Annotated in this window: 55 protein-coding genes; 50 read left to right on the top strand and 5 right to left on the bottom strand. The window is 45.2% G+C overall.

The window, feature by feature from the left end:
* Positions 1-311: 311 nt before the first annotated feature.
* The 28 genes from K6T91_06945 to K6T91_06810 all read left to right on the top strand — a co-directional run bounded on the left by K6T91_06945 (position 312) and on the right by K6T91_06810 (position 26135).
* Entirely contained in the window at positions 312-2234 is a 1923-nt protein-coding gene (locus K6T91_06945) for a diguanylate cyclase (protein ID MCL6472537.1), read from the top strand.
* A gap of 159 nt (positions 2235-2393) precedes the next feature.
* Positions 2394-2996, top strand: a complete 603-nt coding sequence (locus tag K6T91_06940) for a GNAT family N-acetyltransferase (GenBank protein MCL6472536.1) — start codon at positions 2394-2396, stop codon at positions 2994-2996.
* Positions 2993-3886, top strand: a complete 894-nt coding sequence (locus K6T91_06935) for a ThiF family adenylyltransferase (GenBank protein MCL6472535.1) — start codon at positions 2993-2995, stop codon at positions 3884-3886. The genes K6T91_06940 and K6T91_06935 overlap by 4 nt, the downstream gene beginning before the upstream one ends.
* A gap of 53 nt (positions 3887-3939) precedes the next feature.
* Positions 3940-4302 carry a hypothetical protein gene (locus K6T91_06930; protein ID MCL6472534.1) on the top strand — a complete coding sequence of 121 codons (363 nt, stop codon included), beginning with the start codon at positions 3940-3942 and terminating at the stop codon, positions 4300-4302.
* Between the two features lie 102 nt (positions 4303-4404).
* The gene (locus tag K6T91_06925) at positions 4405-6606 is read left to right on the top strand and encodes a diguanylate cyclase (protein ID MCL6472533.1); all 2202 of its coding nucleotides are present in this window, start codon (positions 4405-4407) and stop codon (positions 6604-6606) included.
* 151 nt (positions 6607-6757) lie between these two features.
* Complete coding sequence (locus tag K6T91_06920; GenBank protein MCL6472532.1) at positions 6758-7387, top strand: hypothetical protein; 630 nt, start codon at positions 6758-6760, stop codon at positions 7385-7387.
* Positions 7388-7410: 23 nt separating this feature from the next.
* Positions 7411-7560: a hypothetical protein gene (locus tag K6T91_06915; protein ID MCL6472531.1), complete on the top strand. Its 150-nt coding sequence runs from the start codon at positions 7411-7413 to the stop codon at positions 7558-7560.
* A 3-nt stretch (positions 7561-7563) separates the two neighbouring features.
* On the top strand, positions 7564-8091 hold the full coding sequence (locus K6T91_06910) for an isochorismatase family protein (protein MCL6472530.1): 528 nt from the start codon (positions 7564-7566) through the stop codon (positions 8089-8091).
* Positions 8092-8159: 68 nt separating this feature from the next.
* Positions 8160-8921: a tRNA (guanosine(37)-N1)-methyltransferase TrmD gene (gene trmD / locus K6T91_06905; GenBank protein ID MCL6472529.1), complete on the top strand. Its 762-nt coding sequence runs from the start codon at positions 8160-8162 to the stop codon at positions 8919-8921.
* Between the two features lie 95 nt (positions 8922-9016).
* Positions 9017-9361, top strand: coding sequence for a 50S ribosomal protein L19 (gene rplS / locus K6T91_06900; protein MCL6472528.1), 345 nt, complete (start codon positions 9017-9019; stop codon positions 9359-9361).
* Between the two features lie 65 nt (positions 9362-9426).
* Positions 9427-10032, top strand: a complete 606-nt coding sequence (gene lepB, locus K6T91_06895) for a signal peptidase I (GenBank protein MCL6472527.1) — start codon at positions 9427-9429, stop codon at positions 10030-10032.
* A gap of 12 nt (positions 10033-10044) precedes the next feature.
* A complete protein-coding gene (locus K6T91_06890) occupies positions 10045-10836 on the top strand; it encodes a ribonuclease HII (protein MCL6472526.1) in 792 nt (263 codons plus the stop codon).
* Positions 10837-11058: 222 nt separating this feature from the next.
* Positions 11059-11445, top strand: coding sequence for a hypothetical protein (locus tag K6T91_06885; GenBank protein ID MCL6472525.1), 387 nt, complete (start codon positions 11059-11061; stop codon positions 11443-11445).
* A 24-nt stretch (positions 11446-11469) separates the two neighbouring features.
* On the top strand, positions 11470-12033 hold the full coding sequence (hpt, locus tag K6T91_06880; GenBank protein MCL6472524.1) for a hypoxanthine phosphoribosyltransferase: 564 nt from the start codon (positions 11470-11472) through the stop codon (positions 12031-12033).
* 196 nt (positions 12034-12229) lie between these two features.
* Positions 12230-12700 (top strand): ribosome maturation factor RimP, encoded by a 471-nt coding sequence (locus K6T91_06875; GenBank protein ID MCL6472523.1) that lies wholly within the window; start codon positions 12230-12232, stop codon positions 12698-12700.
* A 41-nt stretch (positions 12701-12741) separates the two neighbouring features.
* Positions 12742-13953 (top strand): transcription termination factor NusA, encoded by a 1212-nt coding sequence (nusA, locus tag K6T91_06870; GenBank protein MCL6472522.1) that lies wholly within the window; start codon positions 12742-12744, stop codon positions 13951-13953.
* Positions 13954-13960: 7 nt separating this feature from the next.
* A complete protein-coding gene (locus K6T91_06865) occupies positions 13961-14272 on the top strand; it encodes a YlxR family protein (protein ID MCL6472521.1) in 312 nt (103 codons plus the stop codon).
* Positions 14273-14284: 12 nt separating this feature from the next.
* Positions 14285-16543: a translation initiation factor IF-2 gene (gene infB, locus K6T91_06860; GenBank protein MCL6472520.1), complete on the top strand. Its 2259-nt coding sequence runs from the start codon at positions 14285-14287 to the stop codon at positions 16541-16543.
* Positions 16543-16836 (top strand): DUF503 domain-containing protein, encoded by a 294-nt coding sequence (locus K6T91_06855; protein ID MCL6472519.1) that lies wholly within the window; start codon positions 16543-16545, stop codon positions 16834-16836. The genes infB and K6T91_06855 overlap by 1 nt, the downstream gene beginning before the upstream one ends.
* 351 nt (positions 16837-17187) lie before the next feature.
* A complete protein-coding gene (gene rbfA / locus K6T91_06850; protein ID MCL6472518.1) occupies positions 17188-17550 on the top strand; it encodes a 30S ribosome-binding factor RbfA in 363 nt (120 codons plus the stop codon).
* Positions 17543-18529, top strand: coding sequence for a bifunctional oligoribonuclease/PAP phosphatase NrnA (locus tag K6T91_06845; protein MCL6472517.1), 987 nt, complete (start codon positions 17543-17545; stop codon positions 18527-18529). Before rbfA ends, K6T91_06845 begins: the two co-directional genes overlap by 8 nt.
* A 1-nt stretch (position 18530) precedes the next feature.
* On the top strand, positions 18531-19448 hold the full coding sequence (gene truB / locus K6T91_06840; GenBank protein ID MCL6472516.1) for a tRNA pseudouridine(55) synthase TruB: 918 nt from the start codon (positions 18531-18533) through the stop codon (positions 19446-19448).
* A 62-nt stretch (positions 19449-19510) separates the two neighbouring features.
* Positions 19511-20452: a bifunctional riboflavin kinase/FAD synthetase gene (locus tag K6T91_06835; GenBank protein ID MCL6472515.1), complete on the top strand. Its 942-nt coding sequence runs from the start codon at positions 19511-19513 to the stop codon at positions 20450-20452.
* A 121-nt stretch (positions 20453-20573) separates the two neighbouring features.
* A complete protein-coding gene (gene rpsO / locus K6T91_06830; GenBank protein ID MCL6472514.1) occupies positions 20574-20843 on the top strand; it encodes a 30S ribosomal protein S15 in 270 nt (89 codons plus the stop codon).
* Between the two features lie 277 nt (positions 20844-21120).
* The gene (locus K6T91_06825; protein ID MCL6472513.1) at positions 21121-23253 is read left to right on the top strand and encodes a polyribonucleotide nucleotidyltransferase; all 2133 of its coding nucleotides are present in this window, start codon (positions 21121-21123) and stop codon (positions 23251-23253) included.
* Between the two features lie 140 nt (positions 23254-23393).
* Positions 23394-24659 (top strand): insulinase family protein, encoded by a 1266-nt coding sequence (locus K6T91_06820; protein MCL6472512.1) that lies wholly within the window; start codon positions 23394-23396, stop codon positions 24657-24659.
* Between the two features lie 163 nt (positions 24660-24822).
* The gene (locus K6T91_06815) at positions 24823-25761 is read left to right on the top strand and encodes a class I SAM-dependent methyltransferase (protein MCL6472511.1); all 939 of its coding nucleotides are present in this window, start codon (positions 24823-24825) and stop codon (positions 25759-25761) included.
* Between the two features lie 14 nt (positions 25762-25775).
* Positions 25776-26135 (top strand): SCP2 sterol-binding domain-containing protein, encoded by a 360-nt coding sequence (locus K6T91_06810; protein ID MCL6472510.1) that lies wholly within the window; start codon positions 25776-25778, stop codon positions 26133-26135.
* A 143-nt stretch (positions 26136-26278) separates the two neighbouring features.
* Here the strand turns inward: K6T91_06810 and K6T91_06805 are convergent, their stop codons facing one another.
* The 3 genes from K6T91_06805 to K6T91_06795 form a co-directional block, all read right to left on the bottom strand.
* On the bottom strand, positions 26279-27673 hold the full coding sequence (locus tag K6T91_06805; protein MCL6472509.1) for a peptidoglycan DD-metalloendopeptidase family protein: 1395 nt from the start codon (positions 27671-27673) through the stop codon (positions 26279-26281).
* A gap of 152 nt (positions 27674-27825) precedes the next feature.
* Positions 27826-31302 carry an efflux RND transporter permease subunit gene (locus tag K6T91_06800; GenBank protein ID MCL6472508.1) on the bottom strand — a complete coding sequence of 1159 codons (3477 nt, stop codon included), beginning with the start codon at positions 31300-31302 and terminating at the stop codon, positions 27826-27828.
* A gap of 19 nt (positions 31303-31321) precedes the next feature.
* Positions 31322-31807: a MarR family winged helix-turn-helix transcriptional regulator gene (locus K6T91_06795; GenBank protein ID MCL6472507.1), complete on the bottom strand. Its 486-nt coding sequence runs from the start codon at positions 31805-31807 to the stop codon at positions 31322-31324.
* A 350-nt stretch (positions 31808-32157) separates the two neighbouring features.
* On the opposite strand from K6T91_06795, the gene dapB reads away from it, so the two are divergent.
* The 6 genes from dapB (at position 32158) to K6T91_06765 (ending at position 39450) form a co-directional block, all read left to right on the top strand.
* A complete protein-coding gene (gene dapB / locus K6T91_06790; protein MCL6472506.1) occupies positions 32158-32943 on the top strand; it encodes a 4-hydroxy-tetrahydrodipicolinate reductase in 786 nt (261 codons plus the stop codon).
* A gap of 183 nt (positions 32944-33126) precedes the next feature.
* Positions 33127-34809 carry a ribonuclease J gene (locus K6T91_06785; protein ID MCL6472505.1) on the top strand — a complete coding sequence of 561 codons (1683 nt, stop codon included), beginning with the start codon at positions 33127-33129 and terminating at the stop codon, positions 34807-34809.
* A gap of 103 nt (positions 34810-34912) precedes the next feature.
* Entirely contained in the window at positions 34913-35743 is an 831-nt protein-coding gene (gene uppP, locus K6T91_06780; protein MCL6472504.1) for an undecaprenyl-diphosphatase UppP, read from the top strand.
* A gap of 8 nt (positions 35744-35751) precedes the next feature.
* The gene (locus tag K6T91_06775) at positions 35752-37962 is read left to right on the top strand and encodes a DNA translocase FtsK (protein ID MCL6472503.1); all 2211 of its coding nucleotides are present in this window, start codon (positions 35752-35754) and stop codon (positions 37960-37962) included.
* Positions 37963-38065: 103 nt separating this feature from the next.
* Positions 38066-38935 (top strand): DUF4115 domain-containing protein, encoded by an 870-nt coding sequence (locus K6T91_06770; protein MCL6472502.1) that lies wholly within the window; start codon positions 38066-38068, stop codon positions 38933-38935.
* A 17-nt stretch (positions 38936-38952) separates the two neighbouring features.
* Positions 38953-39450, top strand: coding sequence for a YajQ family cyclic di-GMP-binding protein (locus tag K6T91_06765; GenBank protein MCL6472501.1), 498 nt, complete (start codon positions 38953-38955; stop codon positions 39448-39450).
* A 221-nt stretch (positions 39451-39671) separates the two neighbouring features.
* On the opposite strand, the gene K6T91_06760 is transcribed toward K6T91_06765, so the two are convergent.
* Positions 39672-40049 carry a cold-shock protein gene (locus tag K6T91_06760; GenBank protein ID MCL6472500.1) on the bottom strand — a complete coding sequence of 126 codons (378 nt, stop codon included), beginning with the start codon at positions 40047-40049 and terminating at the stop codon, positions 39672-39674.
* Between the two features lie 418 nt (positions 40050-40467).
* Here K6T91_06760 and K6T91_06755 point away from each other — a divergent pair, with 418 nt between their 5' ends.
* From K6T91_06755 to K6T91_06680, 16 genes are all read left to right on the top strand, one after another.
* On the top strand, positions 40468-41403 hold the full coding sequence (locus tag K6T91_06755) for a polysaccharide deacetylase family protein (protein MCL6472499.1): 936 nt from the start codon (positions 40468-40470) through the stop codon (positions 41401-41403).
* A 350-nt stretch (positions 41404-41753) separates the two neighbouring features.
* Positions 41754-43154: a 30S ribosomal protein S12 methylthiotransferase RimO gene (gene rimO, locus K6T91_06750; GenBank protein MCL6472498.1), complete on the top strand. Its 1401-nt coding sequence runs from the start codon at positions 41754-41756 to the stop codon at positions 43152-43154.
* The gene (gene pgsA / locus K6T91_06745; protein MCL6472497.1) at positions 43123-43677 is read left to right on the top strand and encodes a CDP-diacylglycerol--glycerol-3-phosphate 3-phosphatidyltransferase; all 555 of its coding nucleotides are present in this window, start codon (positions 43123-43125) and stop codon (positions 43675-43677) included. Before rimO ends, pgsA begins: the two co-directional genes overlap by 32 nt.
* Positions 43678-43691: 14 nt before the next feature.
* Positions 43692-44954 carry a competence/damage-inducible protein A gene (locus tag K6T91_06740; GenBank protein ID MCL6472496.1) on the top strand — a complete coding sequence of 421 codons (1263 nt, stop codon included), beginning with the start codon at positions 43692-43694 and terminating at the stop codon, positions 44952-44954.
* A gap of 8 nt (positions 44955-44962) precedes the next feature.
* Positions 44963-45520, top strand: coding sequence for an RNA 2',3'-cyclic phosphodiesterase (gene thpR, locus K6T91_06735; protein ID MCL6472495.1), 558 nt, complete (start codon positions 44963-44965; stop codon positions 45518-45520).
* Positions 45521-45760: 240 nt separating this feature from the next.
* Entirely contained in the window at positions 45761-46792 is a 1032-nt protein-coding gene (gene recA / locus K6T91_06730; protein MCL6472494.1) for a recombinase RecA, read from the top strand.
* Between the two features lie 48 nt (positions 46793-46840).
* A complete protein-coding gene (locus K6T91_06725) occupies positions 46841-47479 on the top strand; it encodes a recombination regulator RecX (GenBank protein ID MCL6472493.1) in 639 nt (212 codons plus the stop codon).
* A 449-nt stretch (positions 47480-47928) separates the two neighbouring features.
* The gene (rny, locus tag K6T91_06720; GenBank protein MCL6472492.1) at positions 47929-49470 is read left to right on the top strand and encodes a ribonuclease Y; all 1542 of its coding nucleotides are present in this window, start codon (positions 47929-47931) and stop codon (positions 49468-49470) included.
* A 298-nt stretch (positions 49471-49768) separates the two neighbouring features.
* The gene (locus K6T91_06715; protein MCL6472491.1) at positions 49769-50854 is read left to right on the top strand and encodes an ATP-binding protein; all 1086 of its coding nucleotides are present in this window, start codon (positions 49769-49771) and stop codon (positions 50852-50854) included.
* Positions 50855-50955: 101 nt separating this feature from the next.
* A complete protein-coding gene (locus tag K6T91_06710; GenBank protein MCL6472490.1) occupies positions 50956-51216 on the top strand; it encodes a stage V sporulation protein S in 261 nt (86 codons plus the stop codon).
* 15 nt (positions 51217-51231) lie between these two features.
* Positions 51232-52059 (top strand): PHP domain-containing protein, encoded by an 828-nt coding sequence (locus tag K6T91_06705; GenBank protein ID MCL6472489.1) that lies wholly within the window; start codon positions 51232-51234, stop codon positions 52057-52059.
* A 152-nt stretch (positions 52060-52211) separates the two neighbouring features.
* On the top strand, positions 52212-53540 hold the full coding sequence (gene miaB / locus K6T91_06700) for a tRNA (N6-isopentenyl adenosine(37)-C2)-methylthiotransferase MiaB (protein ID MCL6472488.1): 1329 nt from the start codon (positions 52212-52214) through the stop codon (positions 53538-53540).
* 11 nt (positions 53541-53551) lie between these two features.
* Positions 53552-54940, top strand: a complete 1389-nt coding sequence (gene amrA, locus K6T91_06695; protein MCL6472487.1) for an AmmeMemoRadiSam system protein A — start codon at positions 53552-53554, stop codon at positions 54938-54940.
* A gap of 161 nt (positions 54941-55101) precedes the next feature.
* Complete coding sequence (miaA, locus tag K6T91_06690; GenBank protein ID MCL6472486.1) at positions 55102-56055, top strand: tRNA (adenosine(37)-N6)-dimethylallyltransferase MiaA; 954 nt, start codon at positions 55102-55104, stop codon at positions 56053-56055.
* Between the two features lie 21 nt (positions 56056-56076).
* Positions 56077-56910, top strand: a complete 834-nt coding sequence (gene dapF, locus K6T91_06685; protein MCL6472485.1) for a diaminopimelate epimerase — start codon at positions 56077-56079, stop codon at positions 56908-56910.
* Positions 56911-56940: 30 nt separating this feature from the next.
* Positions 56941-57246 (top strand): Rieske (2Fe-2S) protein, encoded by a 306-nt coding sequence (locus K6T91_06680; protein MCL6472484.1) that lies wholly within the window; start codon positions 56941-56943, stop codon positions 57244-57246.
* Between the two features lie 2 nt (positions 57247-57248).
* On the opposite strand, the gene K6T91_06675 is transcribed toward K6T91_06680, so the two are convergent.
* Positions 57249-57671: tyrosine-type recombinase/integrase (locus K6T91_06675; protein MCL6472483.1), on the bottom strand; the 423-nt coding region annotated here is incomplete at its 5' end.

Below are 57671 nucleotides of genomic sequence, written 5' to 3'. Positions count from 1 at the left end.
TTATAGCTTTGCCTAACGTGCTCTAAAGCGAGAATCAAATGTCGGCATTTACGGCTAACTTTAATAAAAAAAACATAAGGCAGACTTATATTGCACTGAGCATTAGCTACTTAGTTACATTCGCTATATTGCACTATGCCTTAAAAGCCAGCAGTAGGTTTTCTGGCGTTATCGATGGCCTTTTTTATGTCATGCCTATATGCATGGCTTTATTTGCCTGTCTCTGGGCCTCTAGAAACTCTAAGTCCTACAAACATCTCTGGCGATTGATGGCTATAGGTATGTTTTTTTGGTTTCTAGGCGCAACCATTATGGCCACATATTCGATAATTTTAGGGCCTGCACGGGTGCCATCCCCATCAATAGCCGATGTATTTTCTATAGCATATGTGCCAATAATTCTAGGTATCATGTTCAGTCTAGGAAAAATTAGGCGCCCATTTGACACTGAAAAAAAGAGGTTTCTTGCTGACGTAACCATGACTGCCTTAGCGGTATTTTTATTGAATTACGAATTCGTAATTACCCCAGCATGGTACTCTCATGTGGATAAAGCTTCTATAGAGAAAATCTCTACTGTGGCGTATCCTATGCTCGATTGGGTAGTTCTAATATCACTGTTTCTGGTCACGCGTCGTTTTCGGGAGAACCAGGTTGAAGGCTGGATTGTTTTACTTACTATTGCTATCGCCTCAAGTGTTGTTGCAGACATTGCAGTTTATGTAATCGGCTACCAGATGAATCCTGTCACCATATCGGCACTGGTCGTCACAGCGCTGGCTGTTGTCGCATCAGCTATAGATGAGGCAACAGGATTTTTAATAGGTATAATCGATCGCACTGCATCGAGAATAGATGCAAATTCAGATATGCGGTTGCTTGCTCAAAATCCTCGCCGCTCCCTTATAGTTCCCATTATCACAAGCCTTGTTATTTCTATCGTATGGTTCTCTTCACTCTATAGGCCACATAATGGCGAAATCGTTCAGATTATCATATCAATGATAGTCGTACTGCTTATTATTTACAGGGACTACCTAGTTAATTCCGATAATGCCATACTCTTTGCCAAAGCACTCCGTGATAGCCTAACTGGCCTTAACAACCATCGTTATTTTCAGGAATCCCTGAATAAGATATTCAGGAAAGCTGAGCGCTCAAACAAGGCTGTCTCTCTTCTGTTTCTTGATATCGATAATTTCTCTCACTTCAACAATACCTTTGGGCATATCCTTGGTGATAGAGTTCTAATTACAATAGGCAGCGCTATCCATAACAAAATCAGAGAAACCGACGAAGCATGTCGCCTAAGCGGAGATGAGTTCGCTATAATCCTTCCTGAAACTTCTGGACCTGAAGCGCTTATTACCGCCGGGAACATAAGAGCAGAAATCGATAGGGTATTGGGTAGAATGTTTCCTGATAAAGATATCTCGGTAACCATCGGAATCAGTACTTATCCCAACCTTGCAAAAAACAAGGATGAGCTAGTGCAAACAACTGACGGCGCCCTTTATTGGGCCAAGCTTCATGGAAAGAACCAGATACTCCTGTACGATCCCGAAATCGTCGAGACATTAAGCGCAGAGGAAAGGGCAAGGCGAGTTGAAGAAGCTGCAATGCTGGACATGGTACAAAGCCTTGCTAAAGCTGTCGATGCTAGAGACCCCTATACCCGGCTTCACTCAAAGCGCGTAAGCGATTTGGCAACTAAACTTGCTAAACATATTGGTTTAGATGAGAAAACTGTAAACCGCATAGCTATCGCTGGCATCTTGCACGACGTAGGTAAAATAGGCGTTCCCGATAATATCCTCAACAAGCCCGGCAGGCTAACCAAAGACGAGATGACGATTGTTAAGAACCATCCACTTATGAGCGCGCAGATAATAAGGTCAACTAGCCTAAAAGATATCATCCCCGCAGTAAAAGCACACCATGAGAGATGGGACGGCGCTGGATATCCACAGGGTCTGAAGGGCGAGAGAATCCCTATCGAGGCAAGAATCCTTGCCATCGCCGATGCTTATGATGCCATGACGACTGATAGGCCATACAGGAAGGGCCTAACCGACATTGAAGCCCTGAACGAAATTGCAAGATGTGCAGGAACTCAGTTTGACCCCTATTTAGCTGCACAGTTTCTGGAAATGCCCCAATTCAAAGAAGTAACCGCCGCCATTAAAGAACTTGAAGAAACCGTAGAAGGTCTTGATAAGGCTTCCGGCATGTAACCTATATCCAAGAGGTCTATAACTAATGAAACCAACATCCGGCAATGCAGCGTATATCCTACAGGATAAACCTCTTAACCCCACGCCTTAAAGAAATATCGAGGTATGCCGATTAATATAGCATAACCATATATTGCCAGCGAACGGATAGGAGGCATTTTGTTAATAAGGCAGGCATTGTCAAAAAAAGATAAAGAGCAGATTTTTGCACTTAGATATAGAGTTTTCTGCGAGGAAAAAGAATATATAAGCCTATCCAGCTCGGAGGATTGCCTTGAATCCGATGAATTTGATCAGCATGCCATCCATTTTATCGCGCTGGATGAAAAAGAGAACGCTATAGGGTCAATACGTTTGATTCTGGATTCACCTACTGGATTTCCAGTAAATAAATACTTTGGTATTCCAAAGATGGATGTACCAGGCGTTGCGGCTGAAGTTTCGAGGCTGGTCGTTTTGAGGGAGAAGAGGAGTATAGACCATGACATTATGCTTAGCCTCTGCAAAGCCATATACGATTACAGCATCGACCATGGAATCAAGTACTGGTATGCCATCCTAGATAGGAGATTTATCGCGCTGTCGAGAAGGCTGGGCTTTATCTTTAAACAGGTAGGGGACTGCAAATATTGCTTGGGCGATGTCACCGCTCCATATGTCCTTGATATTGAAGAAACCATGCAGAACCTTCACGACAAGAATCCTTCGCTATATCTATTTTTCAAGCAAACCAGAAGAAAAGCTGCAGGTGAACGCGATTGAAATTGTTAAAGATAAAGCCGGATCTACCGGATTACGGCGAGCTTTTTATGCGGAATATCGGCATAGTGTCTAAAAATGAGCAAGAGATACTTAAAAATGCAACAGTCGTAATTGCCGGTGTTGGCGGTGATGGCGGCTTAATTGCCGAGACACTTGCAAGAGCGGGAATAGGCCATATTAAAGTGGCCGACCCAGGTGAGTTTGAAGCCTGTAACATTAACCGGCAAAACGGCTGCTATATTGATACGCTTGGTGCAAACAAAGCCCAGGAAATAGGAGATATTGTAAAAAGGATCAATCCATTTTGTAAGGTCGATGTGTATGAAACAGGGATACATGAGAAAAACATCTGCGACTTTATAGAGGGCGCCAGTATCGTTATCGATGAGTCCGAGTTCACAATGCACGAGATTGCGGTCATGCTCGCCCGGGAAGCAAGAAAGCGGCATCTGCCCCTAATTACCGGGCTTAATATCGGTTTTGGAGCTATAGTTATGGCATTTATGCCGGATAGCTTATCTTTTGAGAGCTATCTCGGATTCAGTGAAAGCCAGCCGATTGAAGAAATCTTATCTAGCGACGTACCCATACATAAATGGTGCCCCTGGTTGCCCAGCTACATTGACATACAGGTACTAAGAGACGTTGTCGACGGTAAAATAAGCGTTCCAGGGATAAGCCCTTCGGTATCGCTAGTTTCGGCGGCAGTTTCAACTGAGGTGCTTATGTACCTTTTGAAGCGCAAGCCTCTGATAACCGCACCCCGGTATATATGGATTGACCTATACAAACGGAAGATGAAAATACGAAAAGCAAGGAAGGTAGCATTCTACGCATCATTGGCTTTAATGGGACTGAACTCCCGTAAAAACAAAAGTAGCAGCATGTAGAAGCTACTTGTTTAACTAAGAACTTAGTTAAACAAGCGCCAAAGGGATGAAGAATGGAATCGATTGAACGGCTAATTTACTTTATACAAACGACATATAGTGTAAACCCACTGGTGTTTCTGTTTTTCTACGTTCTATCTATCCCTATATACTGGTATGGGTGGTATTTGGTTGCCCTGGGATTCATCAAACGATCATGGCAGAGGATCGCCTGGGGTATAACTATCAACCGTTTTGCCTGGTTCTTGCCTTATCTATATGTGGTTACCCAGGGGAACGATCTTCCTAAATGGTTCTGGGTAAGCTTGTTTGCCTTGCTTCTAAGCTCTTCCTTGCTATTTGTAACTAAAATTAGAACCCACCAGGTACCAAGAGAGATAAACTGGCTGATGACGAAATTAGGTCTTATAAAGTAGCACACCTAGCATAGTAGTACAGTAGTATGATTAATTAGCGCAGCTAAAGGTATGTATATGGATGCCGATTATTTATTTATAGAGATGACTTAGGAGTATAAAATGGTAGTTACTACCAATCAAAACAAAGCGCAACTTCGAAAGACGGCTGTTATTTTGGCCGGCTTTTGTATGGCCCTTTTCGGGGTTTTAAACTTCATGTTAAAACCGGGTGAGCGCACTACAGATATTGTTTTGCGAGGACTATATGTTATCCCCATTATAGGCGCATTTATCTGTAGCACATGGGCCTCAAGGAAATCCAGCGCTTACAAAAAGCTCTGGACGCTGATGTCAATTGGTATGTTCTTCTGGATGACCGGTGAATTAATCTTCTTTGGCTACGTTGTAAAGTACGGTATAGCACACGTCCCATCGCCAACAATTGCTGACGCATTCTCGATCGCATATGTCCCAATAATCTTAGGCGTGCTTTTTAGCCTTGGAAGAATTAGGGCTCCATTTGATAGTGAAAAGAAACTGTTCTTGGCTAATGTCACCATGCTGGCATTAGCCGCATTTTTGCTTTGTTATAAATTTTTGCTCCTGCCGCAATGGTATGAAAACCCGGCCATGAGCGTAGTTCAAAAGACATATGCCATAGCGTATCCAATAATGGACTGGATAATCATTGTCTCACTGCTTCTGGCCTCGCGCAGGTTCCTTGAAGGGCAGATCGAGGGATGGTTGGTTCTGCTTGTTGCGGCATTCAGTTTTTCAATTTTCTCCGACATAATTTTCTACCTCGCAGATAACCAAAGAAACCCGTACACTACCTGGTCGCTGATGGTCACTGCATCACTTATTGCTATGTCTTCAATAGATGAGGTGACAGGCTCTCTGGTCGGCAATATCGAACATCACCGGGCCGAGAGTAAAGGTGCGGTGGATAGCTATCCGCTTGCCCAGAAACCCTGGCGCACTCTGGTGATACCAAGTTTAGCTAGCTCGGTTATACCTATCATATGGCTGGCATATGCTTACAATAGCAACAAGGCCGAATTGCCGGTTTTAGTTGCGATTTCCAGTTTACTGCTGATAATTCTCATCTACAGAAACCACCTGCTGGTCACCGACAATACCGTTCTATTTGCGAAGGCATTACGAGATAGTTTAACCGGTCTTAACAACCATCGGTATTTCCATGAAACCTTAAATAAAGGGATAAAAAGAGCAGCTAAGAATAACAGGTCGCTGTCGCTAATGATGCTGGATATCGATAACTTTGCGCAGCTTAATAATAGCTACGGTCATGTATTCGGAGATAGAGTCCTGGTTACTGTAGGAGCTGCAATCCTCACAGAAACCCGCGAAGAAGATGAGGCCTGTCGCCTCAGCGGTGATGAGTTTGGCGTTATCTGCCCTAATACAACGGGTGAGGAAGCGCAATACCTGGCTGAGAGAATGAAGATGAGTATAAAGAGGGCTTTATCAAAAGGATTTCCCGATAAAGGCATAACCGTTTCAATAGGAATTAGCACCTATCCTGAGCTCGCGAAAGACAAAGACGAACTGCTGCATACCACCGACGGCGCACTTTATTGGGCTAAGCTAAATGGCAAAAACCGCATACAGTTCTATGATCCTAAGGTAGTTAAAATACTAAGCGCAGAAGAGAGGGCAAAGCGCGCAGAAGAGATTACATCCATCGATATGGTTAGAAACATCGCTAAAGCTGTCGATGCTAGAGACCCCTATACCCGGCTTCACTCAAAGCGCGTAAGCGATTTGGCAAAGAAGCTAGCTAGGTTCATGGGCTTAGATGAGGATATCGTAAACCGGGTTGAAATGGCAGGCATGCTGCACGATGTAGGCAAAATAGGCATCCCTGATAATATCTTAAAAAAACAAAATAAGCTATCGGGCGAAGAGATAACGATTATAAGAAATCACCCGCTGCTGAGCGTGCAGATAATAAGGTCAACTAGCCTAAAAGATATCATCCCCGCAGTGAAAGCACACCATGAGAGATGGGACGGCTCAGGATATCCACAGGGCCTGAAGGGCGGGAGAATTCCTATCGAGGCAAGAATCCTTGCTATCGCCGATGCTTACGATGCCATGACAACTGATAGGCCATACAGGAAAGGCCTTACGGTTGACGAGGCTTTAGGTGAAATAAGACGCTGCTCAGGCAGCCAATTTGATCCTAAGATTGTAGACAAGTTTTTGGCGATGTTTAGCCTTCCCGGCCTTGCTTTTGATGCGGAAGACGGGCTCGAAACAGAGTTTGGCTTGAAGCTGGATAAGGCTCTAGGCTTTTAGTATAGGCAAAAACTGCGAAAAACTACTTTTATTGGCGGTAAACAAGAACAATTTGCTATATATAGAGTTGTGTGCCGCTTCTTTTTTTGGGTAAACAATCATTATACAAATGTTTTATTCTAAAACGGTTAATAGCAAAGCTTTTAAGGACTTGAATATAATCATGGTAACCGGGATAATCATTTACTCTTTATTCTTAGCCTATACAGCTTATCTGATTATCAGATCGCTTATCGATAAGCTGTACTGCGACGCAATTCTTAGTATGGGTGTTGCTGTATTATCTACGCAGATATTTATTGTAGCCAATTACGCGGGCCAATTCCTTAGGCTTGGTATGGATCGCGTTCTTAATGTTGGCCTACAATCCGTTGGTATGCTTTTGATTCTGGCCTGCCTGGTATTACTATGTTACGCCTTTTTATCAAAACGCAAAGTTAGCAACCTTATCTCGGCATGGGGAAGCACGCGGTTATTTCTAACACAGGGAATTTACGGCATAATCCGGCATCCTATCCATCTCAGCGGTGTTCTGGCTTCACTAGGTATCGCCTTTCTCGTGGCGAATGCTGTTGTCATCGCGCTGGGTATAATCGCAAGCTTCGCTTTCATCCTTGCATCAAAAGAAGAGGATAGGTACAGCCAAAAGGCGATAGGGACAGAATATAGCACCTACATGAAAACCGTGCCTGCCTTTAATTTCATCCTTGGGCTAAGGAATAAATTGGCAGGCGGTTTTCTGCAGCGCGACGCAATCCGCGACATAAAAACAAAGCAATAAAAAATTAATTTAGGTTGCTTTTGTTGCTTTGTTTTTATAATTTTTCTGGCTCAGATGCCCAACTCCTTTCCCGCGCAATGGGTATAATTGAGAAAACGAGGCAGGTGGTTAGCATGAGTGTTATGATTAATGTCGATAAAGATGCGCTTATAATCATTGACCCGCAGGTTTGATTCATGCCAGGCGGCGTCCTTCCTGTACCGGAAGGAAATGAAATATTCAAAGTAATTAACCCCCTGACCCGCAGATTCAAAGTGGTTGCGGCCTCTCAAGATTGGCACCCGCCAAACCACATATCGTTTCAGGAAAGAGGTGGTCCCTGGCCACCGCACTGCGTCCAGATGAGAGAAGATTCGAACTTTTCTCCAGAGCTAGACCAATCTAATTTAAGCCTGGTTGTGCGCAAAGGCTATAATCCTGATAAAGAGCAGTACACGGCGTTTGATGAAACCAGCAGGTTAGGGGACATGCTTAAAGCAAGAGGCATTAAAACGATATTTGTTGGCGGAGTGGCCACAGATTACTGCGTGCACGACTCGGTAATTGGAGCGCTTAAGAATGGACTTGAGGTCTACGTGATTCTGGATGCGGTCAAGGGGATCGATGTTCACCCAGGCGATGTTCAAAAAGCGCTGGATGATATGGTTAATCATGGTGCGAAGCTGATTACATCAAAAGATATTGCCGAAAAGCAGCAGGCATGATATTACATTATTAACCGAAATGCTAATCGGCGCATGCATTCGCATGCGCCCTTTTTCGCAGGCTGATTATTATGAAAATTGACATAGTAAGCATATTTCCTCCAATTTTTGATGGCTTCTTAAATGAAAGCATGATCAGGATTGGGCGAGAAAAAGGTCGGGTAAACATTCGAGTGCATGACCTGCGTAGCTGGACCGAGGATAAGCACCGGCAGGTAGACGATGTTCCTTACGGTGGCGGCTCGGGGATGGTTATGAAACCTGAGCCGTTTTATAAAGCTGTCACCGATATAGGGGGTTCGGACGACCTCGAGGCTATCCGCAGCCGGTCAAGAATTGTATTATTTACACCCCGTGGCAGGGTTCTGAACCAAGCTTTAGTGGAGCAATTCTCGCGGGAAGAGCATATTATGATGCTTTGCGGCCGGTACGAGGGAATCGATGAGAGAGTCCACAAATACATAGCAACAGATGAGATATCAATTGGAGATTTTGTGCTCTCTGGCGGTGAGATACCCGCGATGGCACTAACCGAAGCAATAGTTCGCCTGTTGCCAGGCGTTCTTGGCGCTGAAGAATCGCTAGCCGAGGAAAGTTTTGCCGAAGGTTTGCTTGAATACCCGCATTATACCCGACCGCCAGAATTTATGGGCTGGAAGGTCCCCGAGGTATTGCTTTCCGGTAACCACGGTGAAATAGCCAAATGGCGCAGGAAGCAGCGGCTCAAGACTACTTTATTAAGAAGGCCTGATCTTCTTGAGAAAGCACAGCTGAGTAACAGCGACCTAAAAATGCTTGAAGAGATTAAAAGAGAATTGTTTTATCAATAAACCGTAGATGGGTAGATCAAATCAATTGTTTAAACAATTGATTTGATTATTCTCTTTCGCTATAATTTGAATGTTATGCCGAAAAGGAGGATACTATGGATCGCATAGAGAGCATTGAAAGAGCACAACTTAGGGACGATATACCCGATTTCGGTCCTGGAGATACCGTCAAAGTCCACTACAAGGTCGTTGAAGCCGGTCGAGAAAGGATCCAGATGTTCCAAGGTGCCGTTATTAAAAAACAAAACGGCGGCATTAGGGAGACTTTCACAGTCCGCAAGATTTCTTTTGGGGTAGGCGTTGAGCGAACCTTCCCGCTTCACTCGCCAAAAATAGCAAAAATTGAGGTTCTCTCGAGGGGCAAGGTAAGGCGTTCAAAACTATACTATCTGAGAGAGAAAGTCGGCAAAAAGGCGCGTATCAAAGAGAAAAGATATTAATTTAATAATCTTGCATAAATCCTATAAGGGCAGATTACTATCTGGGTGCGGGAAAGAGCGATAATATGTCCGAAAAAGACAATGTTGGTGCTGATTCTAACCTTGAATTGACGGACCGATTGGGAGAGGTCCCAAGCAAGTCAACTAAAGAAGAGTCATTTGTTGATTTCCTAAAGGAATTGCCCGGTCTGCTAGTAATCGCCTTTCTTATTGCGCTAATTTTGCGAACATTTGTCTTCCAGACAACTATAATAAACCAGGATTCTATGCGGCCAAACCTTTCCCCGAACGACCGAACCATAGTTTTAAAATTCATCTATAGGTTCACCGAACCAAAACCGGGCGATGTAATTATCTTGGTTCCGCCGCATACAAACGACGGCCGCGACTTTGTAAAGAGAATTGTTGCTGTTGAGGGGGATACCATCCAGGTAAAAGACGGCAAAGTTTACGTCAATGGCAGGCTGTATATAGGAAATTTTAAAACGATGCCTGGCGACTACAGCAATTGCGGACCGCTTAAAGTTCCCGAGGACAATGTGTTTGTCTTAGGCGATAATAGACCTATTTCACAGGATAGCCGCTGGTTTGGTCCGGTTCCCGAGAAAAATATCATCGGTAAGGTAGTCGCGGTATACTGGCCACCTAACCACCTAAAATTAATGCACTAATGCAAAAATAAAATGGACATTGCCAGAAAAACTATCCCCGAAATCAAGAAAATTATTGATGCGGCAAGCGAAGGGAGACAAGTAGAGCTTTTTTCGCAGCTGCTCGACGATCCCAGAGCCGGCGTGAGAAAGCTTTTGAAGGCATACCGCAGCGAGAAGGCGCGCCTCGAGGCCACTAAAAATGCCTACGAGGAACTTACGAGATTTGAACGTAAACTCTACAGCCAAGGCTTTAAAATGATTGCAGGCGTAGATGAAGCTGGTAGAGGAGCCCTTGCAGGACCAATTGTTGCTGCAGCAGTTATCCTGCCTGAACAAAGTCAGCTCTACGGAATAAAAGATAGCAAACTACTATCGCCCGAGAAACGCGAAATTCTCTATGAGAAAATAATTAATACCGCTATAGCCTGGAACGTTGTGCGTATCGAGCACTATGATATAGACGCTAATGGTATCCAGTGGGCCAATCTTCGATCCCTTGAAATGGCAGCTTTAGGGCTTAACCCAGCAGCCGATTACATACTTTCTGATGGTTTTGATATAAAAACCTTAACAATACCGCACCTTGCGATAACAAAAGGCGATAATTTATCTGTTTCGATAGCCGCGGCATCAATCATTGCCAAAGTTACAAGAGACCGTATTATGCAAGCATATCATGCCGAATATCCCCAATATGGCTTTGATCAGCATAAAGGATACGGCACCCTTCTCCATAAAAAAGCCATCGAAAAATACGGGCCAGCCCCGATACATCGTAAATATTTCGCTCCGGTTGCCGAGTATGAGCAGCTAAGTTTCTGATTAAGCCGGATAGATACTATTAGACTATTGGCAGAATAATCCCGTTTCCAGAACATTCCCGACGGGAAAAATAAGAAAAGGCTAGCCGCTAAAAAGAAGCTTATCGAAGATGCACCTTAACAACTAAGGGGTTAGGTAGCGCCAGCCATCATGTAGTAATAACAGCATGTAATTGATATAATTTAATAATAGACCTAGTACTTTTAACTAACGAGCAATGAAATGACCGAAGATATAAAAAGGAAAGATAAACGGACCCAGGACGATAAAAAGATAATATACAAGGGCGTCGAGTTTGCCCACCCAAGCGAAGAACAATGCGCAAAAATACTTGACTTCTACGGCATTAGATGGGAATACGAGCCCAGGACCTTCCCTATCGAATGGGATAAAGAGGGCAATGTAACACAAAGTTTCAGCCCCGATTTTTATCTACCCGACCTAAATCTTTACATAGAACTTACGACTATGAGTCAAAAGCTCGTAACCAAAAAAAACCGTAAAGTCAGGATGCTTCGCGAGCTTTATCCGGATGTTAACATCAAAGTGTTCTACCAAAAGGATTTTAAAAACCTTTTGCTTAAATACGGCTTGCCGCAGCCTAAATAGCGGAATTTATGGGATTTTGGCGGAATTAACATGTTGTCTGACGATATCGAGAAGGTTTTAATCAGCGAAGAAGAAATTAAAAATAAAGTTTTTGAGCTAGGCCAAGCTATTTCCTCGGACTACACTGGCAAAGATTTGGTGCTTGTGAGTGTCCTGAGGGGCGCAATATTATTCATAGCAGACCTTGTGCGAACGATTTCTCTGCCTGTAACTATCGACTTCATGGCCATTTCAAGCTACGGCCCCTCAACGGAAAGCTCGGGTGTCGTCAAGGTTGTAAAAGACCTGGAAGAAAACATTGTTGGCAGACATGTCCTTGTTATCGAGGACATCATCGATACCGGCTTAACGCTCAATTATCTGTTGCGAAATCTTAGCGCACGTGATCCTGCAAGCCTTAATGTCTGTGTTTTGCTGGACAAAGCAGCCCGCAGAATAGCTTATAACCTCCCAATTAAATACAAAGGATTTGACATCCCCGACGTGTTTGTTGTCGGCTACGGATTGGATTTTCGGCAAAAATACCGCAATTTACCGTATGTAGGTATTTTGAAAAAAAGCATTTACGAGGAAGAGTTGGCAGGTTGAAAAAATTTATTGCAGTGGCTATGCATATGAAGGAGTGAAAGAAACCATCAGTAAAAATAATAAATAAGCAGCACTAGTAAATTCTGTAAAGAATTGCGAAAAATAACAGCATGTGTTATGATATGTCCGAACTTAGTACGGGATTTTTGTTGAGTGGGTTTTAGCCCACTCTTTTGATTATGAGGGTGCTGCTTTGATGAAACGCGACCCCAGAATAGAAAAGATCGAGCAGCTTATTGGGCCTTACCTGGAAAAAGCTGGGCTTGAGCTGGTTGATATCGAGTTGAAGAGAGAGGCTGTGGGCCTGGTCCTGCGTATCTACATCGATACGAAAAACGGTGGAATTGATTTAGATACGCTGGCGAAAGCGAGTCAGAAGATCGGCTCTATTCTGGATGAAACGGATATCATAACGCAGAAATATATTTTAGAGGTATCGTCTCCGGGCATCGAGAGGCCGTTGACAAAACCAGAGCATTTTAAAAGGTTTGTAGGATCGAAAATATCCGTAAGAACCTTGACTCCAATTGGTAAACGCAAGCAGTTTAAGGGAAGGTTAGTCGAAGCCGGAGGGAAAACTTTTACTGTCGAGATCGACGGAGAGCACTTTGAAATAGCGTACGATAATGTATCAAAAGCACGCCTTCAAGTCGATATCGAATTTTAAGCTATGTTTTTAAGCTGAAGAAAGGGAAGGGGCTATTTAAAGTGAATGGAGAATTAATAGAAGCTCTGCGACAACTTGAACGCGAGAAACAAATCGACCCTGATACGGTGCTTGAGGCGCTCAAGTCTGCTCTGGCCTCAGCTTACAAGCGAAACTATGGCGGCACTACCGAAATAAGAGTAGATATCGACCCGCAGACCGGAAAAATTAAGGTGTTCTCCCAGGAGTGGATAGAAAAAGAAGGCGAAGAGCCCGAGCTTATCGAGGAGGAGATAACCCCGGATAACTTTGGCCGAATCGCAGCACAGACAGCGAAGCAGGTTATCCTTCAGAGAATACGGGAAGCGGAGCGCGAGAAGATGTACCAGGAGTACGTCGATCGTGAAGGCGATATCGTGACTGGGATCGTGGAGCAAAGCGACCAGAGGTATACCCTGGTCAATCTCGGCCGGGTTGAGGCACTTCTGCCTCCAACCGAGCAGGTTCCAACCGAGCGTTACGACCACGGTACCCGCTTGAAAACATACATAGTCGAAGTAAGGCGCACGACGAAAGAGCCTCAAATTATCGTTTCGAGGACTCATCCTAGTCTTCTGAGGCGTTTGTTTGAGCTTGAAGTACCGGAGATTTACGAAGGCTATGTTGAAATCAAATCGGTTGCCCGTGAACCTGGCTATAGATCAAAGATCGCTGTTGCTTCGAGAGATCCGAGCATCGATCCGGTTGGCGCATGTGTCGGCCCAAAGGGTTCGCGCGTAAGAATGGTGGTAAGCGAACTTCGTGGCGAGAAGATAGATGTTGTAGAGTGGAGCGATGACCCAGCGAAACTTGTCGCTAACGCTCTTAGTCCGGCAAAGGTAAAAGAGGTCCGGGTTAATGAAGAAGAGCATACAGCAGCGGTTATCGTTCCTGATAGCCAGCTATCGCTTGCAATCGGCAAGGAAGGCCAAAATGCGCGTCTTGCCGCTAAGTTGACCGGCTGGAGAATCGACATAAAAAGCGAATCTCAGGCAAAGGAAGAGGCCGAAACAACAAGCCTTCTTGAGGCAACCGAGCAGGAGCTTCCTGTTTCAGATATTGGGTCGCTTGAAGAAGGTGACCTGGAGCAGGGAAGCGCATATACTGCAGATGACGGTATGGCTGATCGCGTTTGCCAAGCCATTAAGTCTACCGGTGAGCGGTGTACTAATAAGGCAAGGCCGGGAAGCATCTACTGCGGTGTACACAAGAAGCTTGAAGAGAGCGAGGAGTAGATAATCTTTGCCAAAGGTAAAGAAGATTCCTCAAAGAACTTGCGTTGGCTGTCGAGAAGCTAAACCAAAGAAAAATTTAATCAGGATAGTAAGAACGCCCGAGCATGAAATAATCGTTGATCCAACGGGAAAAGCAAACGGGCGCGGCGCGTACATATGCCCTAAAGTAGAGTGCCTTGAGGCAGCCATAAGAAGTAAAAGGCTGTCAAGGTCTCTCGAAATTGATATAAGCGCCGAAGAGCTAAACAGAATAAAGAAGGAGCTGGAGGTAATTATTGAATCTAAAGCAGATTCTGAAGCCTCCAGCGACCGTGCATAAGGTGGTGATAATATGAGAGTTTATGAGCTGGCAAAGCAGATGGGAATATCCAGTGCAGAGCTTATAAATAAGCTTAAGACAGTAGGCGTTGACGTTAAAAGCCATGCTGCCTCAGTTGATCCAGAGGTAGTCAAGAAACTAGATGGTGCCCAGAGTGCCAGTTCGTCACCACGCGCAGAATCCAAGCCTAAGGGAACAGAAGCTAAGAAAACAGCAGTATCTAAAGGTGCCGCAAAACAGAGCAAGCCGGCGGCTAAGGCGGAGGGTAAACCAGCAAGTGGCAAAACAACGGATACAAAAACAAGTGGCCCTCAGCAAATGGATGCCAAGACTGCGGGTGGCAAGTCAAATGTGAAGGCACCGGCTGGCGCTATGCCTAAGAAAGTTCATAGTGGCGGCCCAGATAAGGATAGAACCATTTCAAAACGGCATAAGGTGCAACCTGAATCTACTAGGAGAGGCAGTACGGCAACGCATGCTGATGCTCAACCTGTAGTAGCCGAGGAGAAACCGGCTACCAAAATCCGGGTACCCCAAGCCGCAACAGTAAAGGAGTTTGCGCAGCTTGTTGGCAAAGAACCGAACGAATTAATTAAAATGCTCCTTAAGCTTGGCGAGCTGGTTACAATTAGCCAATCCTTGAGCCAGGAAGCCATGGAGGTTCTTGCGGATGAACTCGGATTTGAAATTGAGTTGGTAAGCCCCGAGGCAGTTGCTGAGAAAGAAGTCGAGGAAGACAATAAAGATAATCTTGTTCCAAGACCACCGGTTGTTACAGTCATGGGCCATGTCGACCACGGTAAAACATCGCTTCTTGATGCGATTAGAAAAACCGACGTTACCTCCGGCGAGGCGGGTGGTATCACGCAGCACATAGGTGCGTATCAGGTAGTTCTCAATAACCGCAAGATAACGTTCATAGATACGCCGGGCCACGAGGCCTTTACGGCAATGCGTGCGCGAGGTGCAAACGTAACCGATATTGTAGTGCTGGTGGTTGCTGCCGACGACGGTGTTATGCCACAAACGGTTGAGGCTATTAACCATGCAAAAGCCGCCGGGGTTCCAATAGTGGTTGCAGTAAACAAAATCGATAAATCGGGTGCCGACCCAACCAAGGTGCGCCAGGAGCTTACGGGCTATGGCCTGGTACCTGAAGAGTGGGGCGGCGATACCATTTTCGTTGATGTTTCGGCTAAGAAGCAAATAAACCTGGAAGAACTTTTGGAAATGATTCTTCTGGTGGCCGATGTTCAAGAGCTTAAGGGTAACCCAAACGCTCCAGGACGCGGAATCTGTATCGAGGCTAAGCTTGACCGTGGTAGGGGGCCTGTAGCCACTGTCCTTATCAATCGTGGCACTCTGCGCGTAGGCGACGCAGTCATAGCCGGTACGGCTTTTGGTAAGGTAAGGGCTATGAATGATGATAAAGGCCAATCTGTAAGAGAAGCCACACCAGCACAGCCCGTTGAGGTGATAGGACTTTCATCGCTTCCGCAGGCAGGCGAAGAGTTGAAGGTTGTCGAGGATGAAAAAACAGCCCGGCGCATAGCGGAGGAGAGAGCTCTAAAACGCCGCCTAATCGAACAGGAGAAAAGGCGCAGAATCACTCTTGAAGACCTGTTCGATAAAATCCAGGAGGGTGAGGTTAAGGAGCTTAACCTTGTTATAAAGGCTGACACACAAGGCTCTGTTGAGGCCTTAAAGGATGCGCTTTATAAGCTAAACACTAACGAGGTCAAAGTTCAGGTTATCCATACAGGTGTTGGCGGTATCTCTGAAACCGACGTGATGTTGGCAGCCGCATCGAACGCGATTGTAATCGGCTTTAATGTTAGACCCGATATTAACGCTACAGCAATGGCTGCTAAAGAAACAGTTGACATTAGAACCTATAGGGTAATTTACAAAGCGGTAGAGGATATAACAAGTGCCCTATCAGGCTTGCTTGCACCGGCAATTGATGAAGTAGATACCGGGCAGGCAGAAGTAAGGGCAACCTTTAAAGTTCCAAAGATGGGAATAATCGCAGGTTGTTACGTTCTCAATGGTGAAATTGATCGAAACGATAGAGTGCGCCTGGTCAGAGAAGGACAGGTCGTCTACGATGGCGGTATCGCGTCGCTAAGAAGATTTAAGGATGATGTTAAGAATGTTCGCGAGGGGTTTGAGTGCGGAATAGGACTTGAAAACTTCCAGGATATCAAAGTCGGCGATATAATTGAGACTTACAGGTTAGTTGAGAGAGAGCGTCATCTAGGTGAAGAATAATGGTGGTTGGGCTACTTAGGTTAGAGCTATTTATCCCAGCATCAAACTCCCTTAAAGAAAAAAGACATATCGTAAAAAGCATTATCGGAAAAGTCGAGAGCAAATATAATGTGTCTATCTCGGAGGTCGACAACCACGACCTTTGGCAGAGGGTAACCATCGGTATAGCCCATGTATCTGAGACCGGTGAACAAACGAAAAAAGTGCTGGATAATATAGATCGCTTCATTGAAGGTATGGATAAGGCAATTATCAGCGAAAGAGAGCTGTCTATTTTTGTACCTGAAAAATAGTTTTAGTCCAGGGCTGAAGTTTTATAGCTACTAAGCCCTGGACTTACTTATCTCGAAGATTTTAACGATTTGACGTTGCAGCGATTGATATCTATCATTCTGAGGCAAAATTCTGGCAAATTAGAATGAGGCGCCGGGGCTCTGAGCCAAGCCAATGGGAAAATAAAAGCTGGAGAGGGAAATCTAAGCTTAACGTCATAATTGTACTGATGCTGGTATTTTGCCAGCAGATAATGGTTAAATAAGGGTCTGTTAACGCATGAAAACGACGGGCTAAAACCAAGAAATCGCTAAAATTATTAATAATTTAAATGTCTTAACTTTTAATTCATAATCTACAAGGTGGTAAAGATGCAAACAGCGAGAGCCCAGCGTGTGGGTGAGCTTATTAAAAAAGAATTAAGCGATATCATAAAAAGAGAAATCAAGGATCCTCGGATTGGTTTCGTAACGATAACGGGTGTTGACGTTTCACCCGACCTCAGGCATGCCGATATCTTTATTAGTGTCTTAGGGTCCCGAAAAGCGAAGGAGGCCACATTAGAGGGTCTTCAAAGCTCTAGCGGCTTTTTAAGAAAGGAGCTTTCAAAGAGGATACGCACAAAACATTTTCCTGAGCTTAAATTTGCATTCGACCCTTCGATCGAAGCAGGAATGCGAATCGAAAAGATAATAAAGAAGCTTCACAAAAAAGAAGAGGAGACGCATGATTAAGGATTTAGAAAGAGCTGCCCAGGCGTTAAGGGAAGCTTCATCGGTTGTTGTAACCGTTCATACGCAGCCTGACGGGGATGCGCTCGGAAGCCTCCTTGCCATGTCCCGTTATCTGCTTAAGGCAGGTAAATCTGTATGTGCAACCTGGGGCGAGCAAATAAAGATACCTTCACACTATAAATGGCTGCCTGGTATAGATATTATCGTAGATGCGGCCAAATGTAGCGCTGCAGATATATTGTTGGTGCTTGACTGTGCGAATGCTCAAAGGCTTGGAACGCTTGAAGATAAACTGTCTAGTTTTAAGACAATTATAAATATCGACCATCATGTCGATAATTCAGGCTTCGGTGCAATTAATGTTCTTGATTTTAAAGCCGGTGCAACATGTGAAATTGTTTATAAGCTGCTGCGGCTCTTAGGCGCAGATATCGACCATGATATGGCGATTCAGCTTTATACCGGTATCGTAACTGATACCGGTAGATTTCAGTATCAAAACACCACCGCAGAGACCTTAAAAATCGCTGCCGATTTAATCGATCTTGGTGCGACGCCGAGCAGGGTGTTTGAGCAGGTTTACGAAAATATTTCCTTTTGTTCGCTAAAGCTACTTGCGAGAATACTTGAACGCGCAACCTTTGTTGAAGATACAAGGTTGATTTACTCATATATCCGGGATAGTGACCTTAAGCAGCTGGGTGCATCCATGGCAGATACAGAAGTATTTATTGATTATCTAAGAACAGCAAAAGAAGCCAACGTGGTTGCAATATTAAAGGAAACTCCAGAGGGCAAATACCGGATAAGCTTACGTTCTAAAGGGACAATCGATGTCGGAGCAATAGCCAGGTCTGGAGGGGGCGGTGGTCATCGCAATGCCGCTGGTCTTACGCTTGATAAAACAATAGAAGAAGCTGTTGAGTGGATAAATGAAAAAATTAAAGCACAAAGACCCGCTTCATCGGTAACAACTTAACATGAACGGCATACTTGTTGTTGATAAACCACCGGCAAAAACTTCCCACGATATCGTCGATTTTGTGAGAAAGGCAACCGGATTGCGAAAAGTTGGCCATACCGGCACGCTCGACCCTATGGCAACGGGCGTTTTGGTGCTGTTGCTGGGTCAAGCAACGCGAGTTGCGCAATTTCTGGAGCTTGAGCCAAAGGAGTATATCGCTGAGGCTGTATTCGGCATAAGAACAGATACACAAGACATAACCGGTAGAGTCATTCAAGATATTGAGGGCAGAACAAACCCTGAAGCAATTAGGGCAATCATCCCTGAATTCTCCGGCGAGATCAGCCAGGTTCCCCCTATGGTTTCAGCGGTAAAGATTGGTGGAAAACCTTTATATAAGCTTGCCAGGCAGGGCAAGGAGATTGAACGTCCTCAAAGAAAGGTATTCATATACAGGCTTGAGATGGTTGATTTTTTCGAAAAAGACAATAGAGACCATGCCGTATTTCATGTCATCTGCTCTGGGGGAACCTATATCCGCACCCTCGTTAATGATATCGGGGAAAGACTAGGGCTGGGAGCAACGCTTGCAGCGCTCAGACGCACTCGAGTTGGCAGCTTTGACCTATCTGAAGCTTTAAGTTTTGATGGTGAGGTTAGTAAAGACAGGCTAGCCAGGCACTTGATCAGTCTAGATGACGCCCTAAGGCATTTGCCCGAGGTTATTGCACGTGAAGATGCTAAAGGCATAATATTAAATGGCGGGATTATTTCAGGCCAACAGATTAAAAAACATCCCAATGCAGCCGCCTACAATGAATTTGTAAGGATAAAAAGTATGGATAGTTCCTTACTCGCTATCGGAAAGATAGCTAAAACAAATGGCATTGCGATAAAGCCAAAGGTAGTATTTAAGCTAAAGGAAATTAATTAAAGCTGAAAAGGCTGCCTGCAATCGCCCGCAGGTATAGGCAAGAAGGGGTAAAGCAGCAAACTGTGGAAATTATCAGAGGCATTGAAAATATCAATTGCATAGATGGGAAAACAGCGGTAACCATCGGCGTATTTGATGGCGTCCATATCGGACACCAGACTATAATACGGATGGCCGTTGATTTCGCAAAGATGATAAACGGTAAGAGCGTCGTCGTCACGTTTGAGCCTCATCCGCTCGCAGTTCTACGCCCTGATAGCGCACCGCCGCTTCTTACAGCAACGGACCTAAAGGCAGATTATATCGAGAAACTCGGCGTAGATTTTATGCTGGTCATTCCGTTTAGCAGAGAAGTCGCAAATATGAATGCGGAAGAATTTGTCGATCGCATTCTGCTAGAAAAGCTCCATGCGGCTTATGTTGTTGTCGGAGAAGATTTCTCCTTTGGTAGGAACCGGCGGGGCACGATTGAATTTCTGAACTTGTACGGCGGCCCCAAAGGCTTGGAAGTAATAGCAGTACCGCATATCAAGAAGGATAACATTATAATAAGCAGTACTGAGGTCAGGGAGCGCCTACAAAAGGGCGACATCTCAAGCGTTAGGGAACTTACCGGCAGATTCCCTAGATTTCGCGGCAAGGTAGTGCATGGTTTTGGCCGCGGCGGTACCGCTGTAGGCTTTCCAACAGCAAACGTAGAAAGAATTTATAATGAACTTTTGCCTAAGGCAGGCGTTTATGCTGGTTATGCTTGGGTAGATGATAGCAGGCTGCCGTGCGTAGTTGATATTGGCTGGTCACCAACATTTGGCGACCTAAAAAAGCCGGAAATACACGTTCACATCCTCGGTTTTAAAAGGGATATCTATGGGAAGAGAATTGATGTAGAACTTATTAGCAGGCTAAGAGATGAGATGACATTCAGCGGAATTGACGAACTTAAGAAGCAAATCGAAGCAGACATTAAGCAGGCAGAGGAATTGCTTGCCCATGACCCACTATAGTTCGTTTACGCTGGACATCCTTTATGCTAATATAAGTTGTAATAATTATTACCTTTAACTAGGTTGACCGCTTCACCAACGGCTACTTGGTTTATGGTGCATAAAATAAGGAGGTGAAACCATGGCTTTAGAAAAAGCTATTAAAAGCGATATCATCAACGAGTACAAAACGCACGAAGGGGACACAGGTTCCCCAGAGGTTCAAATCGCTATTCTCACAAGGCGAATCAACGACCTTACTGAGCATCTCAAGGAGCACAAAAAGGATCATCATTCCCGCCGTGGTCTTTTGAAGATGGTAGGTCGACGCAGAAGATTATTGAATTACCTTAAGAGCAAAGATATTGAGAGATATAGAACGCTAATCTCAAAACTAGGCTTAAGGGCCTAAATAAGGGAAGTTTTTTCGGGCAGCCACAGGGCTGCCCGATGCTGTGTTGCGCAGCCTAAGAATGAAAGTCCTCTAGAAGGCCAGTACCACGCAGGGCTAGAGTGTTGGTCGGCCAAGAGGCCAAAGGGGAATAATGGATTAAAATAACATATTATTCCACTTTTGACCTATTGGCGGACCCGCATATCTAGATCCTTGTCTCGGTAGCCTTCTGGACTAAGCATTTTCGCGCTGTGCTAAGTATTGTATTCATAATACACGACCAGGAGGTCAAATAATGGAATCTAATCAATCAAGAGAAATTGTGACGCAAGAATTTGAGATAGGGGGCAAGACTATATCATTCGAGTCCGGGCTCTTGGCTCGGCAAGCCGACGGGGCGGTGGTTGTTCGGATGGGTGAGACTGTGGTTCTTGTTACGGCCGTTATCGCTGAGGAACCGGCTGAAGGAAGAGATTTTCTGCCGCTAACTGTTGATGTTGATGAGAAGATGTATGCGGCAGGTAAAATTCCCGGTGGATTTATTAAGAGAGAAGGTCGCCCAAGCGAAAAAGCTACGCTTTCTGCAAGACTAATCGATAGGCCGCTTAGGCCTTCGTTCCCAAAAGGATTTTTTAACGATATCCAAATATTGGCAACTATTCTCTCTGTCGATTTTAAAAATCAGCCGGATATCCTGGCGTTAAACGGAGCTTCAATGGCGCTTCTTCTTACCAACGCACCATTTAATGGCCCTGTTGCCGGAGTAAGAATTGGAAGAGTAGGTGGCAACTGGGTTATTAACCCAACCTTCGAAGAACTCGCAGAAAGCGACCTTGATATGGTCGTTGCCGGAAACCGCAATGCCATCCTCATGGTAGAAGCGGGAGCGAATGAAGTTAGCGAACAGACCGTAGTCGAGGCACTCGATGCTGCGCATAAGGCAATCAAAGAGCTTTGCGACTTCCAGGAACGTTTCAAAGATGCTTATCTAAAAGTGAACCCAGCACCGGAAAAAGTCATTGCATTGCCCGTTGAAGACCTGACGTATGAGGAAATAGAGAAAAGGATCAGGGAGTTTGCAACCGGTAAACTAAGGGAGGCACTTAAAAATCCAGACAAACTTGCCCGCGAGAGGCAGGAAGACCTGATTGAAGATGAAACGATTGAAGAGCTTGAATCAATTATCGAAGACAAAGTTGACTTTGTCTCTAAAGTTCTTGCAAAAATAAGAAAAGAAGAGATGCGCCGCATGATTATTGAGGAAGGCAGGCGCGCTGATGGGCGTACCCCGACTGAGATCAGGCCATTACTTATCAAGGCTGGCGTTTTGCCAAGACCACACGGCTCAGGTCTCTTTACCAGAGGCCAAACCCAGGTACTCTCAGTCTTAACCCTGGGAACCGTTAGGGAAGAGCAGATGATCGATGGGCTTGGCATAGAAGAGTCCAAGCGTTATATGCACCACTACAACTTTCCACCTTTTTCGACAGGTGAGATAGGCTTCCTTAGAGGGCCAAAAAGGCGTGAAATAGGGCATGGGGCGCTTGCTGAGAGAGCTTTGCTGCCAGTTATCCCTAAAGAGGATGAATTTCCATACACGATACGTATTGTATCCGAGGTACTTGAATCGAACGGCTCCTCATCAATGGCCAGCGTTTGCGGAAGTACACTTGCTCTGATGGATGCAGGAGTACCGATCAAAGCCCCTGTTGCTGGTATAGCCATGGGGCTTATCAAGGAAGGGGACAAAGTCGTGATCCTTACCGATATTCTTGGTTTGGAAGATGCGCTTGGCGATATGGATTTTAAGGTTGCCGGCACTTCAAAGGGCATCACAGCGCTTCAGATGGATATGAAGGTAGAAGGCGTGGGAAGCGATATATTGTCAAGAGCGCTTGACCAGGCTCGCGAGGCCAGGCTGTACATCCTGGATAGAATCCTCGAGGTCATCCCGGAGCCAAGAAGCGAAATGTCAAAATATGCTCCGCGCATTATTACCGTCAAGATACCGCAGGAGAAAATTGGTGACCTTATCGGTCCGAAAGGCAAAAATATACGCGGAATTATCGAAGAAGTCGGTCCAAGCGTCGTAACTATAGACATCGAGGAGGACGGCACGGTCTTCATTGCATCCACTGACGGGCCAGCAGGCGAGCGTGCAAGAGAGCTTGTAGAAGCCTATACCAAAGAGCCAAAAGTAGGCGAGCAATATATGGGAACAGTTACAAAGACTACCGGCTTTGGGGCCTTTGTAGAGATACTGCCTGGTAAAGAAGGGCTTGTCCATATATCACGGCTGACCAAAAGACGCATACCAACCGTCGAGTCGGTGGTTAACGTTGGCGACAAAATTCTCGTTGAAGTTATTGATATAGATAAGCAGGGCAAGATAAGCCTGCAGGCTTTAAACCTTGAGTATAAAGGATAGCAGCAGAAGGTATAGAAATGCCGGGATTCCAAAATGCCAAAGCACCAAAGTTAGCAAATAAAGACATTGGCAATTTGCCACATCAGGATTTCGGCACCTACCTTCGGTAAGTAAGTAAACTTTTATCAAGAGGAAATAGTATGGCAAAAGACAAGTTTTTCGAAAGAACAACTCTTCCCAGCGGTATAACAGTTGTTACCGAGAAAATGCCGCAAGTACGCTCTGTAGCCATCGGTATTTGGCTGGGCGTAGGTTCAAGAGATGAGAGGGATCCCATTAACGGCATGTCGCATTTTATCGAGCATTTACTGTTTAAGGGAACGAAAACTAGATCGGCAAAGGATATTTCTGAGGCATTTGACACACTTGGCGGTGAACTTAACGCATTTACGGCAAAAGAATACACATGCTACTATACCCGGCTCCTTGACGAGCATGTGCCTAAGGGTGTTGAGATACTGGCCGATATGATACAAAACCCGCGCTTTGAGGCAAGCGATATCGATTTTGAGCGAAAGGTGGTGCTCGAAGAGATAAACCTGCACGAGGACAGCCCCGATGAGCGAATTCATGACCTCTTTGCCCAATCGCTTTGGGCAGATCATCCATTGGGTAAGCCGATTCTTGGCCATGTCGAGACCATGAAGAACATCTCCAGAGAAGACATACTCGAGTATTATGATAACGAGTATGTGTCAAGGAATATTGTTGTTGCCGCTGCAGGTAATATCGACCATAACAAAATGGTCGATCTGATCGAGCAGCACTTTACCAAGAAAGGCGGCGAAAAACCGCAGCGCAAAGAGTTCATACCGCATGTTGAAAAAAAGATTGATGTATTCACTAAACAAACAGAGCAGGCTCATATAGTGTTTGGAACCGAAGCTATATCCGCAAGCGATGATAGAAGGTTTGCCCTCTCTATCTTGGATAATATACTTGGCGGAGGTATGAGCTCACGTCTCTTTCAGGAAATAAGGGAGAAGAGGGGGCTAGCATACTCTGCGTACTCATATCACTCGCTTTATACAGAAACAGGATTTTTAGCCGCCTATGCTGGCACTGCCCCTAATAACGCAGAACAAGTCATAAGAGTAATGCAGGAGCAGTTTAACAATATTAGCGAAGGTGGCTTAACCGATCAGGAGATGTACAGGGCTAAGGAACATCTCAAAGGGCAACTCGTTCTGGGACTTGAGAGCACAGGAAGGCGGATGACCAGACTCGGCAAACTTGAGATAACAAAAGGAGAGATACTCTCTCTTGATGACCTGGTAGAACGAATAAATAGTGTTACGAGAGACGCAGTTACTGAGCTTGCGAAAGAGATTTTTAAGCCTGAGAAGATGGTCTTAACAGTCATCGGCCCATTTGAAATAGGCAGCCTAGCGCACTTGGTCGCGTGAGAACCTTATGTCACTCCTATATAATATCTGTTACATGCTAACGTAATCAGGCCGCAGAAAACCCAATAATCGGGAATATATTCATTTTTTAAGTTGTTTATTCAAACGTTTTTTGGGTATGCTATAGAAAATAAGGTTCTTTAGCGCAAGGAGGGTTAACCAAGTGGCCGTGAACTCATCTACTGAAAATTTGCGTGACCTTGTAAACTATCAAACCAAAGCCGTTGCTTCCCACTACGACCTCCCGCCGAAGTTTTTTGCAGGCTTTTTAGGACCTCGGATGGCATATTCCTGCGCCTACTTTACGGATGAGAATAATACCCTTGATGAAGCTGAGGAAAATAAGCTATTGCTAACTGCAAAGAAGCTTGAATTAAAGCCCGGTGAGCTAGTTCTGGATATTGGTTGCGGTTGGGGCAGTTTCATGTTCTATGCTGCCGAAAAATTCGGATGCCGTACGGTGGGAATTACGCTGTCAAGCGAGCAAGCCGTCTTTGTCAACGAAGTAGCCGCGCAAAAAGGCTTAGCTGACCAGGTGCAAGCAAGGGTCCTACATGTCTATGAACTTGACTACCCAAATAATTATTTCAATAAGATAGTCACCATAGGCGCAATAGAGCATATGGACGACCTGCATATGGTTTTTTCAAAAAGCGCCAATGTTTTAAAAGACGATGGGTTATTCCTTGTTCATGGTATGACCAAGCCCTGGCCAGACAGAGAAGAAGAGCTGCGAGGCATTACCTCAGAGGTAGGAGAGATGGTCAAAGAGCATTTCGGTGTTGGATACTGGAAGAGCCTATGGGAAGTTATGGAGGCACTTGAAAAGAGCGGCTTTGAGATATTAGACCACGAAAACATAACTCGCCACTACCAGCTGACCGTTGAGAGATGGCTGGAGAGGCTGCAGGAGAACGAAGAAGCTTTAGTAGATAAGGTAATCCCAGAAGAAAAATACCGAGAGTTTCTGATTTTCATGGCCGGATATATAGTAGGCTTCGAGACAAGCCATACACTGTGTAATCAAATCCTCTGCCGTAAAATAGCTTGCGGCGAGCTACGTCCAGCCCTGCCCTTAACGAGAGAGCGTATGATTATCTAACCGAGAGGGGAAAGATGATGCGGGAGAAACTTACAGCTAGTTATGTTTTTGACCACATGGTCCCTAAGATTTTAACGGAGCAGCCTGACATTGCTCAAAGAGTAAAAGCAGTCCTCGGAATAGAAATCCTAGGCGAATCAGGTGGATATTGGACCATTGACCTTACTGATGAACCCAAGGTAGAGCGCGGCAAGACAAAGGAGCCTAAATGTATGTTGAGCGCGCATGCCAACGATTTTGAAGAGCTCATTTCCAACGGCAGTGTACGCGCCGCTCTTGACGCGTTTAAGAAAAAACGTATACAGGCAAAAGGGCACCTGCCGACAATCTTAAAGCTCGAGAGACTACTCATGGCTATGGTAAATAACCGTTAGAATAATTAAGGCAACCCCAGAATTTTATGTAAAAACCCAATAGAAGTTCTTTGGCTCTTTGGCCGCCACAAGAGCAGCTAAACTAAAACTTGTTTTGACTTCGCCTTCTTTTTAATTGTCCATCGGGCGTTTGCAATTTGGCATTATAGGTATTTCATTGGATCAACCGGCGTTCCATTTAATCTTATCTCAAAGTGCAGATGCGGGCCGGTTGAGAGACCTGTTGACCCTGAGCGTGCAATAACCTGACCCTGAGATACGTATTGACCAACCGACACAAGCAACGCAGAATTGTGTCCATAAAGAGTGGATATGCCTCCTCCATGCGATATCACCACTGCATTCCCGTATCCACCCATCCAGCCGGCCATTATGACCGTACCCGAAGCCGATGCATGAACCAAAGTCCCGGTGGGCACGCCAATATCTATTCCTGTATGCATCCTTGAATAACCAAGAACCGGATGGAATCTCATGCCAAAACCTGATGTGATAGGACCGGATGCAGGATAAATAAACCGTGCTGTCTGCTGCCTAGAAGAGACAGAGCCCGCGGAAGGGGAGAGACTTTTAGCCGCCTCCTTAGTTGTGGCTTTAGCAGGACTACTTGCTACAGAAGCCGCCACAGCTGATGCCTGTCTTTGTCTTTCAAGTTCTTTTTGCCGTTGAATTTCTTGTTGTCTTTGAAGTTCTTTTTGCCGAGCAATCTCCTCAGCCTCGAGCGTTCTTATCTGGTTAGCTATCATATTAGACGAGGCAACAAGCATTTCTTCAGCCTGCTCCAGTGCAACTTTGTTTCTTTGCGCCTGGGAAAATAACTCCTGCTGTCGCTGTTGCTGCTCCTGGAGTTCCCTTTGCTTGCCAGCTACTTTATTTTTCGCCTCAGCTATTTGTTCCTCTTTTTTGATAAGAACAAGACGTTGGTCTTCAACAAGTCTTTTCTGTTCGCCGATTTGAGTAACTTTATCTGAAGTCTGCTTCTCCAAATACTTTATTTCTTTTACCAGGTGTCCATCACTTTCGGCAATTGTACCAAGGAGAAGCGTGCGCTCTATAAAGTCCCTGAAGTCCCGGGAGTTTAAAATAACTGCTACGATTTGTATGCCCCTGTTCTTATAAGTCCCAATCAGGCGACTATTAAAAACTGCACGCCGTTCGGCAAGTTTCTTCCGATTGGCAACAAGCTGAGCCTGTGTCGCTTCAAGGGTTTCTTGGATCTCTTTTAGCTTGGCCTCAGCATCTTTTCTCTCTTTAGTAGTTTGATCCAGCTTTTCTTGAAGTGTATTTACCTCGGATTGAAGGCTTGCAATTTTTTGATCGTTTTGCTTGATCGCTTCCAGTATTTCCGCCTGTTGCTTAGCAATAGCAGTTTGCGTGCTCTTGTTTGCCTCAATCTTTGTCTGAACGTCCTTGAGTTCTTCACGTTTGCTATCAAGCTGTGACGCAAATACTGTAGTTGGAGTTGGCAACACGAGGGTAAGCACTAGTACAGTTACTATAAGAATTTTTAAGCGATTAATCCTATAAAAAGCCACCATACAAGTTCATGATTTAAGCAGCATGCGCAGAAGAGGTCAACTAACTAAGATACGAATTGATCGCTCTTTAACTATGTAATCAGGCACTATAAATATCTGTTATATTATAAATTTTTAACAAAAGTAAACGGTTGATTTTAAACCACAAGCCCTTATTCTTTGCTGTCTGCCAGTTCAAGATGCGCAAACGGCGCTTCTGCTACGCCAATACGCTCCCGCAATCTATCAAAGGCCAGATAAAGAACCGGCACTACAACTAACGTTAAAAAAGTAGATGTTAACAGCCCACCGATTACCACCGTAGCTAGCGGGGCAGATATAACACCGCCTTCTGTCTTGCTTACAGCCATCGGAATAAGCGCAAGAATAGTTGCAAGCGCTGTCATGAGAATCGGCCTCATCCTGGTTGAACCAGCTTGCACAAGCGCGTCATAAGCGGTATAGCCCTTGGCACGAAGCTGCTGGACCAAATCTAACAACACTATTGCATTAGTCACGACTATTCCAACAAGCATCAATACTCCGATAAGCGAAGGCATACCTAGTTCACGCCCGGTCACGAACAGTGCAATCACCGCACCGATAACTGCCAGGGGCAGGGAGAACATCATTGTAAACGGGTGCAGCAGCGACCTGAACGTAGCGACCATAACTATATAGACCAGAACTATAGCAACGATAAGCGCCACCGCCATAGACGAGAACCCTTCTTCCATCATAGTTGTTACCCCTCCAACTGTGGCAATAGCACCGGATGGAAGGTTTGCTGACTTAACCGCTTCTTTGACATCCCTTGAGGCCTGGCCGGTATTTTTAATGACAGGCTCCATTGTCAAAGTAGCCGACCGCTCCTGGTCTATGCGGGTAATATTTACAGGGCCGGTCGCCATCCTAACATTTGCGACCGAGTCAAGTCGAATCGTGCCTTCAATAGGCGACACAATGGGCAAGGAGGCCAGTGTATCCCTATCTTTTACCTTTTCTTTATCAATGCGAACATAGACATCCGTTGATACGCCTTTATTTTCAATAGTTGTTGCGTTTTCGCCATTTACAGCCCCTCGAACCGCAGCCGCTACCTGCACAGCGGTAAGTCCTTTCTTCATTGCTTCGACTTCATTTACTTCGACCCAAAGCTCAGGCTTTGATTCGGATAGATTGCTTTTTATGTTCGCTACGGACTTTACATCGGCAAGCTTTCTCATAAGTGCGTCGTTTGCTTTTTTTAGCTCATCGTAGGAATTAGCCGCTATGTTGACCTGGATAGTGCTACTCATACCCGCGATATCATCTGCGCCTGAGACGGCGATTTTTGCCGGCGTGCTGATATCTTTTACCTTGGTGCGCAAGTCCTTTACGATCTCATTTTTGCGGTCTTTATATGCTCCTTTTACGGTTGCAAATATGGTGCCGCTATCGCTACCGCCACCGCTGGCGAAAGCTCCCTGGGCGGCACCCACCGAAGTCCTAAACGAATCAATACGATTATCCTTAGCAAGAATATCCTCAATCTTTGCGGCTACATCTGATGTTGCCTTGAGTGATGTTCCAACCGGCATCTCAATGCTTATATTAATCGATCCCTTGTTTGGCGCGGATATGAAGTTCCTTGGCACATAAGGCAGCAGGACTATGCTTGCAGCAAAAAGCGCAAGCGATGCAGTCACCACAAAAGCCTTGTGGCCAAGGGACCACTTCAGCACTTTTGTATAGGTTGCCTTTAAAATACCATCCTCTTTTGCCCGGCCTATATTCCTGCGAGACATAAACTTTGCAGCCAAAACTGGAACCACGGTGACCGCAACCAGAAGCGATGCGAGAAGCGTTAACGTAACCGTGTAAGCAAATGGCCTGAAAAGTTCACCGACAAATCCCTTGACAAATCCGAGAGGCAAGAACACCGCGACAGTTGTTATCGTTGAAGCCGTGATTGCTCTTGCTACCTCACCTGTGCCTTTAATAATAGTAGTCATTCGTTTCTCTTGTGTTGTTTGCATATGACGGAATATGTTCTCAAGAACAACAATGCTGTCGTCTACGACCCGCCCGATAGCTATCGTGATTCCACCAAGTGTAAATATGTTAAGCGAAATGTCTGCAAGATAAAGAAATACTAGCCCAATAATGACAGAGAGCGGAATAGATATCGCAGAAACCAAAGTCGACCTGATATTGCGCAGGAAGAAGAAAATGACAAGTACGGCAAATAGCGCGCCGAGCAATCCCTCACGGATCATCCCGTTTAAGGCATTCTTTATGTAATCAGCTTGATTGTTAGAGATAAGGATTTTGGTGCCGCTACCTGCACGTCTCTCAAGTTCAGGAATTTTCTTGGCAACTGCGTCGGATACGGCTACAGTATTCTGCTTGGATCCTTTCTTTATATCTATACCAATGCTTGGCCTTCCGTTGGTGCGGTAGATTGATGAGCCCCGGTCGTATACCTCATCGACTTTGGCTATATCTTTTAAGTAGACAATTTTTAAGGGAACATTTTTGATAGAACTTCCAAGCGTGCCCATGGATCCGCCAGGCATAGAGCCCATAGAGTTAAACCCACCCATGCCACTGTCTGCGACAGCAATCACACGCCCATTTGGAGGCATGTAACCACCAACCTGGTATTTGGTATCTCCAGAAGCCGGGTTAGCTCTCATGCTTGTTGGTTGTTGCGTCCCTTGCGTAGCGCCGGCTGGTGGATATGCGCCGGCTGGTGGATATGCGCCAGCCTGATTTTTCATCGCATTTTCAATCATTTTTTGTATCTGCTGCATCAGTATCTTTTGCTGCGCCTCAAATGCCTTCTGCATTGCCTGCTGCTGGGCCCTGGTGGCCTTTTTTACTCCATCCTCTTGCAACTGCTTTACTTTCTCTTCGTCAGCCCCAACCGAGACGATTAAGTTCTCAAGATCTGACCTGGTCTTGATGCGGCTCATTGTCTGGATCGGGATGCTTTTGGTATCGATATCAAGTGTACCGCCAGGAATAGTAAGGTTGTTTGCTTTGAGTACCTGCACTACCTGGCTACTTGTTAGTTTGTTCTCTTTAAGCTTGTCCGGATCGATAGTAACTTCATAGCGCTTCTGCGCAAGGCCTCTGATATCAACCGAAGCAACACCGGGTATTTTCTCGATTTCCGGCTTTATAATCTCTTTTACAATCCTGCTTGTTTCCTCCTGATTGCCTGCCGAGGTTACGCTCAGCGACATAACCGGCGCATCGTTCATGTTAAACCGAGCGATTTTTGGATCCATGATGGTATCAGGTAGGTCGCCTTTGATCCTGTTTATCTCGGTGGTTATTTTTTGCTCCATGTCCTCCATATCCGTGCCATAGTTAAATTCTGCGATAACAATTGACACGTTTTCATTTGACACAGAGCTCATCGTATCCAAAGCAGGCATAGAACTAATCGCTTCTTCGATAGGTTTTGTGACATCATGTGCAACTGCATCAGGTGAAGCATTTGGGTAAACCGTTACTATCGAGACAACTGGCGGGGCAATCTCGGGCAAAAAGTCGATTCCAAGCCTGGGGATAGCATAAGCACCGGCCAGCAATACAAGCCCTGTTAAAAGAAAAATTATAGGAACATTCTTAAGAGAAAGTTTGGTCAACAATAAACTCATCCTCCTGCGCGTTCTGCTCTTAATGTGAAGCGGTGTTTGTCACCCTAACCAGCCCGTTAATATCTAAATCTTTTAATGTTTGCTCTAGCTTGCCAATAATTGCTATAAGTGATAGCGCTTCTTCTTTTGATAGGGAAGAGAATAGTCCTTCCATAAGCGCTTTGCGCCTGTGCTTTATAATCTCAACCATATTTTGTGCCTTTCTCGTCAGATTTACCAAGACGACTCTTCGATCTTTGCTATCGTTTGTTCTTTCTAACAAGCCCTGCATCACAAGTGAATCGACAAGTTGAGTTATCGCCCCTGGCGAGATGCTTAACTCCGCAGCCAAATCACTCATTTTGCATTGGCCTCTGCAGTCTATAAACACCAGAAGGCCTGCTTGGTGATGCCCTAAAGAAATGTCTTTATAAAGCCCAGACCAGACCTGCATAAACGTCTGCATAAACCCTGGTATGCTTCCGCAATGCTCATCACAAAATTTCGCGGCTTCTGCTTTATTCATGTGGCCCTCCAGGTTATCAACCCTATCACCCATGCACTTTAGAACTTTGGCATATAAACAGCCGATTGCAAGCTATTACAATATTTTAGTTACTAAAATATTTATCCTCTAAAAGTTATAATAAGCTAACCGACCTGTCAATTACTACATTGGGTTGGCATATTTAACTGAGTTGCCTTTCAGATCAAACACAGAGCTTGAATACGGTTTTATATGGCCTTATCTACTTGAAACTGCTAAAATAATTACTGTTTAAAAACAGTAGATAAATAGCTGGGTAAAGCGAGCCAGAATTAGCCTCGCCAAAGAAGTAAACTAAAGAGATTTCTATCTGAAAGGATAAACGAAGTATGATAAAGGTTCTTGTTGCAGGTGCGGCCGGCAAGATGGGCAAAGAAATATGTAAGGCGGTACTGGACGATCCCGATACCGAGTTGGCCGGCGCAATAGATGTTGCAGATGTTGGAAAAGATATCGGCGAACTATTAGGAAGGTCTCCGATTGGAATTAAAATAACGGGCTTGAAAAAAGCTCTCTCCACGGCAAAAGCCGATGTTATGGTAGATTTTACCTATGCCGGTGCGGTTATGGAAAACGTAAGAGCTGCCGCAGGGAAAGGAATTCATCTCGTAATCGGCACAACAGGGCTTACAGAAGACGACAAGGCAGAGATAAAAAAGCTTTGCTCTGAAAACAACGTGCACGCAATAATTGCCGCAAATTTTGCTATCGGTGCGGTTCTTATGATGAAATTTGCCGAGATTGCAGCAAGGTATATGAACCGTGCTGAGATAATTGAGCTTCACCACGACCAGAAGAAAGACGCGCCTTCTGGGACATCGCTTGAAACAGCAAAGAGAATCGCTCAAAAGATTAAACCACCAAAAGTTAAATCAGGGGAAATTGTCAAAGGTGCACTCGGTGCAGAATATGATAATGTCCACATACACAGTGTCCGCCTGCCTGGTTTTGTAGCGCATCAAGAAGTGATCTTCGGCGGAGTAGGACAGGCTTTATCTATAAGGCACGATTCGATAGACCGCACTTCGTTTATGCCCGGCGTTCTCATGGCAATCAAAGCGGTATCTGAGTATCCGGGGGTCACCATTGGCTTGGACAAAATTATGGATCTGTAACCTGGCTAGATTTAAAATTTAATACCCTCTGCAGACCCTTACCGAGCATTGGCACATTTACTGGCCCAAACCTCGGTGCTTTATCCCTGGTGTTTTATTCTGCTTGATATGTACACGCTCGTTATGAGAAAATTAAATGATATTTAATTTATTGTGATTTTTCTAGGAGTGATTACAGCCCGAATGGCTAAAAATAATCATAGCAACAGACCCAAGATCCGCCTGATTCCATTGGGCGGTTTGGGTGAAGTCGGCAAGAACATGTTTGTAGTTGAGGCCGATGATGACATACTTGTTATAGACGCCGGCTTGATGTTCCCCGAAGACGAGATGCTCGGAATCGACCTGGTTTTACCTGACTTCTCCTACTTACGCAAGAACAAAGAAAAGGTGCGGGGCATAGTCCTGACGCATGGTCACGAGGACCATGTCGGTGCACTGCCTTATCTATTAAAAGAGATAAACACCAAAGTCTATGGAACACGCCTTACCCTTGGAATCATAAAACCCAAGCTCGAGGAATTTAATCTTGCTAAAAGCACCAGGTTAATCGAGATACACCCGAAGAACGCCGTAAACATCGGATGTTTTAGGCTTGAATTTTTCCGGATGAGCCACTCGATTCCTGACGGAGTTGGTCTCGCAATTCATACGCCGGTTGGTTTGATCATACACTCAGGTGACTTCAAGTTAGACCAGACACCGATAGATGGCAATGTAATAGAGTTTGATAAACTATCCTCTTACCGCGAAAAGGGAGTACTTGCTTTACTATCCGATAGCACAAACGCAGAATCAGAAGGCTACACACCATCAGAGCGAGTGGTAGGCGAAAACCTTCGGAAGATTTTTGAAAGAGCAAAAGGAAGAGTGGTTGTAGCAAGCTTTGCATCGCATATCCACCGCATACAGCAAGTAATAGATACCGCTCATAGATTTGGCCGCAAGGTTGCCGTTACCGGAAAGAGCATGGCAAATAACATCGAAATCGCTGCCGAGCTGGGCTACTTAAGGCTTCCCAAGAAAATCATGATTCATCCGGCTGAGATGAAGAAATTTGCACCGAAACAGATCTGCGTACTCTCAACAGGCAGTCAGGGTGAACCATTGTCGGCCCTTGCCAGAATGGCAAACCATGAGCATAAGTGGATAGACATTGAGGAAGGCGATACCGTTATCATCTCGGCAAGCGCCGTGCCTGGCAACGAAAAGTCGATATTCCAGACAATAGATAGGCTTTTCAGGTGTGGAGCCGATGTCTATTACGAGTCAATATCGGGCGTCCACGTATCAGGGCATGGTGCCCAAGAAGAGCTCAAGTTGCTCATCAACTTAGTTAAGCCCAAATATTTCATACCGGTCCACGGTGAGTACCGGCATCTCAAGCACCATGCGTCGCTTGCACTTGATCTGGGTATTCCAAAAAGCAATATCTTTATTGCAAGCAATGGAGATGTCATCGAGTTTGACGGAAATGGCACTGCCAAGATGAAGGAACGGGTAACAGCTGGGGCCGTCCTTGTCGATGGCTTAGGCGTTGGAGACATAGGCGATATAGTCTTAAGAGACAGGCAGCAGCTGGCCAGCGATGGAATCTTAATTGTCGTTGTAACCATAGATAAACAAACAGGACAGCTTGTAACCGGCCCTGACCTAGTAACGCGCGGCTTTGTTTACGTGAAAGAATCCGGCGAACTATTGGATGGAGCAAGGGAGCACGTTGTCTCAACTCTAGAGAGAACTGCTGCTGATTCAATAACGGACTGGGCAGTGCTAAAAGCGGACGTAAGAAGAGCTTTAGGTTCTTACATTTATGATCAGATTAAGCGCAGACCGATGATTATGCCAATTATCGTAGAAATTTAAATACATCAAAATTCCAGGGGCCGATGTCTTTCTATTCTATTTTATTTCTTGACTTCGGCACCTTTGCACTCCGTAAAAGCAATCGACTAACAGAAAGGCGGCAATGAATTTATTACAGGCGATAGTTCTAGGTATTGTTCAGGGGCTTACTGAGTTCCTACCGATTAGCAGTTCAGCGCATCTGGTCCTGTTTCCATCCTACCTTGGCTGGAATATAAGTGCTGAGCAAAACATATCCTTCTACGTAGTCGTCCACCTGGGGACATTGCTAGCAGTTCTATCCTTCTTCTATTCGGATATTAAAAAGCTAATAATCGGTCTATTCAAAAGTATAGGCACGCGCAAGTTAGGAAATGACCCCCATGCGAGGCTTGCATGGTTTTTAATTATTGGAACCTTGCCTGCAGGAGTCGTCTATATTCTGATCAAAAAACTTCTGGAGAATACGCTTGAATCTCCGGTACTGGTAAGCATATTTCTGCTCGTAACAGGAGTTTTGCTTATCTCTAGCGAATTGCTAGGAAAGAGAAAAGCCGCCGCTAAAGACATGCGCCTTTCTGATGTGCTTTTTATTGGTTTTACCCAGGGTCTATCGATACTGCCAGGTATTTCAAGGTCGGGCAGTACTATTGCGGCCGGTCTTTTTAGGGGCCTTACCAGGGAGGAGGCAGCAAGATTTTCGTTCCTTCTCTCGATCCCGGCGATTATTGCAGGCGCAGTTGAGGATATGAAGGGGCTCATGGATGCGACGTCGCACATAAGCAGTGCGATGATACTTATCGCAGGATTTATCGCAGCCTCAGTAACCGGATACTTGGCAATTAAGTACTTTATAGATTATCTTAAAAAACATAGCCTTTATGTTTTTGCCCTATATTGCTTTGTTGTCGGAACGTTAACATTGGTTTTAGCAGCTTTTAAAGTTATAAGATAGGTGAAATCGTGCCAAAAACGACAAACCAGACGCAGAAGTATTCCGAACACCTTGAGGAAATCTACGGCATAGCGATGATATCCGTAGGTGCACTTGTTCTTGTTAGCCTCTTTTCCAGTTCGTCCGGGATTGCTGGGCGTCTGCTCGCACAGACCTTTATGTGGCTCTTTGGCATTGTGCGCTACTTCGTCCCGTTCGGTATGATTGCAGCCGGCCTTGTTCTGATGACCGGCAGGGTCAAAATGAAATCCGAGATGACGGCAATTGGGGGGGCGCTGTCTTTTTTGAGCCTCCTCGCAATAATTCATTTACGGGTGCCGCTTGATAAGCAGTTTGCACAGCCAAGTTTGTTTGAGCACGGAGGTATCTTAGGAGCCGGCATTTCTTACGTTATACGCTTCTTATTTGCCGATGTTGGCGCATATATCATTTTTAGCTCGCTTATCTTGATCGGTATAGTTATGGCTACAGGTATATCCATAGGTAACCTCATTAACTCAGCGGCTGAAATGGTACAAGAAGCAGGAGCAAGGATCGATGAAAAGATAAGAATCAAGCGTGAGCAGCAGGCTAGTCAGAAAAAAACTGGCAAAAAGAAAAGAACAGAAATAAAAACACCGGTCATGGCGAATTCGGAAGAGGATCAATACGAATCCGAGCCCGAGCCGGAACCGGGGCCCGAGCCGGAACCGGAGCGAAAAGCCCCAGTAATTGTAGACAATACTTTGCTTACCAAGCCTACAACACAGCTTAAAATAGACATAGATAAGGAACTTGAGGGAGCGACCACATACCTTTTGCCGTCAACAGACCTGCTAAAGAGAACATCAGGTAGCGGTGGACTAAAGAGCCATAAGGGAGTTAAAGAAAATAGCCAGGCGCTCGAGCGTGTCTTAAGCGACTTTGAAGTTGATGCCCATGTAACTAAGGTTATCAAAGGACCAACGGTGACCCGTTATGAACTGCAGCTCGCTTCAGGCGTCAAGGTCAACAGTGTGCTTAACCTCTCTGATGACATCGCGCTTGCATTGGCAACTGCAGATGTGCGCATACTTGCTCCGATTCCAGGTAAGTCTGCAATTGGAATTGAAGTACCAAACCAGTATCGTGAGATAGTAACGCTCGGTGATATATTAAATACAGAGGAATTCCAAAAGCAGAAAAGCATTCTTACTATAGGAATTGGCAAGGATATTTCTGGCAATCCTATACTTGCAGATATCGGTGATATGCCGCACCTTCTCATTGCAGGAGCCACCGGCTCGGGTAAAAGCGTCTGTGTTAATACCATCTTAATGTCGATGCTGATGCGTGCTAAGCCCGACCAGGTAAAGATGATTCTTATCGACCCGAAGAGAGTCGAGTTAAACCTTTATGCCGACATACCGCATCTTGTGACACCGGTTATAACCAACCCTAAGCAGGCGGCAACAGCCTTAATGTGGGCTGTGGGAGAGATGGAGGATAGGTTCCAGGTGTTGTCTGAAGTCGGTGCACGAAACATTGACCAGTATAACGCAATAATAAGTAAGCAAAAAGGTGAAGAAATTCCGCTTATGCCTTATATGCTAATAGTTATCGACGAGCTAGCAGATCTTATGATGGTCGCTGCTGGGGAGGTTGAAGATGCAATATGCCGCATTGCACAGCTTGCCCGAGCGGTAGGAATACACCTGATAGTTGCAACGCAAAGACCATCGACTGACATCATTACTGGCCTTATTAAGGCGAATATAACGCATCGCATAGCTTTTGCAGTGTCATCACAAATCGACTCGAGAGTCATACTGGATACACCTGGGGCCGAGAAATTGGTCGGCAAGGGCGACATGCTTTACTCAACGCCGGTATATTCGAAGCCGCTTCGTATTCAGGGAGCGTTTGTAACCGAGCAGGAGATTGAACTAGTTACAACCTACTGCAAAAAGCAGGCAAAGCCCGAATACAGACAAGAAATCTTTGAAGATAAACGTTCGCAATACGGCTTTGACTACGACGACCCCATGTTTGATGACGCAGTAAAAATTGTTGTTAATGCGGGCCAGGCATCAGTATCAATGCTTCAGCGTAGGCTTCGCCTCGGATATTCAAGAGCCGCACGGCTTATAGATATGATGGAAGCAAAAGGCATAGTCGGGTCTTATGAGGGGAGCAAACCCAGGGCTGTCCTGATTACACCTGAAGAATATGATGAGCTGATGGCAAAGGAGGAGAACTAAGGTCGTTTAAGCGCGTGCTTTTTAAATCATTGTAATTATGTTAAGTTAAGAATTAAGTTCTGCTCTAATATGCAACTGTAAGCTCACCTGCGGAGGTAAATCGATGTACAATGAGTCAATCGGGCATATTTTATCTGAAGCTCGACACAGGGCAGGAAAAAGCATTAAAGAGGTCGAGTTTGATACAAAAATAAGAGCTAAGTTCATAGAGTCTTTAGAGAAAGACGATTTCGACAACCTGCCGTCCAGTATATACACACAAGGTTTCATAAAGACTTATGCGAATTATTTAGGAATCGACCACATACCTCTCATCCAGCAGTATCGCGGTCTCTACGCATACAAAGACGAAAGCGATCTCTCGTCACTCTCATCAAATATCAGGGTCAAAAGCAAAAAAAGACCCGCATGGTTTAAGCCTGCAGTCGGCATAGGCGCAATAGCGGTATTGTTTATTTCACTGATTGTTTGGGGCGCCTATCAGCAATTCGTCTCTAAAGAACCGAAAATGGTCGTCCAGGAAGTAAAAACCAAAAAGACTGTGCCAACTACAGTAGCCGCCACAACAGTAACCACTCAAGCGCCGGCAAAATTGGGCGTTAATGACGGCAAGCTTGACGTTATCATAAAAGTAACCGGTATAGGCGACACGGGTTCGTGGACTAAGGCTTTTGTAGATGATAAGAAAGCCTTTGAAGGCATAATCCATAAAGGAGAAACTAAACAGTTTAAGGGTGATTCAAGTGTTCGCTTAAGAATAGGGAATGTAACCAACGTCGAGATAATTTACAACGGGAAGAAGATTACAAGCGCTGATTACAAAACTGTTAATGGTATTTTTGACCAAACGTTTACCGCAGATAAAACCTCAGGTAAAACAACTACAACTAGAGGCAGCTCGTCAACGGAAAAGACATCTTCCACGATAACTGCAAAGACCACGAGCAAAACGACTACGACTACAAAGCCATAAACGGAGGTTGGCAGCAAGTGGCAAAAGATAACTCGTTTGATATAGTTTCGACCGTAAATCTGCAAGAAATAGATAACGCAATAAATCAAGCCAACAAGGAAATATCGACAAGGTATGACTTCAAGAACTCTAAAAGCAAGGTCTACTGGAGCAAAAATGAAGGCCAGATCACTATTGAGGCCGATGATGATTACAAGCTAAGAAGCGTGCAAGATGTTCTTCACACCAAGCTGGTGCGCCGGGGCATTGACCTGAAAGCCCTTCATTATAAGAAACCCGAACCGGCATCCGGTGGAACCCTTCGCCAAACAGTTAATATCATCCAAGGCATCGATGCGGATAAAGGCCGTGAAATCAACAAATTCATAAAGAACCTAAAATTTAAAGTCCAGGTCGCTATAGAAGGGGACAAGGTCAGAGTTAGCGCCAAAAGTAAAGATGACCTGCAAAAAGTCATCCGGGCCGTCAGAGAACATGACTTCGGTGTACCGCTGCAGTTTACAAACTACAGGTAGCCGTGAGCTGTAAATAAAATCCGCCTGCAGAAGTCAAACAATAAAATTCTTATCTTCTTGCCGCAGTAAGTCGAGAATTGATTACATAACGTAACCAAAGCTAGACCGTTTAACCATACACACCTTCCGCGATTGGGTTATCTTTGAAATGCCCCTCTCTTGATATCCAACTGGCAAACAGGAATAGGTATCTGTCTGCCAGTTGGTGAGCAGCCCTTAATTTACCTGCGTTTTAATCTGTTGACTAAATCCTGCTGATTCTCCTTACTGCTTTTGCGAAGAGCCTTCAGCTGATCTTCGAGACTATTGTTAAAGGGCTTATCGTTGATTCGCGGCTTACTATAGGCGTGAGCATATTTGCGTTCCTGTGGTCGTTTTTCTCTCGATGCTGGGCCTCTAGCGATAACTTTTACATCAATCGCCATATCACCCTTCGGTCCGGTACCAATGCTATACTCGACTATATCGCCCTCATTGAGGCTCTTAAATCCGGAATCCTGAATCGATTTAAAGTGAACAAAAAGGTCTTTCCCTTCGTCTTGTTCGATAAAGCCAAAGCCTTTTCCGTTGTTAAACCACTTTACTTTTCCTTGAGCCATGTTTCACCTCCAGATAATCGACACAAATGCGCCTGAATCTATCCCCATGCACAGGCACAAAATTTACTACCAAGATATGATTATCTGGCAGGAGGCCCGATCACTAGGACCATTACATTATCCCTCATAAACAGCATTTTGTACATATTTGATACAGCTGGTATTTATATTGCTGCCGTAAACATACCTTAATAAGGTCCTGTAACTTCTTTTGCTTTCACATCAAACCCCAGCGGATAAACACCTAGCGGCTGAACATAGTTGATCACTCAAAGAAAAATATTTGGTTTGCCCTGGCATGTTAATCTAAAGACTGCTAATATAAGGTATGTGCGATTAGTATTAAGTACTAGTACTTATATATTAATCGCTTAGCAACCGAAGCAAATATATGCTTGTACTCGGGGGAGATGGATAGTTGGCTAAGGGACATAAGGTGATTGCGATTCTTGTAACCATTGGTCTGGGGCTATTAATAGGAGCCCTACCGTCCTATACTTTCGATCACCGAAAGAATAAACCAACGCACGAGCAGAGTGTGGACAGCTCTATGCGCACAGCTAGCGCAGGACCAGGAAATCTTGCAACGCTTGCTGCTGAGAGTAAATCAAGCCACGGTAAATACCGAATTAAGCTCAAGTCAATTGCGAGTAGCGGCTCTAAGAATTCATCTTCAACCTCGCCTAAGGGTTACACAAAAGGAAAAACCTCTTTCCCCTCAACAGTTGTGTCCAGTGAAATCGAACACGGGCCCAGAGAATCTAAACTGGTTGCTTTAACGTTTAATCTCTACGAGAGGCAAGGTCAAAGAGCAGGCCTTGATAAAACCATCCTGCGCGTATTAATAGATAAGAAAGTACAGGCGACCTTCTTTATGGGCGGCAGATGGGCAGAGTCACACTCTCAAGATGCCAGGTCGATCAGCAACAACGAACTTTTTGAGATAGGCAATATGTCATATGCGGGTAAGCTCTTTACTGGACTTACACCCGACCAGATGAGTTTTGAAATAACAAAGGCACAGGAAAGCATAAAATTTATTACCGGGGTAACACCGGTTTATTTCAGGTTTCCATTTGGTATATCCAATCAAAAGGCTTTACAAGTCGCTGATAGCTGCGGGCTTATACCGGTTAGATGGGATGTGCATACACAAGACTTAAGCCTTAACACGTCAGCGGATGACATCCTATATACCGTAAAAAGAGGTACGCGCGGGGGGTCTATTATTGTTATGAACGCCAATGGAAGGGGCTGGCATACCGCGGAAGCTCTCCCTAAAGTAATAGACGCCCTCCGTAGAAGGGGGTACGAGCTTGTTACGATTTCTGAGCTACTGAGCTATGGCTCCTAGATAATACACTTAATATCCGCAAATTAGAAACAGCTCTAAGCCGGCAAAACCCTCATTAACCAATTCTAATTCCCAACAATTTAATCTACTACCTAATATCTACTATCTGCTTATTGCTTTCTGCTTTCTAATTTTAATCTCTGGCTCTTAGGTCGACTCTAGACCCAAAATATCCAGGCTTGTATAATTTTATTACAAATCTGTCCTGGATTTGCGAGTAGGTTTAGCGGCGGACTATAAAATTTAGAATTAAGTTTCAAAGAATTGAGTCTTGGTCGAACCGGAAATAGGCTAGAAAAATAAAAGCCCTTGGCTTTTAAATAATCTTTAGATAATTCAATCTTTTTTCGATTCTCAACCAGAATCGCCACTTTAACAGTTTTGCCGGGGAGGAAGGCAATATTTTATCGAAAAAGGCCGCGGTTATTACGCTTGGCTGTGCAAAAAACTCCGTTGATAGCGAGCATATAAAAGGCTCACTGATAAAACAGGGTATTTCCTTGGTTGAAAACCCTGGTGTAGCCGATTATATTATTGTCAATACCTGTGGTTTTATAGAGGCCGCAAAGCAAGAATCCATAGATACCATCCTCGAGCTGGTAGAGCTCAAAAACCGGTCGAACCATAAAAAGATAATAGTAACTGGCTGTCTTGCACAGCGGTACTACTACGACCTTGCCAAGGAGATCCCTGAAATAGACCTTCTTGTTGGAATTTCTAATGAGTTCGATATTGCTAATATGATCAAAACTGACGTATTCGAAAACATTGAGCCATCTGCCCCCAGGCATGACTTTACCGCTTATCCTGAGAGGATTCTATCTGACCTGCCGTATGCCTACCTGCAAATTGCGGACGGCTGTGATAATCGCTGTGCCTATTGCGCGATACCGCAAATCCGGGGAAACTTCCGGAGCAAACCGTTTGAAAAAGTGCTGGATGAAGCACACTTTCTCGATGAGAAAGGCGCTAAAGAAGTAAACATTATTGCGCAAGATACCGGCAGGTATGGTTATGACCTATACGGTAAAAGCAGATTTGTAGAGCTTCTCAGCGCCATGAGAGGCTTTAAAAATATCAAGTGGATCAGACTCTTGTACCTGCAGCCCCATTTTATAAACGATGAGCTAATCGATATGATAAAAAGCAACCGGCTGATCCTGCCTTACCTAGATATCCCGATCCAGCATGCAAGCCCGAGGATACTTCATGCCATGAACCGCCACGGTGCCGGCTCTGACTATCTTGCCCAGATAGCCTGGCTGCGCCGAGTCATTCCAGATGTTGTCCTGAGGACAACAGTGATCGTGGGTTATCCCGGCGAAACAGATAACGACTTTGATGAGCTTGCGGATTTTGTGCAAAGAGCCAAGTTCGATTATCTTGGTATCTTTGAATATTCACCAGAAGAGGGAACAAAAGCCGCCGAGCTGCCTAACCGCATCCCAGATCGCATAGTAAAAGAGAGATACCACCAATTAAACGCCTTGCAGGATTATATCAGTCAGGAGCGAAATAACAGTAGAGTTGGAAAAACATTCGACGTGCTGATCGAAAGAGAAGTCGAAACAGAAGCAGGATTATTTGAGGGAAGGGCTTGGTGGCAGGCACCCGAGGTGGATGGTTATACATTTGTCAGCGGTGATCTACAGCCAGGCCAGATAATCAAGACTTACTTTGATGGGTTCGATAGTTGCGATTTTTATGGGAGGTCAGTTGGTGGGGCTGGCAAACAAAATAACAATTTCTAGAATACTTCTCGTACCGCTTTTTATGATATTCCTTTTATCGGCTCCGCAACCTATCGGTTCCTACATCGCGGCACTGATTTTTGCGATTGCGGCAATCACAGACACAGTCGATGGATATGTTGCGAGAAGCCAGTCACAGGTTACAGCATTTGGGCAGCTTATTGATCCGCTTGCCGACAAGTTGCTCGTATCGGCAGCACTTGTATCCCTTGTACAGTTGGGCAGGCTCTCGGCCTGGGTTGCAGTTATAATTATCACACGCGAGTTCGCAGTCTCCGGCTTACGACTGGTAGCCTTAACCGAGAATAAAGTAATTCCCGCAAGTATCTGGGGTAAATTAAAAACAATTTCGCAAATTATTGCTATAATTATAGTTATAATTAATGTCCCATATAGCCTATTTGGTATATCCTTAGGTTTACTGGCGATAGCCATTGCCGTAATCCTGACAATCTTATCCGGAATCGACTACTTCACAAAATCGCGTAATGTGCTTTACCGGCCGGATAAAGTAAGAAGTTAAGGAATTAAAGAACAATGCGTTACAACATAATCTCCGTTGGGTCAGAATTAACATTGGGTCTTACCGTCAACACCAATGCAGCCTACATCGCCAAGCGGCTGGGTAAGGAAGGGTACTCCTGCAATTATCAGATAGGAGTTCCCGATAATGTAAGCCTGATCTCAAAGGCGATACGTAAATCTTTGGCCGAAGTTGACGGTGTGATTATCACGGGAGGACTTGGACCCACTGTTGACGACCTGACTCGCGAAGCGATTTGCGATGCTGTAGATTGCAAGCTCGAATTTCAGCACTGGCTAGCCGATATCATCAAGGAGAGATACGGGCCAAGAACAACGCCCTTGCCCGAGATAACATACCGCCAGGCATATCTCCCATCCGGAGCAAAGCCGATTATTCCGACTATAGGAAGCGCACCGGGAATAATCCTTGAAAAAGATAACAGGTTTGTTATCTCCCTTCCCGGCGTTCCGCGTGAGATGAAAGAAATGCTCGAAACAGATGTCATCCCCTGGTTAAATTCGCGCTACCTTATAAATGAAACCTATAAAGTAAGAGTTTTACGTACCACCGCTCGCACTGAAGCAACGCTTGAAGAATCGGTTAAAGACATTATGGAAAGCCTCGAAAACGTAACAGTCGGAATCATCGCATTTCCGGGCGAGATACAACTACAGCTTCTGGCTAGAGGAAACAGCGAAGAGGAGGCAGCCAAAGCCATTGAGGAGGCAGAATCCAGGTTCATCGAGCGGTTAGGACCGATAGTCTTCGGATTTGATGAGGACACGCTTGAAGAAGTTGTCGGAAGACTATTAAAAAAGCATGACCTGACGCTTGCCCTGGCGGAATCCTGTACCGGAGGTTTAACATCCAAGAAAATTACGGATATATCAGGAAGTTCAGATTATTTTCTTGGAGGCATTATCTCATACAGCAACGATGCGAAAGTGGCGCTGCTTAATGTATCAGAACAAACGCTGGCAAGACAAGGCGCTGTAAGTGCGGCGACCGCTCTGGCTATGGCGGTCGGCGTAAGAAATAGGCTAGGTTCAGATATTGGGCTTTCCATAACGGGAATAGCAGGACCAACCGGTGGGACTCCCGATAAGCCAGTAGGCCTGATTTACATCGCTTTGTCGCATGAAAGCACCAGCTACAGTAATAAATACGTCTTTTTTGGCTCAAGGGACATCATAAGGCTAAAAAGTGCGAATGCAGCCCTTGATATGCTGCGGTATTATATTCTGGATAATTTTGAACAGTCTGGAGGGATGTAGACCTGACATTGCGCTTATTCGTGGGCATAGAGTTGCCGTCCCACCTAAAACATGTGCTTTACAATATCTCCGAACCGCTAAGATCCCAGCTAAGCAATACAAGGTGGGTGTCACCGGAAAATATCCATCTCACCCTTAAATTTCTAGGTTCTACAGAGGACGAAAAACTTGATGAAATAGTAAATGCCATTGAGAATGCGATAAAAAACTTCAGGAAATTCTATTTCTCACTTGATAGCGTGGGAGGATTCCCAAGCTCTAGGAAAGCGCGTGTCCTCTGGGTGGGCATATCACACGGTTCAAGCGAGCTGATAGAATTAAGTAAAGCCATTGAAGAAAGCCTGGCTCCGCTTGGCTTCGAGATCGAGAAGAAGCCCTTCAAACCACATATCACGCTGGCCAGGATCAGAATCCCAACATCTATCGAAAGTGCAGCAACACAGATGCCGTCGGGAGAGATTTCAGGCCGGGTGGTAAATGTGGACGGCATAACCATATTTCAGAGCCGCCTGAAACCCACAGGCGCCGAATACGAAGCGATCAGGTTTATTCCGCTGCAGGGATAGACAAACGGTGTCTTTCAGTTCATGGTTCGCAAAAATCCGCTTGCCAGGCGGCAGCCTGAAAGGTAAACTTAGAGCACAAGTATTATTGTGCAAAAGCACAACTCGTATAGTATGTGACATGACCGCTAACTGGGCATACTTGAATTCGCATCACAGCACTTGACAACGAACATCCGTTCGTATATCCTAAGTTAGGGTCTTTCCTTATGAATTCGCTAAACCACAACTCTGGGAGGAAGCATGGACCGGGATAAAGTAATTGAATTAACCAAAGAACAAATAGAGAGAAAGTACGGAAAAGGTTCCTTGATGAAGCTTGGAGAGCATCCTACAAGGATGGATATCCAGGTCATCCCTACGGGAGCGCTTGCACTTGATATCGCACTTGGAGTCGGTGGCGTACCCAGAGGCAGAGTTATAGAGATCTACGGTCCTGAATCCTCCGGTAAGACAACTCTTGCACTTCATATCGCGGCAGAGGCCCAGAAGATGGGCGGTGTAGCCGCTTATATTGATGCCGAGCACGCGCTCGACCCCATATATGCCAAGAAGTTGGGTGTCAACACTGAAGAGCTGCTCATCTCACAACCGGATACTGGCGAGCAAGCATTGGAGATCGCTGATATGCTTGTCCGCTCCGGCGCTATAGATGTCATCGTAATCGATTCTGTAGCGGCGCTTGTACCGAGAGCCGAAATCGAGGGCGAGATGGGCGATTCCCACGTTGGTTTGCAGGCACGTCTCATGAGCCAGGCATTGAGAAAACTAAGTGGTTCGATCAATAAATCAAAAACCACAGCTATTTTTATTAACCAGCTTAGAGAGAAAATAGGCGTTATGTTTGGCAATCCCGAGACAACGCCCGGCGGTAGAGCACTTAAATTCTATGCCTCGGTTAGAATTGATATCCGAAAAGCAGATTCTATCAAACAGGGAACTGAGGTTACCGGTAACAGGGTGCGGGCTAAAATCGTCAAGAATAAAATAGCCCCGCCTTTTAGACAAGCCGAGTTCGATATCATGTTCGGCGAGGGCATCTCAAAAGAAGGAAGCATACTTGACCTCTCTGTTGAGCACGGCATTGTTAATAAGAGCGGCTCCTGGTATACATATGGCGAGGAGCGCCTGGGCCAAGGCCGCGAAGCGGCAAAACAGACCCTCGTCGACAACAAAGCGCTCGCATTAGATATCGAGACTAAAGTGAGGGAGAAGGTCGGGCTAGTAAAAACCGATGACGCCGAGGCAATAGAGACCGAGACAGTTAAGTCCTAACAGGATGTCTTAACGTTAATAGTTCTTTTTCCATGAGGGAAATAGAGGATGAAAATAACAGCGCTGCAGCAGCAGGAAAAACACCCTTGGAGAACATCCATCTTTTTAGATGGACGGTTCTGGAAAGCATATGATACGGACATCATTGCTGAGCTTGGTCTCCACGAAGGTCAGCGCTTTACTCTAGAAGAGCTTGACCAATTAATAAATTCACTGGAAAAACGGCGTGCGGTAGACCGTGCCGTCCTCCTTTTATCCTACCGCTCAAGAAGCGTCCATGAAGTATCCAGCCGTCTAAAAAAGGCTGGCTTTGCACCTAATATCATCGAAGAAGCTATCGGAAAACTAAAAGACCTTGGTTATCTTAATGATGATAACTTTGCTAGAGCCTGGATGAATGGCCGCATGAGTTCAAACCTTTATGGAAAAAGGCGTATCAAGCAAGAACTGCGCTTAAAGGGCGTGCCTGATGAAATAATTTCCAGTGCTTTTGAAGAATCACTCTCGGAAGAGGACGAATATGCCCGAGCTAAAGAACTTGCCGAAACAAAATTGCCCTCCTATAAAGGCATCGATAAAAACGTTATCTACCGCAGGCTCAGCCAGTTTCTGTTAAGGCGCGGATATAGTTCCTCGGTCGTCTATGATGTGTGCAAGGACATCATCAGAAACGAAGGCTTAGAATGAAAAATAGTTTAGCTGCTAAAAGCCTGCCCTCTACAAATGCAATAATTATAAAAACCAATTAAACTCAGATTAAACTCCGAGGCCTTGGTTAAACTCTGGCTCCATAATCCCATTCCTCTTTTTCTTGCATTTGTACTCTGCTACAACAAGAATTTGGCGCACAAAAGGCTTACAAACTTTTTTCGATAACCCTGGCGCCTGCGCAGTTGATTAATTTTCTTGACACTATATTGCTGTAATTATAGTATAGAAACGTAGATGACAGGCAGAAATGCTTTACTAAGAACACTCATTTAGTTTTACATAGATTGGAAAAACTACAGATGAGAACAGGTGTTGGCTCGCAGCAGCATTATAAATAGCTGCTGAAGTTAAGCCTGTATTAGCCTTAGTAAAGGGTTTTTGCCGAGCAATCGCTCGGCATTTTTATTTCAAAAAAGGAGGCAACAATGAGTGCGATAGTAACAGTAATCGTAGCCGTTGTAGCAACTGCGATCGGTGTAGCTGCAGGATACATGGTACGAAAGACAACCGCAGAAGCCAAGTTTGCCTCCGCCGAAGAAGCTGCAAAGCGAATCATATCTGAAGCAGAGAAGGAAGCTGAGACCAAAAAGAAAGAGGCCTTGATTAATGCTAAAGATGAAATTCATGCCCTGCGTTCAGAAGCAGAACGCGATTTGCGCGAACGGCGGAATGAAATCCAGCGCATAGAGAGACGATTAGCTCAAAAAGAAGAGTCTCTTGATGCACGGGTAAACAACTTGGACAAGAAAGAGCGGTCACTTGCGGATCGCGAAAGAGAGATCAGTAGAATCGAAAGCGAGCTCTCCGAAATTTATGAAAAAGAGCTGAAACTGCTTGAGCAAATCGCTGGACTTTCCGCGGAAGAAGCACGTCAGCTTCTTATGAAGAGAGTCGAGGACGAAACCAAACATGAGGTTGCGATGATGATCCGCGACATTGAGGCTAAGGCAAAAGATGAAGCAGATAAGCGCGCCAGAAACGTAATTGCCCTTGCCATACAGAGATGTGCAGCAGACCATGTTGCAGAAACAACTGTTTCTGTTGTGCCACTGCCGAATGATGAGATGAAAGGCAGAATTATTGGGAGGGAAGGTCGAAACATCAGAGCGTTTGAGAATTTATCGGGAATCAACCTGATAATCGACGATACGCCTGAAGCGGTCATTCTCTCAAGCTTTGATCCGGTTAGAAGGGAAATTGCAAGACTCGCGCTTGAGCGGCTTATAGCAGACGGGCGCATACACCCGGCCAGGATCGAGCAAATGTATGCAAAGGCACGAGATGAAGTAGAGGCCCATATCCGCGAGGTTGGAGAGCAGGCAACATTCGATACTGATATCCACGGGCTACACCCAGAGCTTGTAAGAGTGCTTGGAAGGCTCAAGTATAGAACAAGCTACGGCCAAAATGTCCTTCAGCACTCCATCGAGGTCGCACATCTTGCAGGAATGATGGCAGCAGAGCTTGGTGCAGATATGAGGCTTGCAAGACGGGCAGGTCTTCTTCACGACATTGGCAAGGCAATCGACCATGAGGTAGAAGGCCCGCACGCTGTGATCGGTGCAGAACTTGCCAAAAGATTCCATGAGCACGCTAACGTCGTCCATGCCATAGAGGCGCACCATGGCGATTGCGAGCCAAATTCTGTTGAAGCGGTTCTTGTCCAAGCAGCCGATGCCATATCGGGTGCAAGACCTGGGGCTAGAAGAGAAACTCTTGAGAGCTATGTCAAACGCCTCGAGAAGCTCGAGACAATTGCCGAGTCTTATCCAGGCGTCGAGAAATGCTATGCTATGCAAGCGGGCCGTGAGCTTCGTATCATGGTAAAGCCTGAAGATATTGATGACGCCTCGGCTGCAATGCTTGCGCGCGATGTAGCTAAGCAGATTGAGGCTGAACTGGAATACCCAGGCCAAATCAAAGTAATCGTCATTAGAGAGCATAGGGCTGTAGAGTACGCAAAGTAAATGCTCGTAGAAAACTTGATTGTAAATTCGAAAGGTGGGGCTTGTCTCCACCTTTTTAGTTCCCTAGTGATGCCATTAACAGCCCCAGTTAAAGGCAGCACGGTAGCACTGCGGTACGAATACCAACACTTCCGACCCCCATTTAGCGCCGGCACACCGAATTTTGCTAAACGCTTGACCTACGCTAAAAGAGGTAAATTATGTTAACATTCGCTACATGCGCTGCATTTTAATTGACAAATCGACCTTTCCATAGAACAATATATACATTATATGCAGGACTAACGCTAGGTTTTATATGTCAGAGATTAAAGACTATTCGTTGCTTACCTTCGTGGCAAACCTTACAGGCGAGCAATATCTAAAAATCGAAGAAGATCTGGGGCAGGGCTTCGTCCGTCTAAATACGAGCGAGGCAGAAAGGCGCCAGGCTAAACATGACATTCAATCGATGGAGGATATTGTTCTTGAGATGCTTAGAAACTCACGAGATGCAGGTGCGTCCAGGATATTTATAGCCTCCACAAAAGAAGACAACCTCATCCGAAAAGTAACAATCATTGACGACGCTTGCGGTATACCACCTGAACTGCACGAGAAGATATTCGAACCCCGCGTAACCTCCAAGCTCGATAACGTTATAACCGATAGGTATGGCATCCATGGTAGGGGAATGGCGCTATTTTCCATAAAACAGGTTGCTGATGATGTGGAACTTGTATTCTCAGCACCCGGTAGGGGCAGCGTGTTTAGGGTACAAACCAGCATGGGATTATTATCTGAAAGAAAGGATCAATCGACATATCCAACTATAAAGTATCGAAAAGGTGAGCCGATAATTATCAGAGGACCTCACAATATCATAAGGACTGTGCTCGAGTTTAATCTCGACCATCAGGACCTTGAGATATATTTAGGTTCGCCATCTGAGGTTTTAGCGACTATGCATTATCTTTGCGCGCAAGATATGAATAGCAGCGATGGCGAAAAAACCAGGGATTATAAGATTTGGCGATCAGTAGGCTCGGTAAAATCCGCGGCAATTTTGGCCGATGTGGCTGAAAGAAAACTGGGTCTTAAAATATCGGTCAGGAATGCCCAGCGAATAATGAGTTCGAGAGTAGAGCCTCTAAAACCGATGCTTGAAACGCTCAATGCGCAAAAAGAGTGCAAAGAGCCTGAAAGAAAAGTTGATCTTTTAAAACCAGAGCCTCTTGCTAGGCGCATATCGCAGGAAGACCTTAAACAGCTGGCTGGAATTATCGGTAGCAGTTGTAGAACAATAACAGATAAATATTTTATGGAGCTAGCAGAAAATCCAGAGGTCAGAGTAGATAAGGATTGTATTAAAGTTACGATTAAGGTACAATCGAAAGGTAATTAATGCCAATATCTGTTATAATTTAGCAGGAACTTGAAAAGTAGTGTCAAATCTTGAATTACAGGCGTGTATAGCAATAGTGGTACGCCGCCAAGGAGGATAAAATGGAAGTACTAAAGGTTTCATCAAAATCTAGTCCAAACTCTGTTGCTGGCGCTCTAGCTGGTGTTCTAAGGGAACGCGGTGGAGCCGAGATCCAGGTCATTGGTGCAGGAGCTTTAAACCAGGCCATAAAAGCTATCGCGATAGCAAGAGGCTTTGTGGCGCCGAGCGGCTTAGACCTGGTTGTCGTTCCCGCATTCACCGACATCTCAATTTCAGGTGAGGAACGCACTGCGATCAAGTTAATAATTGAGCCTAGGTAAAGCATTGTAGCTTATATGCCGGTCGATTTACACCTTCACACAACTGCATCCGATGGCAGCTTAAGCCCGGGCGAGGTTGTGGAAATTGCAGCCAGTTTAAACCTTAAGACGATAGCTATTTCCGACCACGACACCGTTGGGGGAATAGATGAAGCGCTGGCATACGCAATCAAATTGGGTATAGAGGTAATACCGGCAGTTGAGCTTAGTTCAAAGTATAATAGCCGAGATGTTCATATTCTCGGCTATTTTATTGATTATAAAGATACAAAACTCCTCGATTATTTCACGTATTTAAGACAGGCTCGCATCGAGCGTGCCAAAGTAATTATTGATTGCCTCAGGAACCTGGGTCTTAATATAACTTTCGAAGATGTCCTTAAGATTGCAGAACAGGCATCCATAGGCCGTCCGCATATAGCCCGTGCACTACTTGCAAAAAACTACGTGCCTGATGTCAGAGAAGCTTTCAATAAGTATTTAAAACACGGTGCGCCGTGTTTTCGTGAGAAGTTTGTCTATCCAACCGATAAAGCAATTTCGCTTGTTCACGAAGCCGGTGGAATAGCGGTTTTCGCACACCCCGGACTTGCTAAAATAGACGAGTACATCCCTGAGCTTATTAAAATGGGGTTAAATGGTCTTGAAGCATATCACGCGGAACACACTGCCGATCAAATCGAGCACTACTTGAGGCTGGCTAAAGAATACGGCCTGATTGTTACAGGCGGCTCGGATGACCACGGCCCCGTATCCACTCACGGTCTTCGAATAGGCTCAATTAGCGTGCCAGATGCAGTTGTCGATACGCTAAAACTAGCTGCCAACAAAGAAAGGCAGTAGTTAAACCCGCAATAGGTCTTAATGTGCCAAGGCTTCCCTGAGCCCAGAACCCCGGCCCCTGGGCACTTCCTCCGGCAATGGCACCTTAGAGCTCTTAGACTTGCCCTCGCTCTAGACCTGCGCTCTTAACACAGATTTGCTAAAATAATTGCATGAAGAAATTCCATATTACTACTTTTGGTTGTCAAATGAATAAGCATGATTCTGAGCGTATAGCCGGTCTTCTTACCGAGCACGGTTACTCGCAAACCGATGACCCAAATGCCGCTCAAATAATTATATTTAATACCTGCACGGTAAGAGAGCATGCCGAAGACCGCTTTTTTGGTAATCTCAATAACTTAAGGGCCAGGAAAAGAAACGACCCCAACCTTATTATCGCCGTTGGTGGATGCGTAGCTCAAAAAGAACGTGAGCTAATTTTTAAAAAGGCACCGCACACCGATATCGTCTTCGGCACGCATAATATGCCCAACCTCGGCCATATGATAGAGTCTGTCGAACAGGGAAGAACAGCTATTTGCGAAATAGCGGATGCAATAGAGATAATGCCGACAACTTTGCCAAGCGTACGCGAGGAGAAACACCACGCCTGGGTACCTATTATCATCGGCTGTAATAATTTTTGCACTTATTGCATCGTGCCGCTTACCCGCGGCCGCGAACTAAGCAGGCCGCTTGAAGATATAATCGCTGAAGTTGAGCGACTTGTTGCCGATGGTGTTATCGAAATAACCCTTCTTGGACAAAACGTAAACTCTTATGGGCGCGATATTTACAAGAAAAGCGAATTTGCGAAATTACTCAATGAGCTAAATAATATCGCCGGCCTGCAACGCATAAGGTTTACGACTTCACATCCTAAAGACCTGACAGATGATATTATCGAGGCGGTTGCAAGCAATAAAAAGGTTTGCGAACACATCCATCTGCCGGTACAGGCAGGATCAAACAGGATTCTTAAGGCTATGAATAGAAAATACACAAAAGAGGAATATCTCAAAACGGTTAAAAAGATATATGCGGCAATACCGGGAGTAAGCCTGACTACGGATATTATGGTTGGTTTTCCAGGAGAAACGGAAGCCGATTTTCTCGATACGCTCGATGTGGTTGAAAAGGCCCGTTACGACTCGGCCTTTACATTTATATTCTCACCCCGCGAGGGAACGCTAGCGGCTAAGATGGAAAATCAAATACCGGCTCAAATAAAGGCCGATCGCTTTGATAGGCTCGTTAAGCTACAAAATAACTTAAGTTTTGAGAAAAATAAAGAGCTCCTTGGTAGGGATGTAGAGGTTTTTGTAGAAGGTGTAAGTAAGAAGAATCCGAATATGCTAACCGGGCGTACACGAACCAACAAGGTGGTTAACTTTGCCGGTTCGAACGATCTAATTCATAAAGAGGCGATCATTAACATAACTGAAGCGCATACCTGGTTTCTAAAGGGTGAACTTAAAGAAGTCCTGCTGTTGAACTAATGGAGGTAGAAATGCCGGTAGTTATAGGCTGTTTGGTACCTCATCCGCCAATCATAGTGCCCGAGGTCGGACGAGAGAATATCGCTCGCGTTACCTCCACGATAAAGGCTATGGAGGAGTTATCCCAGGATGTAGCCAAAGCCAACCCTGAGACTCTGGTATTTGTATCTCCTCACAGCGCAGGGTTTGCCGATAGCATTGCAGTAAAAGCAAGCCCTGTGCTTAAAGGCTCGATGGCAAACTTTGGCGCATTTGATGTTGTATTCTCGGTTGAAAATGATTTAACTTTCATCGACGAATTATTAAGGGCTGCAAATGACTACCAGCTCTCCATTACCAAAGTCGGAAGAGGATTTATAGACCTGCTCGGCTCAGACGAGCTGGACCATGGTATTATGGTTCCCCTTTATTATCTGCGCAAGCATCTTGAGCTGCCGATAGTATCGCTCTCGATAGACTATCGGGGTTTCGATGAGCATTATACGCTAGGGCTTTCCATACAGCAGGCATCTGAGTCATTGCCAAAGAGAATCGCATTGATTGCAAGCGGAGATTTATCCCACAGGCTCATACCCGGTGCACCGGCAGGATATAATCCACGCGCGGTTGATTTTGATGCGCGAATCGAGGAGATTTTTGATACCGGCTACTTTGACGAACTCAGGCAACTTGACCCTGCACTCATCGAATCTGCAGGCGAGTGTGGGCTTCGCTCGATATACGCTCTGTCGGGTGCGTTTAACAATTACGAGATCAGAACAAATGTGCTCTCTTACGAGGCTCCATTCGGCGTGGGATACATGGTCGCTGCCATCTACCCAGGAACCGTATCCTTAGATAGAGATCTTTATACCATCCAGGTCGAAGAACTGCCGCCCAAGGAACCTGAGGTAAGCGAACCAGTCAGGCTCGCTAAATATAGTCTTGAGCAATATTTTACAGTGGGCCACCCGGTTAAGCCACCTAAGGGTACATCACCAAGCCTGCTTAACAAGAGAGCAGGAGTATTCGTGTGCCTTAAAATAGATGACCATTTACGGGGCTGCGTAGGGACCATTACACCTACACAAGCAAACATTGCAGAGGAAATCATGGTAAATGCAATCCAGGCGGCAACTGAAGACCCGAGATTTCTGCCGGTGGTAAAAGATGAACTGCCGAAGATTCGCTATTCCGTAGACATACTTGATGAACCGGAAAAAATACCATCCGATCTTATGCTGGACCCCAAGGTTTACGGAGTTATAGTAAGGCGAGGGTATAACACCGGCCTGCTCCTGCCAAACATTGACGGTGTTGAGACCGTCGATGAACAAATAGCGATTGCCAAACAAAAAGCCGGCATAAAGCCCCACGAAGAGGTAGAGTTATACAGGTTTAAGGTCACAAGATATGAATGAAAGACCTCCTACAAAGAGGCTAGTAATAGAAGTTCTTCTTAACTGCAAATGACATGAGCCCTTAGCATCTCAGACCATATACTTGTAAATTAACAGAGAAAAATCAACGATAAGTAGCCTTTGAGGTTAACAACTTGAAGCAGCTGCTGAGGTGATCTAGAATTCCAAAGACAAAGCTTATAGCCATCGTTGGACCTACTGCAACAGGTAAAAGCGACGTTGCCGTAGAGCTTGCAAAGCGTATTGGCGGGGAGATAGTGTCCGCCGACTCTATGCAGATTTATAAAGGCATGAACATCGGTACCGCTAAAGTTACGCAAGAAGAGATGCGCAACATACCCCATTATCTAATTGATATCATCGACCCAGCAGAGCCATTTAGCGTCGCTGAATATCAACGGCTGGCAAGGCAGGCGATAAACGATATAGCAAGCAGAGGGAAGATCCCTATATTGGTAGGCGGAACTGGTCTTTACGTCCGCGCTGTTATAGATAAGCTGGAGTTTCCTGCTGGTGAAACAGCTTCAGAAATTAGGAAAAAACTTGAAAAGCGCGCAGATCGGGAAGGGCCTGATGCTCTCTATAAAGAACTTATAGAAAAAGACCCCGCTTCAGCCGATATTGTGCATCCAAAAAACGTGCGCCGTATTATTAGAGCATTGGAAGTAATTGAGCTTACTGGGCGCCCATTTTCAGAATTTCACCGGGCATGGAAAAACCGAGAGTCTATTTACGACCTTGAGATGTTCGGCCTTACCATGGATAGGCAGAAGCTGCATGAGCGCATAAACAGGCGGGTAGATAAAATGATAAGCGCCGGTCTTATCGATGAAGTCAGAAACTTAGTGGCGCATGGATATGAACGGTTTTTGACTTCCCAGCAGGCCATAGGTTATAAAGAATTAATTGGTTATTTAAAAGGTGAAGAATCACTGGATGAAGCGGTTGGAACTATCAAGGCTCGTACCAGACAATACGCAAAGAGACAGCTTACCTGGTTCCGCGCAGACCCAAGGGTCAAGTGGATAGATGTTGACGATAAATCCATCAACGAGGTCGTTGACGAGATAATAGATATGCTAAAGAAGGATGGATTCATTAATAATTCAGTCTGAACGAAGGGTGGCCAGGTGCAAATAAAATTTGCAAAGTATGAGGGCATAGGCAACGATTTTATTATTATAGATAATTTGAGCGGCCAGATATCTCTTTCTCAAGAAGAGATTGCAAGGCTATGCAACCGTAACTTTGGCATCGGATCGGATGGGTTGATGTTTGTGCGTCCATCTGAAGTCGCCGATTTCTTTATGGACTTCTATAACTCAGATGGGTCGATTGCTGAGATGTGCGGCAATGGAATCCGCTGCTTCGCAAAATATCTTTACGATGAGAACTTAACAGATAAAACAACCATCAATATTGAAACAAGAGCCGGGATCAAGATAGTAGAGCTAATGCTCAATCACGGCAGGGCAGTCAGAGCTAAAGTCGATATGGGTGAGCCAATTCTGGAATCATCTAAAGTGCCGGTCAGTGCCGATACCGAAAGGTTCATCAACCAACCCTTAATAGTTGACGATAGTGAAATTAAAGCAACGTGTGTCTCCATGGGCAATCCCCATTGCATCATCTTTGTCGACGACGTAAAAACTGCGCCGGTTAGAACGCTTGGCCCGAAAGTCGAGGCAAGCAAGCACTTCCCACAGAAAACCAATGTCGAGTTTGCAAATATCCTTGGGCGAGGGGAGATTGAGCTTCGTGTCTGGGAGAGAGGATGCGGTGAGACGCTAGCTTGCGGTACCGGCGCTTGCGCAACTCTCGTAGCCTGCGCGCTAAACAATAAAACAGACCGTTCTGCAACCGTGCATCTTCCTGGAGGTGACCTGAAGATAAGCTGGATAGACAATAACCATGTCATCCTTGAAGGACCAGCAAATCGGGTCTTCACCGGTATTATTGATGTCGGGTAGCTCATGGCACCATAACGGGAGGAAAGTAAAATGGCTCGAGAAAAAGTTGCCGAATTAGGGAGCCTGCAACCAGGGCAGATGACCCAGGTTAAGGCTGGTGGCAAGTCAACACTTCTAGCAAACGTTGACGGAAACTATTATGCTATCCACGCCATCTGCACACATATGGGCTGCAATCTTTCTAAAGGTAAACTCAACGGAAATGTGGTAACCTGTCCATGTCATGGTAGTCAGTTTGATGTTACGACGGGTAACGTAGTCCGTGGACCTGCAAAGAAACCTGAGCAGGCTTACAAAGTTATTATCCAGGATAGCGATATCCTTATTGAAACTTGATACTATGAAGCCTCTCTGTGTGCCGGGGTGATACCTAGATCTAGGGCTAATCTTTTGCTTACCACCCATTCGTCCTCGGGTGGTATTGGTTCCTGACCATCAATCTCTTCCACCACGACTGGATATCCAAGTTGTCTTTTAATAAACTCCAGGCTCTCGCCGGCATCCAGGAGGGCTGTCGCGTAGCTGTACCGTAAATCGTCAAACTTTATATTTTTCAAACCAGCCCTTCTTTTAGCTAGTTCAAATATCCTTTCATCGAGAAGTTCCTTGCTCAGCGCCTCGCCGGTTGAATTCGTAAATACAAAGTAACAAGCAGTCTTTATGTGGTTCTTCTCTTGCTGCTCCCGGTGCTCCTTTAACGCATCAAGAACTGCATGGGGAACAATAACAGAGCGCTTTGCAACATCGCGAGAAGTCTCATA

This window comes from Bacillota bacterium, from assembly GCA_023511485.1.
Classification (GTDB): domain Bacteria; phylum Actinomycetota; class Aquicultoria; order Aquicultorales; family Aquicultoraceae; genus CADDYS01.
This window is presented reverse-complemented; position numbering and strand designations above follow the sequence as displayed.

Excerpts from the sequence above, each read along its gene's own strand:
- K6T91_06760 (MCL6472500.1), bottom strand. The coding sequence starts at position 40,049 with ATGGCTCAAGGAAAAGTAAAGTGGTTTAACAACGGAAAAGGCTTTGGC.
- K6T91_06805 (MCL6472509.1), bottom strand. The coding sequence starts at position 27,673 with ATGGTGGCTTTTTATAGGATTAATCGCTTAAAAATTCTTATAGTAACT.
- K6T91_06795 (MCL6472507.1), bottom strand. The coding sequence starts at position 31,807 with ATGAATAAAGCAGAAGCCGCGAAATTTTGTGATGAGCATTGCGGAAGC.
- K6T91_06825 (MCL6472513.1), top strand. The coding sequence starts at position 21,121 with ATGGAATCTAATCAATCAAGAGAAATTGTGACGCAAGAATTTGAGATA.
- K6T91_06740 (MCL6472496.1), top strand. The coding sequence starts at position 43,692 with ATGCGTTACAACATAATCTCCGTTGGGTCAGAATTAACATTGGGTCTT.
- K6T91_06800 (MCL6472508.1), bottom strand. The coding sequence starts at position 31,302 with ATGAGTTTATTGTTGACCAAACTTTCTCTTAAGAATGTTCCTATAATT.
- K6T91_06715 (MCL6472491.1), top strand. The coding sequence starts at position 49,769 with ATGTCAGAGATTAAAGACTATTCGTTGCTTACCTTCGTGGCAAACCTT.
- K6T91_06725 (MCL6472493.1), top strand. The coding sequence starts at position 46,841 with ATGAAAATAACAGCGCTGCAGCAGCAGGAAAAACACCCTTGGAGAACA.
- K6T91_06855 (MCL6472519.1), top strand. The coding sequence starts at position 16,543 with ATGGTGGTTGGGCTACTTAGGTTAGAGCTATTTATCCCAGCATCAAAC.
- K6T91_06890 (MCL6472526.1), top strand. The coding sequence starts at position 10,045 with ATGGACATTGCCAGAAAAACTATCCCCGAAATCAAGAAAATTATTGAT.
- K6T91_06680 (MCL6472484.1), top strand. The coding sequence starts at position 56,941 with ATGGCTCGAGAAAAAGTTGCCGAATTAGGGAGCCTGCAACCAGGGCAG.
- rplS (MCL6472528.1), top strand. The coding sequence starts at position 9,017 with ATGGATCGCATAGAGAGCATTGAAAGAGCACAACTTAGGGACGATATA.
- K6T91_06810 (MCL6472510.1), top strand. The coding sequence starts at position 25,776 with ATGATGCGGGAGAAACTTACAGCTAGTTATGTTTTTGACCACATGGTC.
- dapB (MCL6472506.1), top strand. The coding sequence starts at position 32,158 with ATGATAAAGGTTCTTGTTGCAGGTGCGGCCGGCAAGATGGGCAAAGAA.
- truB (MCL6472516.1), top strand. The coding sequence starts at position 18,531 with ATGAACGGCATACTTGTTGTTGATAAACCACCGGCAAAAACTTCCCAC.
- uppP (MCL6472504.1), top strand. The coding sequence starts at position 34,913 with ATGAATTTATTACAGGCGATAGTTCTAGGTATTGTTCAGGGGCTTACT.
- K6T91_06820 (MCL6472512.1), top strand. The coding sequence starts at position 23,394 with ATGGCAAAAGACAAGTTTTTCGAAAGAACAACTCTTCCCAGCGGTATA.
- K6T91_06705 (MCL6472489.1), top strand. The coding sequence starts at position 51,232 with ATGCCGGTCGATTTACACCTTCACACAACTGCATCCGATGGCAGCTTA.
- rbfA (MCL6472518.1), top strand. The coding sequence starts at position 17,188 with ATGCAAACAGCGAGAGCCCAGCGTGTGGGTGAGCTTATTAAAAAAGAA.
- K6T91_06845 (MCL6472517.1), top strand. The coding sequence starts at position 17,543 with ATGATTAAGGATTTAGAAAGAGCTGCCCAGGCGTTAAGGGAAGCTTCA.
- amrA (MCL6472487.1), top strand. The coding sequence starts at position 53,552 with ATGCCGGTAGTTATAGGCTGTTTGGTACCTCATCCGCCAATCATAGTG.
- infB (MCL6472520.1), top strand. The coding sequence starts at position 14,285 with ATGAGAGTTTATGAGCTGGCAAAGCAGATGGGAATATCCAGTGCAGAG.
- K6T91_06710 (MCL6472490.1), top strand. The coding sequence starts at position 50,956 with ATGGAAGTACTAAAGGTTTCATCAAAATCTAGTCCAAACTCTGTTGCT.
- miaB (MCL6472488.1), top strand. The coding sequence starts at position 52,212 with ATGAAGAAATTCCATATTACTACTTTTGGTTGTCAAATGAATAAGCAT.
- rny (MCL6472492.1), top strand. The coding sequence starts at position 47,929 with ATGAGTGCGATAGTAACAGTAATCGTAGCCGTTGTAGCAACTGCGATC.
- lepB (MCL6472527.1), top strand. The coding sequence starts at position 9,427 with ATGTCCGAAAAAGACAATGTTGGTGCTGATTCTAACCTTGAATTGACG.
- K6T91_06945 (MCL6472537.1), top strand. The coding sequence starts at position 312 with ATGGCCACATATTCGATAATTTTAGGGCCTGCACGGGTGCCATCCCCA.
- K6T91_06930 (MCL6472534.1), top strand. The coding sequence starts at position 3,940 with ATGGAATCGATTGAACGGCTAATTTACTTTATACAAACGACATATAGT.
- K6T91_06925 (MCL6472533.1), top strand. The coding sequence starts at position 4,405 with ATGGTAGTTACTACCAATCAAAACAAAGCGCAACTTCGAAAGACGGCT.
- K6T91_06875 (MCL6472523.1), top strand. The coding sequence starts at position 12,230 with ATGAAACGCGACCCCAGAATAGAAAAGATCGAGCAGCTTATTGGGCCT.
- K6T91_06910 (MCL6472530.1), top strand. The coding sequence starts at position 7,564 with ATGCCAGGCGGCGTCCTTCCTGTACCGGAAGGAAATGAAATATTCAAA.
- recA (MCL6472494.1), top strand. The coding sequence starts at position 45,761 with ATGGACCGGGATAAAGTAATTGAATTAACCAAAGAACAAATAGAGAGA.
- rpsO (MCL6472514.1), top strand. The coding sequence starts at position 20,574 with ATGGCTTTAGAAAAAGCTATTAAAAGCGATATCATCAACGAGTACAAA.
- K6T91_06770 (MCL6472502.1), top strand. The coding sequence starts at position 38,066 with ATGTACAATGAGTCAATCGGGCATATTTTATCTGAAGCTCGACACAGG.
- K6T91_06785 (MCL6472505.1), top strand. The coding sequence starts at position 33,127 with ATGGCTAAAAATAATCATAGCAACAGACCCAAGATCCGCCTGATTCCA.
- K6T91_06885 (MCL6472525.1), top strand. The coding sequence starts at position 11,059 with ATGACCGAAGATATAAAAAGGAAAGATAAACGGACCCAGGACGATAAA.